Annotated in this window: 57 protein-coding genes, 1 tRNA gene and 1 pseudogene (2 of these 59 running past the window's edge); 27 read left to right on the forward strand and 32 right to left on the reverse strand. The window is 69.8% G+C overall.

Annotated features, from left to right (window positions below; all coding sequences use genetic code 11):
- From ACFYTQ_RS10460 to ACFYTQ_RS10480, 5 genes are all read left to right on the forward strand, one after another.
- Positions 1 to 1,434, forward strand: partial view of an FAD-dependent oxidoreductase gene (locus ACFYTQ_RS10460; protein ID WP_387359218.1) — the 3' portion only. The gene continues 195 nt to the left of window position 1, outside the view; only the last 1,434 of its 1,629 coding nucleotides appear in the window; its start codon lies off the left edge, out of view; the stop codon is at positions 1,432 to 1,434.
- A 36-nt stretch (positions 1,435 to 1,470) separates the two neighbouring features.
- Entirely contained in the window at positions 1,471 to 2,706 is a 1,236-nt protein-coding gene (locus ACFYTQ_RS10465; RefSeq protein ID WP_387359017.1) for a MurT ligase domain-containing protein, read from the forward strand.
- A complete protein-coding gene (locus ACFYTQ_RS10470) occupies positions 2,703 to 3,413 on the forward strand; it encodes a type 1 glutamine amidotransferase (RefSeq protein ID WP_387359019.1) in 711 nt (236 codons plus the stop codon). Before ACFYTQ_RS10465 ends, ACFYTQ_RS10470 begins: the two co-directional genes overlap by 4 nt.
- Before the next feature lie 98 nt (positions 3,414 to 3,511).
- Entirely contained in the window at positions 3,512 to 5,131 is a 1,620-nt protein-coding gene (locus ACFYTQ_RS10475; protein ID WP_387359021.1) for a GMC oxidoreductase, read from the forward strand.
- Between the two features lie 14 nt (positions 5,132 to 5,145).
- Positions 5,146 to 5,910 carry an ion transporter gene (locus tag ACFYTQ_RS10480; RefSeq protein ID WP_387359023.1) on the forward strand — a complete coding sequence of 255 codons (765 nt, stop codon included), beginning with the start codon at positions 5,146 to 5,148 and terminating at the stop codon, positions 5,908 to 5,910.
- A gap of 16 nt (positions 5,911 to 5,926) precedes the next feature.
- Here ACFYTQ_RS10480 and ACFYTQ_RS10485 read toward each other — a convergent pair whose 3' ends face one another.
- Together ACFYTQ_RS10485 and ACFYTQ_RS10490 are read right to left on the reverse strand one after the other, a co-directional pair.
- Positions 5,927 to 7,138 (reverse strand): low temperature requirement protein A, encoded by a 1,212-nt coding sequence (locus tag ACFYTQ_RS10485; RefSeq protein ID WP_387359025.1) that lies wholly within the window; start codon positions 7,136 to 7,138, stop codon positions 5,927 to 5,929.
- Positions 7,139 to 7,158: 20 nt separating this feature from the next.
- Positions 7,159 to 7,614, reverse strand: a complete 456-nt coding sequence (locus ACFYTQ_RS10490) for an SRPBCC family protein (RefSeq protein ID WP_387359027.1) — start codon at positions 7,612 to 7,614, stop codon at positions 7,159 to 7,161.
- A gap of 209 nt (positions 7,615 to 7,823) precedes the next feature.
- Here ACFYTQ_RS10490 and ACFYTQ_RS10495 point away from each other — a divergent pair, with 209 nt between their 5' ends.
- A complete protein-coding gene (locus ACFYTQ_RS10495; protein ID WP_387359029.1) occupies positions 7,824 to 8,399 on the forward strand; it encodes a dihydrofolate reductase family protein in 576 nt (191 codons plus the stop codon).
- Between the two features lie 3 nt (positions 8,400 to 8,402).
- Here the strand turns inward: ACFYTQ_RS10495 and ACFYTQ_RS10500 are convergent, their stop codons facing one another.
- A complete protein-coding gene (locus ACFYTQ_RS10500) occupies positions 8,403 to 8,816 on the reverse strand; it encodes a YjbQ family protein (protein ID WP_387359031.1) in 414 nt (137 codons plus the stop codon).
- An 18-nt stretch (positions 8,817 to 8,834) separates the two neighbouring features.
- Complete coding sequence (locus ACFYTQ_RS10505) at positions 8,835 to 9,296, reverse strand: MarR family winged helix-turn-helix transcriptional regulator (RefSeq protein WP_387359033.1); 462 nt, start codon at positions 9,294 to 9,296, stop codon at positions 8,835 to 8,837.
- 90 nt (positions 9,297 to 9,386) lie between these two features.
- On the opposite strand from ACFYTQ_RS10505, the gene ACFYTQ_RS10510 reads away from it, so the two are divergent.
- From ACFYTQ_RS10510 to ACFYTQ_RS10520, 3 genes are all read left to right on the forward strand, one after another.
- Positions 9,387 to 9,833, forward strand: a complete 447-nt coding sequence (locus ACFYTQ_RS10510; protein WP_387359035.1) for an SgcJ/EcaC family oxidoreductase — start codon at positions 9,387 to 9,389, stop codon at positions 9,831 to 9,833.
- A gap of 99 nt (positions 9,834 to 9,932) precedes the next feature.
- Entirely contained in the window at positions 9,933 to 11,198 is a 1,266-nt protein-coding gene (locus ACFYTQ_RS10515; RefSeq protein ID WP_387359037.1) for an aspartate kinase, read from the forward strand.
- 2 nt (positions 11,199 to 11,200) lie between these two features.
- A complete protein-coding gene (locus ACFYTQ_RS10520) occupies positions 11,201 to 12,235 on the forward strand; it encodes an aspartate-semialdehyde dehydrogenase (RefSeq protein WP_387359039.1) in 1,035 nt (344 codons plus the stop codon).
- A gap of 3 nt (positions 12,236 to 12,238) precedes the next feature.
- Here the strand turns inward: ACFYTQ_RS10520 and ACFYTQ_RS10525 are convergent, their stop codons facing one another.
- Positions 12,239 to 12,796 (reverse strand): TetR/AcrR family transcriptional regulator, encoded by a 558-nt coding sequence (locus tag ACFYTQ_RS10525; RefSeq protein ID WP_387359041.1) that lies wholly within the window; start codon positions 12,794 to 12,796, stop codon positions 12,239 to 12,241.
- A 97-nt stretch (positions 12,797 to 12,893) separates the two neighbouring features.
- Between ACFYTQ_RS10525 and ACFYTQ_RS10530 the strand changes: the two genes are divergently transcribed.
- Positions 12,894 to 13,298, forward strand: a complete 405-nt coding sequence (locus ACFYTQ_RS10530) for a nuclear transport factor 2 family protein (RefSeq protein ID WP_387359043.1) — start codon at positions 12,894 to 12,896, stop codon at positions 13,296 to 13,298.
- Between the two features lies 1 nt (position 13,299).
- Here the strand turns inward: ACFYTQ_RS10530 and ACFYTQ_RS10535 are convergent, their stop codons facing one another.
- Entirely contained in the window at positions 13,300 to 14,649 is a 1,350-nt protein-coding gene (locus tag ACFYTQ_RS10535) for a serine hydrolase domain-containing protein (RefSeq protein WP_387359045.1), read from the reverse strand.
- 141 nt (positions 14,650 to 14,790) lie between these two features.
- Between ACFYTQ_RS10535 and ACFYTQ_RS10540 the strand changes: the two genes are divergently transcribed.
- Positions 14,791 to 15,225, forward strand: coding sequence for a Fur family transcriptional regulator (locus ACFYTQ_RS10540; protein ID WP_387359047.1), 435 nt, complete (start codon positions 14,791 to 14,793; stop codon positions 15,223 to 15,225).
- On the opposite strand, the gene ACFYTQ_RS10545 is transcribed toward ACFYTQ_RS10540, so the two are convergent.
- Positions 15,222 to 15,812, reverse strand: a complete 591-nt coding sequence (locus ACFYTQ_RS10545) for a TetR/AcrR family transcriptional regulator (RefSeq protein ID WP_387359049.1) — start codon at positions 15,810 to 15,812, stop codon at positions 15,222 to 15,224. The genes ACFYTQ_RS10540 and ACFYTQ_RS10545 overlap by 4 nt on opposite strands.
- A gap of 77 nt (positions 15,813 to 15,889) precedes the next feature.
- Between ACFYTQ_RS10545 and ACFYTQ_RS10550 the strand changes: the two genes are divergently transcribed.
- The gene (locus tag ACFYTQ_RS10550; protein ID WP_387359051.1) at positions 15,890 to 16,612 is read left to right on the forward strand and encodes an SDR family oxidoreductase; all 723 of its coding nucleotides are present in this window, start codon (positions 15,890 to 15,892) and stop codon (positions 16,610 to 16,612) included.
- Between the two features lie 64 nt (positions 16,613 to 16,676).
- On the opposite strand, the gene ACFYTQ_RS10555 is transcribed toward ACFYTQ_RS10550, so the two are convergent.
- From ACFYTQ_RS10555 to ACFYTQ_RS10570, 4 genes and pseudogenes are all read right to left on the reverse strand, one after another.
- On the reverse strand, positions 16,677 to 17,339 hold the full coding sequence (locus ACFYTQ_RS10555; RefSeq protein WP_387359053.1) for a TetR/AcrR family transcriptional regulator: 663 nt from the start codon (positions 17,337 to 17,339) through the stop codon (positions 16,677 to 16,679).
- 433 nt (positions 17,340 to 17,772) lie between these two features.
- Entirely contained in the window at positions 17,773 to 18,417 is a 645-nt protein-coding gene (locus ACFYTQ_RS10560) for a lactate utilization protein C (RefSeq protein ID WP_387359055.1), read from the reverse strand.
- A gap of 164 nt (positions 18,418 to 18,581) precedes the next feature.
- Positions 18,582 to 19,736, reverse strand: a pseudogene (locus ACFYTQ_RS10565) (transcription termination factor Rho, short form); the annotation flags it as partial.
- A 272-nt stretch (positions 19,737 to 20,008) separates the two neighbouring features.
- Entirely contained in the window at positions 20,009 to 21,634 is a 1,626-nt protein-coding gene (locus tag ACFYTQ_RS10570; RefSeq protein ID WP_387359057.1) for a GMC family oxidoreductase, read from the reverse strand.
- 253 nt (positions 21,635 to 21,887) lie between these two features.
- Here ACFYTQ_RS10570 and ACFYTQ_RS10575 point away from each other — a divergent pair, with 253 nt between their 5' ends.
- Positions 21,888 to 22,376: a glutathione peroxidase gene (locus ACFYTQ_RS10575; protein WP_387359220.1), complete on the forward strand. Its 489-nt coding sequence runs from the start codon at positions 21,888 to 21,890 to the stop codon at positions 22,374 to 22,376.
- 10 nt (positions 22,377 to 22,386) lie between these two features.
- On the opposite strand, the gene ACFYTQ_RS10580 is transcribed toward ACFYTQ_RS10575, so the two are convergent.
- Positions 22,387 to 22,950 carry a TetR/AcrR family transcriptional regulator gene (locus ACFYTQ_RS10580; protein ID WP_387359222.1) on the reverse strand — a complete coding sequence of 188 codons (564 nt, stop codon included), beginning with the start codon at positions 22,948 to 22,950 and terminating at the stop codon, positions 22,387 to 22,389.
- Between the two features lie 110 nt (positions 22,951 to 23,060).
- Here ACFYTQ_RS10580 and ACFYTQ_RS10585 point away from each other — a divergent pair, with 110 nt between their 5' ends.
- Positions 23,061 to 23,729 (forward strand): class I SAM-dependent methyltransferase, encoded by a 669-nt coding sequence (locus ACFYTQ_RS10585; protein WP_387359059.1) that lies wholly within the window; start codon positions 23,061 to 23,063, stop codon positions 23,727 to 23,729.
- 7 nt (positions 23,730 to 23,736) lie between these two features.
- Here the strand turns inward: ACFYTQ_RS10585 and ACFYTQ_RS10590 are convergent, their stop codons facing one another.
- From ACFYTQ_RS10590 to ACFYTQ_RS10610, 5 genes are read right to left on the reverse strand one after another with little or no spacing between them, the layout of a single operon-like run.
- Entirely contained in the window at positions 23,737 to 24,807 is a 1,071-nt protein-coding gene (locus ACFYTQ_RS10590; RefSeq protein WP_387359061.1) for a prenyltransferase, read from the reverse strand.
- On the reverse strand, positions 24,794 to 25,525 hold the full coding sequence (locus ACFYTQ_RS10595) for a class I SAM-dependent methyltransferase (protein ID WP_387359063.1): 732 nt from the start codon (positions 25,523 to 25,525) through the stop codon (positions 24,794 to 24,796). Before ACFYTQ_RS10595 ends, ACFYTQ_RS10590 begins: the two co-directional genes overlap by 14 nt.
- Complete coding sequence (locus tag ACFYTQ_RS10600) at positions 25,519 to 26,766, reverse strand: glycosyltransferase family 4 protein (protein ID WP_387359065.1); 1,248 nt, start codon at positions 26,764 to 26,766, stop codon at positions 25,519 to 25,521. The genes ACFYTQ_RS10595 and ACFYTQ_RS10600 overlap by 7 nt, the downstream gene beginning before the upstream one ends.
- Before the next feature lie 48 nt (positions 26,767 to 26,814).
- Positions 26,815 to 27,663 carry an LLM class F420-dependent oxidoreductase gene (locus ACFYTQ_RS10605; RefSeq protein ID WP_387359067.1) on the reverse strand — a complete coding sequence of 283 codons (849 nt, stop codon included), beginning with the start codon at positions 27,661 to 27,663 and terminating at the stop codon, positions 26,815 to 26,817.
- Positions 27,664 to 27,679: 16 nt separating this feature from the next.
- Positions 27,680 to 29,149, reverse strand: a complete 1,470-nt coding sequence (locus ACFYTQ_RS10610; protein WP_387359069.1) for an FAD-dependent oxidoreductase — start codon at positions 29,147 to 29,149, stop codon at positions 27,680 to 27,682.
- 209 nt (positions 29,150 to 29,358) lie between these two features.
- On the opposite strand from ACFYTQ_RS10610, the gene ACFYTQ_RS10615 reads away from it, so the two are divergent.
- On the forward strand, positions 29,359 to 30,126 hold the full coding sequence (locus tag ACFYTQ_RS10615; protein WP_387359071.1) for an SDR family NAD(P)-dependent oxidoreductase: 768 nt from the start codon (positions 29,359 to 29,361) through the stop codon (positions 30,124 to 30,126).
- Between the two features lie 5 nt (positions 30,127 to 30,131).
- Here ACFYTQ_RS10615 and ACFYTQ_RS10620 read toward each other — a convergent pair whose 3' ends face one another.
- Positions 30,132 to 30,923 carry a crotonase/enoyl-CoA hydratase family protein gene (locus ACFYTQ_RS10620; RefSeq protein ID WP_387359073.1) on the reverse strand — a complete coding sequence of 264 codons (792 nt, stop codon included), beginning with the start codon at positions 30,921 to 30,923 and terminating at the stop codon, positions 30,132 to 30,134.
- Between the two features lie 103 nt (positions 30,924 to 31,026).
- Between ACFYTQ_RS10620 and ACFYTQ_RS10625 the strand changes: the two genes are divergently transcribed.
- Positions 31,027 to 32,625, forward strand: a complete 1,599-nt coding sequence (locus tag ACFYTQ_RS10625; protein ID WP_387359075.1) for a succinic semialdehyde dehydrogenase — start codon at positions 31,027 to 31,029, stop codon at positions 32,623 to 32,625.
- Positions 32,626 to 32,629: 4 nt separating this feature from the next.
- Here ACFYTQ_RS10625 and ACFYTQ_RS10630 read toward each other — a convergent pair whose 3' ends face one another.
- A complete protein-coding gene (locus ACFYTQ_RS10630; RefSeq protein ID WP_387359077.1) occupies positions 32,630 to 34,018 on the reverse strand; it encodes a lipase family protein in 1,389 nt (462 codons plus the stop codon).
- Between the two features lie 114 nt (positions 34,019 to 34,132).
- Here ACFYTQ_RS10630 and ACFYTQ_RS10635 point away from each other — a divergent pair, with 114 nt between their 5' ends.
- Entirely contained in the window at positions 34,133 to 34,759 is a 627-nt protein-coding gene (locus ACFYTQ_RS10635) for a TetR/AcrR family transcriptional regulator (RefSeq protein WP_387359079.1), read from the forward strand.
- Between the two features lie 91 nt (positions 34,760 to 34,850).
- Positions 34,851 to 35,258: a hypothetical protein gene (locus tag ACFYTQ_RS10640; protein WP_387359081.1), complete on the forward strand. Its 408-nt coding sequence runs from the start codon at positions 34,851 to 34,853 to the stop codon at positions 35,256 to 35,258.
- A gap of 85 nt (positions 35,259 to 35,343) precedes the next feature.
- On the opposite strand, the gene ACFYTQ_RS10645 is transcribed toward ACFYTQ_RS10640, so the two are convergent.
- The 3 genes from ACFYTQ_RS10645 to ACFYTQ_RS10655 form a co-directional block, all read right to left on the reverse strand.
- Positions 35,344 to 35,417 (reverse strand) — tRNA-Pro (locus ACFYTQ_RS10645).
- A 55-nt stretch (positions 35,418 to 35,472) separates the two neighbouring features.
- The gene (locus ACFYTQ_RS10650) at positions 35,473 to 37,152 is read right to left on the reverse strand and encodes a hypothetical protein (RefSeq protein WP_387359083.1); all 1,680 of its coding nucleotides are present in this window, start codon (positions 37,150 to 37,152) and stop codon (positions 35,473 to 35,475) included.
- 39 nt (positions 37,153 to 37,191) lie between these two features.
- The gene (locus ACFYTQ_RS10655) at positions 37,192 to 38,154 is read right to left on the reverse strand and encodes a metallophosphoesterase (RefSeq protein WP_387359085.1); all 963 of its coding nucleotides are present in this window, start codon (positions 38,152 to 38,154) and stop codon (positions 37,192 to 37,194) included.
- Positions 38,155 to 38,235: 81 nt separating this feature from the next.
- On the opposite strand from ACFYTQ_RS10655, the gene ACFYTQ_RS10660 reads away from it, so the two are divergent.
- Complete coding sequence (locus tag ACFYTQ_RS10660; protein WP_387359087.1) at positions 38,236 to 38,700, forward strand: GatB/YqeY domain-containing protein; 465 nt, start codon at positions 38,236 to 38,238, stop codon at positions 38,698 to 38,700.
- Positions 38,701 to 39,015: 315 nt separating this feature from the next.
- On the opposite strand, the gene ACFYTQ_RS10665 is transcribed toward ACFYTQ_RS10660, so the two are convergent.
- Positions 39,016 to 41,385, reverse strand: coding sequence for a penicillin-binding protein (locus tag ACFYTQ_RS10665; protein ID WP_387359089.1), 2,370 nt, complete (start codon positions 41,383 to 41,385; stop codon positions 39,016 to 39,018).
- A 378-nt stretch (positions 41,386 to 41,763) separates the two neighbouring features.
- Here ACFYTQ_RS10665 and ACFYTQ_RS10670 point away from each other — a divergent pair, with 378 nt between their 5' ends.
- Positions 41,764 to 42,087, forward strand: coding sequence for a WhiB family transcriptional regulator (locus ACFYTQ_RS10670; RefSeq protein ID WP_030516437.1), 324 nt, complete (start codon positions 41,764 to 41,766; stop codon positions 42,085 to 42,087).
- A gap of 53 nt (positions 42,088 to 42,140) precedes the next feature.
- Here the strand turns inward: ACFYTQ_RS10670 and ACFYTQ_RS10675 are convergent, their stop codons facing one another.
- Entirely contained in the window at positions 42,141 to 43,304 is a 1,164-nt protein-coding gene (locus ACFYTQ_RS10675) for an ArsA family ATPase (protein WP_387359091.1), read from the reverse strand.
- On the reverse strand, positions 43,304 to 44,323 hold the full coding sequence (locus ACFYTQ_RS10680) for an ArsA family ATPase (protein ID WP_387359224.1): 1,020 nt from the start codon (positions 44,321 to 44,323) through the stop codon (positions 43,304 to 43,306). The genes ACFYTQ_RS10675 and ACFYTQ_RS10680 overlap by 1 nt, the downstream gene beginning before the upstream one ends.
- 94 nt (positions 44,324 to 44,417) lie before the next feature.
- Here ACFYTQ_RS10680 and ACFYTQ_RS10685 point away from each other — a divergent pair, with 94 nt between their 5' ends.
- From ACFYTQ_RS10685 to ACFYTQ_RS10695, 3 genes are read left to right on the forward strand one after another with little or no spacing between them, the layout of a single operon-like run.
- Positions 44,418 to 44,582: a hypothetical protein gene (locus ACFYTQ_RS10685; protein WP_387359093.1), complete on the forward strand. Its 165-nt coding sequence runs from the start codon at positions 44,418 to 44,420 to the stop codon at positions 44,580 to 44,582.
- Positions 44,582 to 45,043, forward strand: coding sequence for a RidA family protein (locus tag ACFYTQ_RS10690; RefSeq protein WP_387359095.1), 462 nt, complete (start codon positions 44,582 to 44,584; stop codon positions 45,041 to 45,043). Before ACFYTQ_RS10685 ends, ACFYTQ_RS10690 begins: the two co-directional genes overlap by 1 nt.
- 46 nt (positions 45,044 to 45,089) lie before the next feature.
- Positions 45,090 to 45,887, forward strand: a complete 798-nt coding sequence (locus ACFYTQ_RS10695) for an MBL fold metallo-hydrolase (RefSeq protein ID WP_387359097.1) — start codon at positions 45,090 to 45,092, stop codon at positions 45,885 to 45,887.
- 72 nt (positions 45,888 to 45,959) lie between these two features.
- On the opposite strand, the gene ACFYTQ_RS10700 is transcribed toward ACFYTQ_RS10695, so the two are convergent.
- Entirely contained in the window at positions 45,960 to 46,634 is a 675-nt protein-coding gene (locus tag ACFYTQ_RS10700) for a Crp/Fnr family transcriptional regulator (protein ID WP_387359099.1), read from the reverse strand.
- A gap of 159 nt (positions 46,635 to 46,793) precedes the next feature.
- Entirely contained in the window at positions 46,794 to 47,036 is a 243-nt protein-coding gene (locus ACFYTQ_RS10705; protein ID WP_387359101.1) for a hypothetical protein, read from the reverse strand.
- 257 nt (positions 47,037 to 47,293) lie between these two features.
- Between ACFYTQ_RS10705 and nth the strand changes: the two genes are divergently transcribed.
- The 4 genes from nth (at position 47,294) to ACFYTQ_RS10725 (ending at position 50,686) form a co-directional block, all read left to right on the forward strand.
- Complete coding sequence (gene nth, locus ACFYTQ_RS10710; protein ID WP_387359226.1) at positions 47,294 to 47,974, forward strand: endonuclease III; 681 nt, start codon at positions 47,294 to 47,296, stop codon at positions 47,972 to 47,974.
- Positions 47,971 to 48,603 (forward strand): TlpA family protein disulfide reductase, encoded by a 633-nt coding sequence (locus tag ACFYTQ_RS10715; RefSeq protein WP_387359103.1) that lies wholly within the window; start codon positions 47,971 to 47,973, stop codon positions 48,601 to 48,603. Before nth ends, ACFYTQ_RS10715 begins: the two co-directional genes overlap by 4 nt.
- A 176-nt stretch (positions 48,604 to 48,779) precedes the next feature.
- A complete protein-coding gene (locus ACFYTQ_RS10720) occupies positions 48,780 to 49,496 on the forward strand; it encodes an NUDIX hydrolase (RefSeq protein ID WP_387359228.1) in 717 nt (238 codons plus the stop codon).
- Positions 49,493 to 50,686: a MarP family serine protease gene (locus tag ACFYTQ_RS10725; protein WP_387359105.1), complete on the forward strand. Its 1,194-nt coding sequence runs from the start codon at positions 49,493 to 49,495 to the stop codon at positions 50,684 to 50,686. The genes ACFYTQ_RS10720 and ACFYTQ_RS10725 overlap by 4 nt, the downstream gene beginning before the upstream one ends.
- 6 nt (positions 50,687 to 50,692) lie before the next feature.
- On the opposite strand, the gene ACFYTQ_RS10730 is transcribed toward ACFYTQ_RS10725, so the two are convergent.
- The 5 genes from ACFYTQ_RS10730 to acs form a co-directional block, all read right to left on the reverse strand.
- On the reverse strand, positions 50,693 to 51,103 hold the full coding sequence (locus tag ACFYTQ_RS10730; RefSeq protein WP_387359107.1) for a carboxymuconolactone decarboxylase family protein: 411 nt from the start codon (positions 51,101 to 51,103) through the stop codon (positions 50,693 to 50,695).
- Between the two features lie 62 nt (positions 51,104 to 51,165).
- Positions 51,166 to 52,116, reverse strand: coding sequence for an alpha/beta fold hydrolase (locus tag ACFYTQ_RS10735; RefSeq protein ID WP_387359109.1), 951 nt, complete (start codon positions 52,114 to 52,116; stop codon positions 51,166 to 51,168).
- Between the two features lie 22 nt (positions 52,117 to 52,138).
- Positions 52,139 to 52,609, reverse strand: a complete 471-nt coding sequence (locus ACFYTQ_RS10740; protein ID WP_387359230.1) for a phage holin family protein — start codon at positions 52,607 to 52,609, stop codon at positions 52,139 to 52,141.
- A 38-nt stretch (positions 52,610 to 52,647) separates the two neighbouring features.
- A complete protein-coding gene (gene nhaA, locus ACFYTQ_RS10745; protein WP_387359111.1) occupies positions 52,648 to 53,856 on the reverse strand; it encodes a Na+/H+ antiporter NhaA in 1,209 nt (402 codons plus the stop codon).
- Between the two features lie 75 nt (positions 53,857 to 53,931).
- Positions 53,932 to 54,822, reverse strand: partial view of an acetate--CoA ligase gene (gene acs / locus ACFYTQ_RS10750; RefSeq protein ID WP_387359113.1) — the 3' end only. 1,062 nt of this gene lie beyond the right edge of the window; 891 of the gene's 1,953 nt are visible here — the last part of the coding sequence; the start codon falls outside the window, past its right edge; it ends in the stop codon at positions 53,932 to 53,934.

Below are 54,822 nucleotides of genomic sequence, written 5' to 3' on the forward strand. Positions count from 1 at the left end.
ATTCCGGACACCATGCGGCGAATCCCGTTCCGGGACAACCCGAACGGCGTGTGGGACAACCTCGTCCCCGCCGTCGAGGCGCGCTTCTCCCGCGCCGGGACCGACGACGTGCTGCTGCCCATGGGCCAGGTCGCGAAGCCCTGGTCGACTCCCGACGACTTCCGGCAGACCGTGGGTTCGGTCATCGCGACCTCCACCCGGATGCCGATGACCGACGCGCTGTACTTCGCGAACCGGCTGCTGGTCTTCAACACCAGCTGCGACGAACGCCGCCTGGGCCAGTGGGAGAACACGGCCTGGCGCGATTTCGTCGGCGCGCGCGGTCGATCGGCGGAGTTCCGCGTGCTCATGTCGCGCACGCTCACCACGCTGCTGGTGGCCGCCAAGGACGATCACGCCAGCACCCGCACCATCGGCAGCATGGGCGAACAGTTCCTCGGCAATCCGCTCGAGACCGGCAACGACGGCCCGCTGGACCGGCTGCTGAACGGGCCGACGACCGAGGTGTGGATCGATCCGTGGGTGAATCGCCTGCGGCAGTTGGGCGTTCGGTTCGAGACCGCCGAACTGCGCGGACTCGACGCGGCCGGCGGCCGGATCACGGGCGCGCGGATCGCCGACGCCGCGGGCGCGACGCGCACGGTGACCGCGGACCACTACCTGCTGGCCGTGCCGATGGAGGTCGCGCGCGGGCTGTGGACCCCCGAAATCCTCACGGCGCGACCGGAACTGGCCGCCATGAGCGATCTGGTCACGAACTGGATGAGCGGCATCCAGTTCTATCTGCGCCGCCCCACCGAGATCGCCCGCGGCCACACCGCCTACGTCGACTCGCCGTGGTCGCTGACCTCCATCGCGCAGAACCAGTTCTGGTCGCGCACACCGATTTCCGGCTACGGCGACGGCACCGTGCGGGACTGCCTGTCGGTCGACATCTCCGACTGGAACACCCCCGGCATCGTCTACGGCAAACCGGCCGTCGAATGCACCCACGAGGAGATCGCGCACGAGGTGTGGGCCCAGCTCCAGGCCCATCTGGACGGCGCGGCGACCCTGCGCGACGAGGACCTGTGCTCCTGGTTCCTGGACACCGGCGTCGCGTGGGACGCGGCGCGCGGGCGCAACACCAACGCCGACCCGCTGCTGATCAACACCGCCGGATCCTGGGCGGCCCGCCCGCAGGCCCACGGCGGCCTCGAAAACCTGTATCTCGCAGGCGATTACGTGCGGACCAACGTCGATCTGGCGACCATGGAGGGCGCGGCCGAATCGGCGCGCTCGGCGGTGAACGCGCTGCTCGACGTCGCCGGTTCGGACGCGCCGCGCTGCGCGCTGTACACCCTGTACCGAGCGCCCGAGCTGGAACCGCTGCGGCGGCTCGACGCCGGCCGCTACGCCGCCGGACAGCCCAATATGTTCGACGGTCCCGCCTAGCGAGAGCGCGGCGGCGACAACACATAAACTCACGTCGTGGCAGACATCTCGGTACGTGGGCGGCTGGCGCTGCGGGCGGCGGCGGGCGCCTCGTGGGCGTCGCAGAAGGCGGGGCGGGGCAAGGGGTCGATGATCGGCGGCCTGATCGCGCTGCGGATCGATCCGTCGATCATGACGCAGCTCGGCCGTGGTCGCCGCACCGTGCTGGTGACCGGGACCAACGGCAAATCCACCACCACCCGCATGACCACCGCCGCGCTCGGCGCGCTCGGACCGGTGGCCACCCAGGCCGACGGCGCGAACATGGACGCGGGCATCGTCGCGGCGCTCACCGCGCATCGCACGGCCCCGCTGGCCGCGATCGAGGTGGACGAACTGCATCTGCCGCACGTGGCCGACGCCCTCGACCCCGCCGCGGTGGTGCTGCTCAATCTGAGCCGCGATCAGCTCGACCGGGTCGGCGAGATCAACATGATCGAACGCAAGCTGCGCGCGGGCATGGCCCGCCACCCCGACACCGTGCTCATCGCCAACTGCGACGACGTGCTGGTCACCTCGATCGCCTACGACCACCCGAACGTGGTCTGGGTGGCCGCCGGGAGCGGCTGGTCGGTGGACGCCACCAGCTGCCCGCGCAGCGGCGAGCCGATCGTGTGGGAGGGCGCGCACTGGCGCAGCACGGGCGCGGACTTCCGGCGTCCCGAACCCGATTGGTGGGTGGACGAGGAGTTCCTGTACGGCCCCGACGGCCTGAAACTGCCGCTGCACCTGGCACTTCCGGGCCGGGCCAACCGCGGCAACGCGGCCCAGGCGGTCGCCGCCGCGGTGGCCCTGGGCGTCGAGGCGGAGAAGGCGGCCGTCGCCACCGCGACCGTGCGCGAGATCGCGGGCCGCTACCGCACCGCGCGGGTCGGCGAGCACACCGCGCGGCTGCTGCTGGCGAAGAATCCGGCGGGCTGGCAGGAGGCGCTGTCGATGATCGATCCGGAGGCCACCGGCCTGGTGATCGCGGTCAACGGGCAGGTGCCCGACGGCGAGGACCTGTCCTGGCTGTGGGATGTGCGCTTCGAGCACTTCGAGGGCACCCAGGTGGTCGCGGCCGGGGAACGCGCCACCGATCTGGCCGTGCGCCTGACCTACGCGGGCGTCGAGCACACCACGGTCGCCGATCCGCTGCGGGCCATCGCGTCGTGTCCGCCGGGACGGGTCGAGGTGCTCGCCAACTACACCGCGTTCCGCGACCTCAACCGGGATCTGGAGGCGGCCCGATGACCGACTCGACCGTGCGCATCGGCCTGGTGCTCCCGGACGTCATGGGCACCTACGGCGACGGCGGCAACGCGCTGGTGCTGCGGCAGCGGCTGCGCATGCGCGGCCACGCCGCCGAGATCGTCGAGATCACGCTCACCGATCCGGTCCCCGAATCGCTGGACATCTACACCCTCGGCGGGGCCGAGGACTCCGCGCAGCGGCTCGCCACCCGGCACCTGCAGCGCTACCCCGGTTTGCAGCGCGCGGCCGCGAAAGGCGTTCCGGTGCTGGCGATCTGCGCGGCCATCCAGGTGCTCGGCAACTGGTACGAGACCTCCTCCGGCGAGCGGGTCGACGGGGTCGGGCTGTTCGACGTGACCACCTCCCCGCAGGCGAAGCGGGCCATCGGCGAGGTCGCCTCGACGCCGCTCCTGCCGGGGCTGAGCGCCGCCCTCACCGGCTTCGAGAACCACAGGGGCGGAACGGCTCTGGGCCCCGACGCGACCGGGCTGGCGCGGGTCACCCGCGGCGTCGGCAACGGCGTGGGCGACGGGCTCGAGGGCGTGGTCCAAGGGTCGGTGATCGGCACCTACATGCACGGCCCCGCGCTGGCCCGCAATCCCGAACTGGCCGACCATCTGCTGCGGCGCGCGCTCGGGGTGGACGAACTCGAACCGCTGACCCTGCCCGAGGTCGATCAGCTCCGCCGAGAACGCCTGCGCGCGTGAGGGGTTGTGACATGTGCGAAGACTCGAAGATCGCGTTGTACGGTGACCGCCGACGCGGTACTCTCGCGCGGCCAGGCGTGGACTAGGGAGGTCACAGCGTGCGCAGACGCGCCTTTCTGAAGGCGGCCGGAGCGGCAGCGCTGCTCGGCGCGGCGGGGGCGGGGTTCCGCCCGGGATCGGCCGCGGCCGATCCGGTCTGGAACGACCTGTTCCGGCAGTGGGTGCCCGAGATCTTCGCCCCGCTGCCCGATCCGCCGGAACACACCGAGGCCGTCGTCGTCGGCTCCGGGTTCGGCGCGGCGGTGGCGGCGCTGCGGCTGGCCGAGGCGGGGGTGAGCACCTCGGTGCTCGAGCGCGGCTCGCGCTGGCCCAACGATCCGTGGCGGGAGATCTTCACCGGCGACGATCTGCCCGACGGGCGCGGGTTCTGGCATCGCACCAGCTTCACCGGGGTCACCAAGGTGCCCATGCAGGTCGCCGACTTCGGCGGGGTGCTCGACGTGACCTCCTACGACGGCATCGACGTCTGGCGCGCGGCGGCGGTGGGCGGCGGTTCGATCGTGTTCACCGGGGCCATGATCGCCCCCGAACGCCGGTTCTTCGACGAGATCTTCGGCGGCACGGTCGCTTTCGACGAGATGGACCGCGTCTACTACCCGCGCGTGCGACAGATGCTGCGGCTGAGCACCATGCCCGCCGACATCTACGCCTCCGCCCCGTTCACGCATTCGCGGATGTGGGACGAGCAGGTGCGCAAGGCCGGATATCAGCCCGTGCCCAACGAGTCGATCTACAAGTGGGATGTCGTGCGCGGCGAATTGACCGGCGCCACACGGCCTTCCGCGACCGCCGGACGCAGCAACCTGGGCAACTCCAACGGCGCGAAGTACGACCTGAACCAGAACTATCTGAAGGCCGCCGAGGACACCGGCCGCTCCCGCATCTATCCGGGCCACCGGGTCGACAGCATCGCCCAGGACGGCAACGGCCGCTACGTCCTCACCGTCACCAAACTCGATCCGACCGGCGCGGTGCTCGCCACCCGCACGCTCACCTGCGACCGGCTGTTCCTCGGCGCGGGCTCGGTCGGCACCACCGATCTGCTGGTGAGTGCGCAGGCCACCGGCGGCCTGCCGCATCTCAACGAGCACATCGGCGCGGGCTGGGGCACCAACGGCGACGCCGTGCTCGGCCGCGGCGAGAGCGCGCTCGCCGGGCTGGGTCAGGGCGTCGCGAGCGCCAGCCGCGTCTTCGACGACTCCGGGATGCCGCTGACCCTCGAAAGCTGGTATCTCCCGGGCTTTCCCATGGAGACCGGGGCGCTGGCCTCGCTCGGCATGGCGTTCGACCCGACCCGCGCCCGCTTCACCTACGATCCGGCGCGCCGGGCCGCCACGGTCAGCTGGCCGCGCAAGGCGCAGGACGACGTGGTGGCGGCGTGCCGCGCGGTCGATCGGCGCATCGCCGAACGGGCCGGGGCGCTGTTCGACTACGGGCCGATCGGCTACGACGCCAACGCCATCTTCACCGCCCATCCGCTCGGCGGGGCGGTGGTCGGCAAGGCCACCGACAACTACGGTCGCGTCATCGGGCATCCGGGGCTGTACGTGGTCGACGGCGCGGCCGTGCCGGGCAGCACCGGGACGGTCAACCCGTCGCTCACCATCGCCGCGCTGGCCGAACGCAATGTCGAGGCCGTCATCCGCGCCGGGCGTTGATTACGCTCGCGACGATGGACGTCGAGGAGTATCCGCGCAAACCGCCCGCGCTGTGGACCGAGTTCGTGATGCTGGCGCTGGCCGTGGCGTCGGTGGCGCTGCTGGTGTGGATCACGTTCTTCCCCGTGCCCGCCGGGGCCGAGCACTGGATCGTGGCCGCCGACTACGCGATCTGCGCGGTGTTCGCCATCGAGTTCGCGTGGCGGTGGCGGCGCGCGGACTGGTCGTGGACGTTCCCGTTCGTCTACTGGTACGAGGTGCTGGGCATGATCCCGGTCACCAGCCCGTTCTTCCGCGGCTTCCGGCTGCTGCGCGTGGTGGTGATCGCGGTCCGGCTGGCCCGCGCGGCCGATCGCGTGTTCGGTGACCGGGTGACCGCGGCGCTGGTGAACCGGTTCGTGGGCACGATCGTCGAGGCCGTCAAGCGGCCGGTGACGATGGCGGTGCTCGAGGAGGTCGCGCAGGTGCTGCGCACCGGCCAGTACACCCGCAACATCGCGCTCGCGCTGGAGGAGAACCGCGACGAACTCGACGCCATGATCGTCGAACTGATCAAGAACGATCCGCAGATCGGCCGGGTGCGCTACCTGCCCTTCCACGAGGACGTCATCCGCGGCATCGCCAACACCAGCTTCCGCATCCTGTTCCAGGCCCTCGGCGATCCGCGCATCGACGAACTCATCGGAGATGTGTTGCGGGAGAACGTGAATCAGATGCGGGTCGCCGTACGCGAAGGTCTCGAGGTGCCGGAGACGGTGGACCACAAGGCGATTCGCTGAGCTCGGTGCCCCGTGCTCAGTGCTCGGTGCCGTGCCGGATCTCCGCGCGCGGTTCGGCGTAGCGCACGACCTCCCACGCGATGAGCGCCGCGAGCACCCCGAACAGCACCGCGAGCGCGGCCATCGCGGGCAGATGCGCGGCGAGCGGCACCAGCGCGATCAGCACGACGGCGGTGAGCGCCCGCGGCCACAGCACCACCCCGGTGGCGTAGTGCCGGAAGCCGATCAGCGCGATCAGGTACAGCACCACGCCGCCGTACAGCGCGAACAGCGGTATGCCGGTGAGCCGATCGCGCAGGGTGTGCTCGGCCGCGCCGCCGAGGTAGCTCTCCACCTTCTTCAGGCCGAGCGAGAGCGCGATGATGCCGACCACCATCGGGAAGTGCCAGTAGGTGTAGCAGTTGCGCGCGATGCGCACGCGCCGCTCGCCGTGCGCCTGTTCCATCGCGTGCTCCACCACGGCCGCGCCGACATCGAAGTACGCCCACCACAGCAGCGCCGAAACACCAAGGGCCAGAAGCGATCCCACCGTGATGGGCCAGGAGATCGGCAGTCCGGCCACGCCCACGCCGATCGAGACGATGGATTCGCCCAGCGCGACGATCACGATGAGGCCGTGCCGCTCGGCGAAATGGGCGACGGAGTTGACCCGCCATTCGTTGCCCGCGAACATCGTCCAGAGCATGTCGCCCGCGATGGCCGCGAGCCACCACCAGATCTGCGCGCTGCCGTGGTTCACGGCCGCGACGATCAGCAGCACCGTCCCGATCGTGATCGAGCCGATCGACCAGCGCGTGACCTGGCGGCGCAGTTGCTCGTCATGGCTACTGGCACACCAGAACACGTACAGGTGCACCAGCCGGATCACCAGGTAGCCGATCGCGAACACCAGCGGCGCGTACCACCCGCCCGGAAAGTCGTGGAACGCTTCGGGAATCGCGAGCGCCATGATCAGCGCCGCGCCCATGGCCGCGAACATCGCCACCCGCGCGATGCCCTCGTCGGCCTTGATCACATTGCCCAGCCAGGCGTAGGCGATCCACACCCACCACATGACCGCCAGGACCAGCAGGGCCCGCAGCATGTTCGGCGCGGTGGTCTCGTGCGCGGCGAGATCGGTCACCTGCGTGAAGGCGAACACCAGCACGAGATCGAAGAACAGCTCGAGTTGGGTCACCGAGGAGTTCTCGGTGACGGCCTGCATGCGGCCCCGTCGGACACCCGTCATGGGGACATCGTGGCAGGCGCTCAGCTCACTTCGTAGTTCTCGAAGCGAAATTTCTCGATGAACTCGATGAGGTTCTGCACGGCCTCGTCGTTGACCCGGTTGAGCGTCCGCTTCATCAGCAGGCCCGGCACCGGGATCGGCAACTGCACCTCGGTGTGGTACCAGACCTCGGTGCCCTCGGCCACTTCCTCGATCTCGAACCAGCCCCTACCGCCGCCGCCGATGCCGCTCTCGACCACCTCCCAGGCGATCCGGTCCTCGGCGCAGTCGTATTCGATGACCTGGCGGTCGTGGTTGTTCATCGGTGTCACCGTCGCGTAGACCCGCTTGGGCCGGCCGAACTCGTCGCGCGTCGCCACCCGCACGTCGTTGTGCCACGGTGACCATTCCGGAATCCGCTCCACCGCGAGCAATGCCTCCAGCACCTGCTCCGGATGGACCTCGACGAGAAATCGGTGGTCGGTCTTCGTGCGCATTGCCTGTGCCCTCCACCCCCCGTACTGGTACGGCCCGATTGTCTCCGTGGTCACAGCCGCACGTCAACCATGTGGTCTGTTTCACACGTGTCGCTCACAGGGTTCCGGCGCGGGTTTTGTGTGCGCTGCCAGGGCCTTGACACCACTTCAGTCGTAGTACTACATTCTGATCACTACATACGGAGTACAACGGTCAAGGCGGTAACTACATGCGAAAACTCGTCTACTACGTGGGTGTCTCGCTGGACGGATACATCGCCGGGCCCGCGGGCGAATTCGACTTCTTCCCGGTGGCGGATGACGTGACCGCGTGGATCGCGACCGACTACCCCGAAACGATTCCCGCGCACCTGCGCCCGCATCTGGGGATGGCTGTGGACACTCCGAACACGCGGTGGGACACGCTGATCATGGGTCGCGGCACCTACGAGCCGGGACTCGCGATCGGGGTGGCCAGCCCGTATCCGCATCTGAAGCAGTACGTCGTGTCGAGCACGCTGCCCGAGGCCGAGGATCCGGCGGTCGAGATCGTCCGCGAGAATCCGGTCGCGCTGGTGCGGCGACTCAAAGCCGAAGAGGGCCGCGATATCTGGCTGTGCGGCGGCGGAACGCTCGCCGGGGTGCTCGCCGACGAGATCGACGAGCTGATCCTCAAGACCTACCCCGTGGTCGCCGGTACGGGTGTGCCCGTCCTTGCGGGCGCGTTCCGCCCGACGCGGTTCACCCCGACGGCGAGGCGCGAATTCGCCAGTGGCGCACAGGTGAGCTGGTACACCCGCGCCTGAGCGTCAGCCCGCGAGGAACGACAACCGGACCTCGCGGACCGGGTTGTCCACATTGAGGTCGACCATCGCCACCGATTGCCAGGTGCCCAGGGCCATTTCGCCGCGCAGCACCGGCACGGTGGCGTAGGGCGCGATCAGCGCGGGCATGACGTGGCTGCGCCCGTGTCCGCGCGAGCCGTGCGCGTGCCGCCAGCGATCGTCGGCGGGCAGCAGATCCCGCAACGCCGCCAGCAGATCGTCGTCGCTGCCCGCGCCCAGTTCGATCAGCGCCACCCCGGCGGTCGCGTGCGGCACGAACACGTGCAGCAGGCCGTCCCGCCCCGCGGCCACCTCCCCGAGGAAGCGCGCGCACTCGCCCGTCAGGTCGCGCACGACCTCGTCCCGGCCGGTCTTCACCTCGACAACGGTGCTCTCCATATCCGAGTCCTTCCCGAATCACGCGCCCGTACGCAGCAGCGCCGCCACCCGCTGCGATGTCTCGTGCAGGCGATCGAAGACGTCCAGGATCAATTCCAGCTGCTCGACCGTGTAGTCGCCCAGCAGTTTCCCGAACTCGCGGGCCAGCGGCTCGTAGTGCGCGCCGATCTCGGCGACCCGATCCTCGGCGAGGGTCACGATGACGCGGCGGCGGTCCGCGTGGTCGTGTTCGCGGCGGACGAAGCCCGCGGCCAGCAGCCGGTCGATCATCCGCGTCACCGCGCCCGTGGTCAGGCCGGTGCGGGCGGCCAGCTCGCCGGGGGTGGCGGAACCGTTGAGCCGCAACAGATTCAGACAGCGCAGGTCGGTCACGTGCAGGCCCAGTTTGTCGGCCACGGCCTGATGCATCATCACCGCGTCCGTCGCGTTGCGCTGCGCCGCCACCGTGAGCCGCGCGCCCAGTTCCGCCTTCGTCGTCATGCTTGACAGCATAGCCGCTTTCGCTCAGTATCTTACTCAATCAAATATTTCTCGACGCAGTTGATGTGTCGATCAGAGAAAGGCCCACCCATGACCACCCAGCAGCTCGCCGACGAAACCGCGATCCGCACCCTGTTCGACGACCTGAATCGCGCCTGGGCCGACGGCGACGCGGCCGCGTTCGCGGCCTGCTTCACCGCCGACGCCGACTACGTGACCTTCTTCGGCCCGCACTACCGCGGCCGCGCCGATATCGAGGAGATGCACCGCCCGGTGTTCGAGAAATGGCAGAAGGGCTCGCGGCTGGACGGGGAGATCACCTCGCTGCGCTTCGTGACCCCGGATGTCGCGCTCGTGCACGGCAAGGGCGCGGTGGTGAAGGGACGCGGGCGGCGCAACCGGTTCAACACCAAGGTGAACCTCTTCGTGGCCGTGCGCGAGGACGGGGAATGGCGGTTCACGGCCTTCCACAACACCAAGCAGAACTGGTTGCTCACCGCGCTGACCACCCGTCATGCCCCCGCGCCGGTTTCTTGAGCCCGGTCACAGTCGGAGGTGGGCCGGAAACGGGTAGACATCGATCGGTACCCTTAGTTGCTGGTAACAGCCAGCTCGTCGATCTTGGAGGACCCTGTCGTGGCTCTCGTCGTTCAGAAGTACGGAGGATCCTCGCTCGAATCCGCCGAGCGAATCCGTCGCGTCGCTGAACGGATCGTGGAGACGAAGAAGCAGGGGCACGACGTCGTCGTCGTGTGCTCCGCCATGGGTGACACCACCGACGAACTGCTGGATCTCGCCCAGCAGGTGGCGCCCGCCCCGCCCGCCCGGGAACTGGACATGCTGCTCACCGCGGGCGAGCGCATCTCGAACTCGTTGGTGGCCATGGCCATTCACTCGCTCGGCGCGGAGGCCCGGTCGTTCACCGGCTCGCAGGCCGGGGTGATCACGACCGAGGCGCACGGCAACGCGCGCATCATCGACGTCACCCCCTCGCGGGTGCGGCAGGCCCTCGACCAGGGCACGGTCGTGCTCGTCGCCGGTTTCCAGGGCGTCTCGCAGGACAGCAAGAACGTGACCACGCTGGGCCGCGGCGGTTCCGACACCACCGCGGTCGCGCTGGCCGCGGCGCTCGAGGCCGACGTCTGCGAGATCTACACCGACGTGGACGGCGTCTTCACCGCCGACCCGCGGATCGTCCCGGACGCGCAGAAGCTCGACCAGGTCTCCTTCGAGGAGATGCTGGAGATGGCGGCCTGCGGGTCCAAGGTGCTCATGCTGCGTTGTGTGGAGTACGCCCGCCGCTACAACGTGCCCGTGCATGTGCGCTCCTCGTACACCGACAAACAGGGCACCTATGTCTACGGATCGATGGAGGACATCCCCTTGGAGAAAGCAATCCTCACCGGCGTCGCACACGACCGCAGCGAGGCCAAGGTGACCGTGGTGGGCCTGCCGGACGAGCCGGGCTACGCCGCCAAGGTGTTCCGGGCCATCGCCGATGCCGAGATCAATATCGACATGGTGCTGCAGAACATCTCCAAGGTGGAGACCGGCAAGACCGACATCACCTTCACCCTGCCCAAGACCGACGGTCCCAAGGCGGTGGAGTTCCTCACCAAGCGGCAGACCGAGATCGGCTTCTCCCAGGTGCTGTTCGACGACCACATCGGCAAGGTGTCGCTGGTGGGCGCGGGCATGAAGAGCCATCCCGGCGTCACCGCCACCTTCTGTGAGGCGCTGGCCGAGGCCGGGGTCAACATCGATCTCATCTCCACCTCCGAGATCCGAATCTCCGTGCTGGTCAAGGACACCGAACTGGACGAGGCGGTGCAGGTGCTGCACAAGGCGTTCGATCTGGGCGGCGACGAGGTGGCGGTCGTGCACGCCGGAACGGGGCGTTGATCATGGGTGTGCGTGTGGGAGTCGTCGGGGCGACCGGGCAGGTCGGCGCCGTCATGCGAAAACTGTTGGCGGAGCGGGACTTTCCCGCCGACGAGGTGCGTTTCTTCGCCTCGGCGCGTTCGGCGGGCAAGACGCTGCCGTGGCGCGGCGGGGAGGTCGTGGTCGAGGACGCCGAGACCGCCGATCCCAGCGGGCTGGATATCGCGCTGTTCTCGGCCGGGGCCACCATGTCCCGGGTGCAGGCGCCGCGGTTCGCCGCCGCCGGGGTCACCGTGATCGACAACTCCTCGGCGTTCCGCAAGGATCCCGAGGTGCCGCTGATCGTCTCCGAGGTGAATCCGGAGCAGGCGCGGAATCTGCCCAAGGGCATCATCGCCAATCCGAACTGCACCACCATGGCCGCCATGCCGGTGCTCAAGCCGCTGCACGACGAGGCCGGGCTGCACCGCCTGATCGTGTCCAGCTACCAAGCGGTTTCGGGCAGCGGCCTGGCCGGTGTCGAGGAGCTCGCGGGCCAGATCCGCGCGGTCGCCCCCGAGATGGAGAAGCTGACCCACGACGGTTCCGCGGTCGAGTTCCCGGCCCCGAACAAGTACGTGGCCCCGATCGCCTTCAACGTGCTGCCGCTGGCCGGTTCGCTGGTCGACGACGGCTCCGGCGAGACCGACGAGGACCAGAAGCTCCGCAACGAGAGCCGCAAGATCCTCGGCCTGCCCGACCTGCTGGTGAGCGGAACCTGCGTGCGCGTCCCGGTCTTCACCGGTCACTCGCTGTCGATCAACGCCGAATTCTCCCGGCCGCTGTCGGTCGAGCGCGCCCGCGCGATCCTCGCCGACGCTCCCGGCGTGAAACTCACCGACGTGCCCACCCCGCTGGCCGCCGCCGGTATCGACGAATCCCTCGTCGGCCGCATCCGCCACGACCCGGGCGTCCCCGACGGCCGCGGCCTGGCCCTGTTCGTCTCCGGCGACAACCTGCGCAAGGGCGCGGCGCTCAACACCATTCAGATCGCAGAGGTGCTGCTCCGCCGGAGCTGAGGCTCAACGCGGGCGCATGCCGTCGAAGACGATGGCGAACGTGTGGCGGCGTTCGTCATCGGTGATCTCCGGGGAATGGGTGGCGAGGAAGACGCCCCGGATGATGCGCTTGAGATCGGTCGGGCGCAGGTCCGCGCGGATCGCGCCGTCGTCCTGGGCGCGGCGCAGCAGGCCGTCGATCTCGTCCCACAATTGCTGCGTGGGAGCGGAACATTCGACGGTGTCGTGGCTGCCCAAGGCCTCGGCGAGGTCGCGTTTGAGGCCGCCCTCGGCGACCATGCGCTCCAGGAAGGCGAAGAAGGCCGGGCCGGGTTCGTCGGCGCGCGCCGCCTCCCGGGCGAAGTCGATCATGCGCTCGAGATTGTCCACGATCGCCGCGTGGAACAGCGCCTCCTTCGTCGGGAAGTGCCGATAGACCGTGCCGGGGCCGACCCCGGCCCGGCGCGCGATCTCGTCCAGCGGAACCGAAATGCCCTCGGCCGCAAAGGCTTCCCGCGCCGCGTTCAACACCCGCTCGCGATTGCGGCGGGCGTCGGCGCGCAGGGGACGTGTCTCGGTCACGGCGCGAGTCTACCGAGTCGGGCCATTGACAAGCGGGGCGATCGTTCCGGAAGATAAGCGGGGCGTTAATTCCGTTTACTGTCGAAACGAGGTTGCCATGACCGAGACCCCGCGCGAACTGGTCGAGAAGCTGCTCCGGGAACTGCCCGCCCGCGACGCCGACGCCTTCGCCGCGCTGTTCGCGCCGGACGCGGTGTTCGAGATCCCCTTCACCGTCCCCGGTCCGCCCGAACGGCTCGCGGGCCGCGAGGCCGTCCGCGACCATCTGCGGCGGCGGTGGGCGGGCACGAGCGGAATCGAGGTGCACGGCATCGACTTTCAGCTGCACGAGTGCGCCGACCCGGAACTGTTCGTCACCGAGGTCGATGTGGACATGACCCGTCCGGGCGCCGAGCGGGCGCGAATTCGTACCTCCGTCAACGTGATCCGGATTCGCGACGGCGCGATCGTGCTGTTCCGCGACTACATGAACACCGCCCTGCTGGCCGGACTCGACGCCTGACTCAGCGAATGCCCGGCGTGCGCGGATCGGGCCCCAGGCACACCACGACGAAACATCCGGGCGGCGCGTCGGTGAAGGGCGCGGCGAGCGGAGTCTGCAAGCAGGACAACACATTACAGCCCGGGTAGGCGGCCGGTCCGAACCCGAACACCGACGCGGCGATATCGGGATCGATGTAGTCGCCCGGATTCAGCTCGATCGCCTGCTCCACGTACGGCCCGGGATCGGGGACCGGCGGCCGTCGCATGGCGGCCACCAGTCGACGGAAGAACTCCCAGGACAATTCGTCGGTGGTCTGCAACACCCCGGACACACCCCGGCCCGTGCGATTGCCGAACACGCCCGTCCACACCACGGTCAGATCCCACTCCGGCACCACGAACACGTTCTGCAACCCCAGTCCCGACATGAGATACGTGTCGCGCGGCAGGAACGCGGGCATCTCCACGCATCCGGCGCCGACCCAGAACAGATAGCCGTAACAGGGATTGGCCGCCGAGGGCCGCCGCGCCGCGCGCAGGAACTCGCTCGACACCACCCGCCGATCACCCCAGCGCCCGTCGTCGGTCACCAGCAGGCCCAGCCGCGCCAGATCGTTCGGCGGGATCAGCAGGTGGGCGTAGCCGTAGGTGTGCCCGGAACGGTCGCGGGCCCAGTAGTAGTCGCCGCGCGCGATGCCCAGCGGATCGAACAACTCGCGCTGCGCGAAGCGCTGGAACGGCTCGCCGACCGCGAGTTCGATCACATAGGTCAACAGGTCCACATTGCGCTGGCTGTAGGTGAATTCGGTGCCGGGCGGATTGTCGAACGGCGTGCCCAGCGCCTGCACCGCGCTGTTGGGATCGATCGGGACGACCGCGGTCAGCCCCTCGGTCAGCGCGCCGATCCGCAGTCCGGAGGTCTCGGTGAGCAGGTTCTCCACCGTGATCGCGCGGTGGGCGGCGTCGCCGAGGCCGGGCGGCAGGTACCGATCGATCGGGGTGTCCAGGTCGAGCAGCCCACGGTCCCAGGCGATTCCGGCGACGAGCGCGACGACGCTCTTGGTCACGCTCCACACGTTCCAGGCGGTGTCGCCGGTGGCGGCGTTGCTCGGGCCCTCGCCCACCAGGCAGTTGTGCCGGAACACTTGCACATTGAGCCGATTGCGCTCGCCGGTGAACGCCAGCGCGGCGGCCAGCCGGTCGGCGTCGAAGCCGGCGGCCTCCGGTGTCGCGCGGGCGAACTGCCGTCCGGCCGGGACCGCGCACCGGGTCTCGTCGCCGGACTCGGCCGATCCGGGGGCGGCCACGAAAACGCCCGCCAGCAGTGCGGCGACGACCATGCCCGAAATCCACGCGCGGATGCGGCCCATGCCGGGAGGCTAACGCGCCGGGCGACACGCGGTGGCCAACACGCCAGTGTCGCAATGGAATCGAGAGCGTCCCCGCCGATCAGAGAAACATAACTATCGGTCTTTTCTTGTCTTGTTCCAGAAAAGCTGGACACTGGAGTCATGCACACCGACCCCTTCGATCCGCGTACGCGCCTGCGCGAGGCCGGGCTGCGCGTCACCGCGCCGCGCGTCGCGGTCCTGGATGCCGTGGTGGCCCAGCCGCATTCCGACGCCGATCGGGTGGCGGCCGCGGTCCGCGAGCGCCTCGGCACGGTGTCCACCCAGGCCGTCTACGACGTGTTGCGCGCCTGTGTGCACGCCGGTCTGCTGCGGCGGATCGAACCCGCCGGATCCGCCGCGCTCTACGAGGCGCGCACCGGCGACAATCACCACCACCTGGTGTGCCGGCAATGCGGCACCGTCGTGGACGTCGACTGCGCCGTGGGTCACGCCCCCTGCCTCGATCCGTCGGACGCGCACGGGTTCGTGATCGACGAGGCCGAGGTCGTCTATTGGGGTCTGTGCGCGAACTGCCGTCGCGTCGACCGACCCTAGGAGCCGGGCGCCAGCGTGGCCGCCAGCCGCGCCGCCGTTGCCGCGTCCAAAGGGGCGTGCCCGAGCAGGAACCGATACCAGAACACGCCGTAGACCTGGTCGACCACCAAGTCCACATCGGTGTCCGATGCCAGTTCGCCCCGCTCCACCCCGCGAATCACGATGCGCCGCAACGCCGCTCGCCGGGTCAGGGCGAACTGCCGCAGCAACTCGGCGGTGTGCGGATCGTCCGCCGCCTCGCGCATCAGGGTCCGCAGCGCCGAGGCGGTCGAATTCTCTTGCGCCCCAGCGAAACTCGCCGCGATCATGGCCGTGAGATCGCCGCGCAGCGAACCGGTGTCCGGTCGCGGGACCGATTCGTCGGCGCGTTCGAGCATGGCCGCCAGCAGGACCGCGCCCTTGGAGGGCCACCACCGGTAGATCGTCTGCTTGCCGACCCCGGCCGCGCGCGCGATGGCGTCGATGGTGATCGGGGCCCCGTCGGCGGCGGCGAGCAGTTCCACGGCGGCGCTCAGAATCGCCTGCCGCACCGCCTCGTTGCGGCGGCGCCCCGTGTGCGGGCGCGGCGGGCGGCTCGGGGATGCCATGGGAATACCGTACCGCCGTCTCCGGTTGTCGAGACTGTCAGTCTTGACAACAGATCTCGAGCAGAAGAGAGCAGCAGATGAACGCTCCGCACGTCGTCGTCATGGGTGGTAGTTCCGGGATCGGCGAGGCGACGGCCGCGGCCTTCGCCGCCGACGGGGCCGAGGTCACGGTCACCGGACGCGACCAGGCCAAGCTCGACGCAGCCGTCGCCCGGATCGGCGGCGCGACCACCGGCTTCCGGATGGACGCGAGCGACCGGGCCGACATCGACCGGTTCTTCGCCGCGTGCGGCCCGATCGATCACCTCGTCGTCGCGGTCAGCGGCGCGGCGGGCAGCGGTCCGTTCGCGGAGCTGGATCTCGACGACCTCGCCGCGGGTTTCGAGGCCAAGTTCTGGGCGCAGGTGCGGGTGGTGAAAGCCGCACTGCCGCATCTGGTTCCGGCCGGTTCGATCACCCTGGTGACCGCGGCCTCGGCGCACGCGGCGTTCCCGGGCACGGCCGGGCTGGCCGCGATCAACGGCGCGCTGCACGCGCTGGTGCCGCCGCTCGCGGTGGAACTCGCGCCGCTGCGGGTGAACGCGGTCGCGCCCGGCGTCATCGATACGCCGTGGTGGGACCGGGTGCCCGCGGAGCGGCGGGAGGCGCTGTTCGACGGGTTGGCCGCCACCACACCCGTCGGCCGGGTCGGCCGCCCCGAGGAGGTCGCGAGCGCGATCCGCGCGCTGGCCGGGAACGGATTCGTCACCGGGGTGGTGCTCGACGTCACCGGGGGAGCGAACCTGCCGACCGGCCGCTGAGCGATCTCGGCGAGCGCCGGCACTCGGTCGGGATGCTCGGGATCGATGTCGTTGCGCCACTTGCTCATCCGGGCAGGCGGCGCAGCTCCAGGGCGTCGAGGACGATGCCGAGTTCGGTGTCGAAGTGGGCGTCGCGGGTGCGGGCCGGATCGGCGTCGTGGTGGTCGGTGTAGCGGCGGTGGATGCGGGGGTACGGGCTCGAGGCCGCGCGGGCGGCGGAACGCAAGCGCCGCAACCACTCCGGTTCGCCCAGGCCACTGCGGGCGAGGGTGGTGAGCATGGCGGCCTCGGTGGAGGTCGCGCCGATGACGTAGCCGAGCAGGACGTTCGCCCCGCGATCGGCGGACTCCTCGTCGAAGCCCGCCGACTCCAGGATCGTCAACAGGGCTTCCGACAGGCGCATCATATTGGGGCCCAGGTGACTCAGGCCCGCGGTGCTCAGCACGCCGGTGATCCACGGGTGGCGCAGCAGCACGGCCCGGATGTCGCGGCCGAGCCGCAGCAGCGCGGGCCGCCAGCGCTGCGGGGGTGTGGCGGGAAGCCGGATCTCGCCGAAGGTTTCGTCGACGACGAGTTCGAGCAGTTCGTCCTTGTTCGCGACGTGGGTGTAGAGGGAGGTGGCCCCGGCGTTGAGTTTGGTGCCGAGGCGACGCATGCTCAACGCCTCGAAACCCTCCGTGTCCAGGAGTTCGATCGCCTCGGCCACGATCTGTTCGCGGCTCAGCACGGGTGTATCACGGCGGGGGCGCTGCGGGCGGGTCCAGACCGATGGGATCCCTCGCGCGTTCGCGGCCATGGCGGTCTCTCCTCTCCTGTCCGAGCCAGCATAGTGGCATTCGCACATATGTTCGCCCGCACGGATTCGCGTGCGGGACCGGAGAGGTTAGGCCGCTTTCAGAGCATGCCCCACCAGTACAACAGGCAGGCCAATACGAAGACGACCACGGTTTCCATCGTCGCTCCCAATCTCCTTGGCGCACTTGTCCACCATCATTCCTCGAGATGGCACGAAACGCCCAGGACCATGATCACAACGTGGCAACGGACAACGGTCCGGACGTGCCCGCCACCCCTCGCGAACGGGCACATCCGTACGAGAGCACGATGCCGCCCGGGGCTTGGTTCGGGCTTAAGAAGCGCTTGCAGTCGCGCCGCGTCGCCTACTCGACGATGACCACCACGAGGTGGCGCGGGCCCTGCCCGGCCGCGGCGATCGAGACCAACTCGTCCTCGTCGGGCGCCGCCGCGGGTCCGCGGAACCAGGTGATCGGGCGGCGGGAGTCGAGTTTGTCGAGGACGTCGGGCAGCGCGGGTTCGATCTGATCGGCCCGCACCACGCAGATGTGACAGCCGGGGGCCAGCAGCGACGCGCGGCCCTGACCCGGCCCGCCGTCCAGCACGATGGTCGCGGGCTCGACGACCGCGCCCGCGCAGCCGGTCACCACGGCGTCGGGCGTCTCGGTCGACACGAGCGGGTGGTCGGGCACGACCCGGTGGCCGTCGGTGTCCGCCCACACGGTGAGCCACTCCAGCGGCAGGCCCTCGGGGGCGACGACCGAACCGATGTCGTGCGTGGTGAGCGCCTCGGTCACAGCGTCGGCGATCTCGCTGTCGGAGATCCGAACCACTTGCGCGCCATCGTTTTTCACGCGTTCGGCGAACATGTCGACGAGTTCGGCGCGGGCGGCCGGATCCAGATCGGGCGCGTGGCGGCGGTGGCGGCCCAGGGTGACCGTGCGCTCGTCGTCGGGCAGGGCCTTGAGGGCGTCGGCGACCCGGCGCAGCATCTGCTCCCGATCGGTCATTTTCGCTTCTCGCCCGGAATGCCCGAGGTTTCGTCCCACCGGCGAGAACTTCGACTCGATTGCACCGGCAGCCTCACGAAAACCTCCAGATCCAGCCGGGTCGGCCTGGTCCCTTGTGCCGATCCCCGGTCCAGGGTAACGGGAGGAACCGGGCGGGCACGAGATCACCTTCCGGCGGTGCGGATGTTGTGCAGGAATTCGGCGTTGGTCTGGGTGCCGCGCAGTCCGGTCAGCAGGAGTTCGGCGGCCTGGCGGGGTTCGCGGCCCGCGAGGGTGCGGCGCATGGACTCGACGGCCGCCAGTTCGGCGGGGTCGAGCAGCAGTTCGTCGCGGCGGGTGCTGGAGCGGTTGACGTCGACGGCCGGGAAGACGCGCGCGTCGGCGATCTGGCGGTCGAGTTTGAGTTCGGCGTTGCCGGTGCCCTTGTACTCCTCGAAGATCACCGAGTCGGCGAGCGAGCCGGTCTCCACCAGGGCGGTGGCGATGATGGTGAGCGAGCCGCCGCCCTCGATGTTGCGGGCCGCGCCGAGGAACTTCTTAGGCGGGGCCAGCGCGGCCGCGTCGACGCCGCCGGAGAGGACGCGGCCCGAGGCGGGGGCGGCGAGGTTGTAGGCGCGGGCCAGGCGGGTCAGCGAGTCGAGCAGGACGACCACGTCGCGGCCCATCTCGACCAGGCGCTTGGCGTGTTCGATGGCCAGTTCGGCGACCGCGACGTGTTCGCGCGGCGGGCGGTCGAAGGTGGCGGCGGCGATGTCGGCGGGCACGGCTCGCGACAGGTCGGTGACCTCCTCGGGGCGCTCGCCGATGAGGACCATCATGAGCTGGCATTCGGGGTGGTTCTTGGCCACGCCGTGCGCGACCGATTGCAGCACCGAGGTCTTGCCCGCCTTGGGCGGGGCGACGACCAGGGCGCGCTGGCCCTTGCCGATCGGCATCGTGAGATCGATTGCGCGCGTGTTCAACTCGTGCGGTTCGGTCTCCAGGCGGAGCCGGTCGCAGGGATGGATGGGGACCAGCTCGGCGAATCGCGGTCGCTTGCGGGCCTGTTCGGGCGCGAGCCCGTTGACGGTGTCGACGCGCACCAGCGGATCGAATTTCGCGCCCGCCCGCCGGGTTCCGACGGCGCCGGTGACGGAATCGCCGGGGCGCAAACCGTTCTCGCGGATCAGGCGGGTGGATACGTGGACGTCGTGCTCGCCGGGCAGATAGCCCTCGGTGCGTAGCGACGCGTGGTTGTCGGAGATGTCGAGGATGCCGGTGACGGTCGTCGCCGGCACCGCATCCTGAATGTCGTTGTGTGTCATGATGTTTCCCCCTCCGGGAAATGTCGCGTGGGTACGGCGAACGGCCGTGACCGCGGCCTGGTGCCGCGAATGAGAACTCCGGCGGAACCGGAATGAAGACCTTGCGGGGCGGGATCAGATCAACCTGCGTCCACAAGAAGAACGATGCCTACGTTAGCGGCACCCACGACAACACGCAATCCCTTCGGATTGTTCCCGGCCCGAAAAGCAGGGCCGGGAACAGGAAGGGAGAGACCCCGGCGCAGGAGAGCCGCGGCCGCCCGGAGGGGCGGGGCGGCCGACCGGTATCAGGAGGCGCTGATCAGCTCCGCGGCCTTCTCGCCGATCATGTAGCACGGCGCGTTGGTGTTGCCGCCGGTGATGCTGGGCATGATGGAGGCGTCGGCGACGCGGAGGCCCTCGATGCCGAGGACGCGCAGCTGCGGGTCGACGACCGCGCGTTCGTCGACGCCCATGCGGCAGGTGCCGACCGGGTGGTAGACGGAGTGGACGCGGTTGGGGAGTTCGCGGCGCAGGGCGGTCTCGTCCCGGTAGGCGGGGCCGGGGGAGAACTCCTCGGTGACGTCGCCCGCGACGGCCTTGTTCGCCATGATGTCGCGGATGATTTTGATGCCCTCGACGAGGAATTCGGTGTCGGTCGGATCGGACAGGTAGCCCGGGTCGATCAGCGGGGAGGCCAGCGGATCGGTGGAGGCCAGCCGCAGCTCGCCGCGGCTCTTGGGGTAGATGAGCGTGGGGAAGATGGTCAGCCCGGCGCGCCGGTCGACCATGTGCAGCTTGTCCTCGTCCTGGTTGGGCACCGGATAGCTCCACGGCAGGGTGTGGATCTGCATATCCGGAATGTCTTGCGCGAACGAGGTTTTCACGAAGCCGACGACCTCGAACACGGTGCGGCCGAACCACGAGCTGCCGGGCCGGACCAGCTCGCGCATCAGGCCCGCGGCGAAATGCGAGGGGATGCCGCGGTGGATGGCCTTCTTCGAGATGAAGGTCATCGGCACGAACAGGTGGTCGTGCAGGTTCTGGCCCACGGGCAGATCGGCGTGCACGTCGATGCCGAGTTCGCGCAGCTGACCCGCCGGGCCGATGCCCGAGAGCATGAGGATCTGCGGCGAGCCCATGACGCCCGAGGACACCACGACCTCGCGGGCCGCGCGGATGATCCGCGTCCCGGACTTCTCGATCACCTCGACGCCGGTGGCCCGGCCCTTCTCGATGACCACGCGCGCGACGTGCGCGTTGGTCAGCACCTTCAGGCCCGAGTTCGGCCGATTGGTGATGAATCCGCGAGAGGAGCTGTAGCGCAACCCGTCTCGCACGCTCTGCTGGAAAACGCTGATGCCCTCCTGGGATTCGCCGTTGTAGTCGGCGATCCGCGGCACCCCGAGGGTGTCGGTGGCGGCCTCCATGAACTGCTGGGCGATCGGGGTCAGCTCGCGCTGGCGGGTCACCTCGATGGGTCCGCCCGCGCCGCGCAGTTCGCTCGCGCCGCCCTCCCAGTTCTCCAGCCGCTTGTAGGCGGGCAGCACGTCGGCGTAGCTCCAGCCGGTGCAGCCCTCGGCGGCCCAGGAGTCGAAGTTGGCCTTGTTGCCGCGCACGAACAGCATGCCGTTGACCGAACTCGAACCGCCCAGCACCTTGCCGCGGGTCATCGGGATCTCGCGGTCGTTGGCGTGCTTCTGCGGAACCGAGTTCTGCTTCCAGGTCACGCGCTTCTTGAGCTGGGGGACCGTGTGCACCATCGTGATCATGCCGGGGGTCGTCACCAGGCGGGTGTCGTCCTTGCGTCCGGCCTCGATCAGGATGACGCTCGCGCCGGTTTCGACGAGCCGGCCGGCCACGGTCGCGCCGGCGCTGCCCGCGCCCACGACGATGTAATCGGCCTCGCTGGTATCCGCGCTGCGGTCGGTCATATTCGCATACCTCATCCTCGAAGTGGCTCCGGACACACTGTAGAACAAGTTCTAATCCGAGAGAAGATCCGGGCCACGCCGGGATCGCCCTCGAGGCACTCGGACATGTGGTAGATCATCTCCCGGAAACCCCGGTGGGACGGGGTGGAGCGGCGTCTCCATCGAGGTAGAACTCGTTTCAGTTGTCCTTGTGCGGGCGACCCATGGGGAGCCGCGGGATCGAGCAGCGGCCGGTCGCGGTTCGTAAGATCGGATTGTGAGCATTCGTGACATTCCCGTCCGCACCTTGTCCGACGAACCCACCACCCTCGCCGACCTCGCCGGGGATCGGGCCCTGCTGGTGGTGAACGTGGCCTCCAAATGCGGCCTCACCCCGCAGTACACCGGCCTGGTGGAACTCCAGAAGACCTACGGCCCACGCGGTTTCAGCGTGATCGGCGTGCCGTGCAACCAGTTCATGGGTCAGGAACCCGGCACCGCCGAGGAGATCCAGGAATTCTGTTCGGCCACTTACGGAGTCGACTTCCCGCTGCTGGAGAAGGTCGAGGTGAACGGCGAGGACCGGCATCCGCTGTATCGGGAACTCGTGGAGACCCCCGACGCCGAGGGCACGGCGGGCGATATCCAATGGAACTTCGAGAAGTTCCTGGTGAATCGCGACGGCGACGTCGTGGCCCGCTTCCGCCCGCGCACCGAACCGAGCGACCCGGCCGTGGTCACCGCGATCGAATCGGTCCTCTGATCCGAGGGATTCAGCCCCGCAGCACCCGTAACGCCGATTTCTCCAGACGGTCCGCGATCTGCGCGTACGAGGCGTATCCGACGCCCGCGCGCACGAGCGCGCCCGCGTAGAGCAATTCCAGGGTCTCGACGATATCCGGATCGGCGTCGGGACCGAGCGCCTCGATCAGGCGGCGGCGGATCTCGGCGCCGATGCGCAGGCGCAGATGCGCCACATCGGGATCGGTGCCCAGCAGCGCGCTGGTGACCGCGCCCGCGAGCGCGGGTTCGTCGGCGACCAGCATGGCGGTCTGGCGCAGCACGGCCAGAACCCGCTCGGTGCGGTCGGGGGAGTCGACGATCGGCGCGGCGGTGGCGGCCAGGCGCCGCCAGAAGACCTCGGCGACCAGGTGCTCCTTGGAGGAGAAGTAGGTGTAGGCGGTGGCCGTGCCGACGCCCGCGGCGGCGGCGACCATGCGCACGGTGAGCCCGGCGAACCCCTCGCGCGCGAGCACCTCCAACGCGGCCCGCGTCAACCGGTCGACGGTGTCGGCCTGCTTCTCGGTGAGACGGCGGCGCGTGGCCTCCATATTCACCGCGGGCGGCTCGCTGGAAAGGGGATCAGACACGTGTCCGGATGCTACTATCTCAAAGCTTCGAGGGCAACTGGACACGCCTGACGGGGGCGGACGGAAAGGTATTCATCGTGACTCGTGCCGATTCGGCGATCTCTGAGGATACGGCCCGATTGTTCGAAATCGCCGAGGCGACAACGGGTTTCATGCCGCCCGACGAGGGTCGCGCGCTGTATGAGGCGGCGCTGCGCTACGGCGGTTCCGGAACGATCGTGGAAATCGGCACCTACTGCGGCAAGTCGTCGATCTATCTCGGCGCGGCCGCCCGGCGGACCGGGGCGACGGTCTACACCCTCGACCACCATCGCGGCTCGGAGGAGCATCAGCCCGGCTGGGAGTATCACGACACCTCGCTGGTCGATCCCGAGACCGGCGTCTTCGACACGGTCGCCACGTTCCGGCGCTCGATGGTGAAGGCCGGGCTCACCGACACCGTGGTCGGGGTGGTGGGGGCCTCGGCCACCGTCGCGCGGATCTGGCGCGAACCGATCCGGTTGCTGTTCATCGACGGCGGGCACACCGAGGAGGCCGCCCAGCGCGATTACGACAACTGGGCGCACTGGGTGGCCGCCGGGGGCGCGCTGGCCATCCACGACGTGTTCCCGGATCCGCGCGACGGCGGCCAAGCGCCCTATCACATCTATCGGAAAGCTCTGGACGGCAACGGTTTCCGCGAGGTGTCGGTGACCGGTTCGCTGCGGATCCTGGAGCGGTCCGCGGGCTGCGGCGGCGCGGCCTGAGCCGGGCTCAGGACAGCGTCGACACGCAGTCGCAGGCGAAGCCGGTGCTCATATCGGCGGTGGCGGCGAGTTCCCGGAACACGCCGTTGCCGCCGGAGGTGCGCGTCAACGCGTCGGCGGCCAGGATCATCGCGGCCCCGGTCCAGGTGGTGCGCTCCTCGGGCCAGTGCTTGCCGTCGGCGAAAACCAGTCCGGTCCAATAGGATCCGTCCTCGGCGCGCAGATGCTGCATCGCGGCCAGCAGATCGCGGGCGCGGTCGCGATCGCCCACGGTGTCCAGCGCGAGGGCCAGCTCGCAGGTCTCCGCCCCGGTCACCCACGGCCGGTCGCCGACGCAGCGGATGCCGATGTCGCCCACCACGAAATCGTCCCAGCGCGCGGCGATCCGGGCCTCGGCGGCGGCGCCGCGAAAGGCGCCGCACAGCACCGGGTAATACCAGTCCATCGAGTACCGGTCCTTGAGCGCGAACGCCTCCGGATGGTGCCGGATCGCGTGCCCCAGCCGCAGCGCCGCGACCTCCCACTCGGGCTGGTCGATGTCGAGGAACTCCGCCAGCGCCAGCGCGCACCGGATGCTGTGGAACATGCTGGAGCTGCCGGTCAGCAGGGCCTCCGGCAGGATCTCGGAATCGGTTCGCAGCCAATAGATCTCGCCACGTGGACCCTGGAGGGTGAGCACATGGTCGATGGCGGCGCGCACGGTCGGCCACAGCCGGGCCGCGAAGTCCCGATCGCCGGTGCAGCGCACGTAGTGCCACACACCCGTGGCGATGTAGGCGCAGAAGTTGGTGTCGGCGTCGGCGATCTCGATCGCGCCGCACCGGAACTGACTGGGCCAGGACCCGTCCGGGCGCTGGGTGCGGGCCGACCACTCGTAGGCCGCGCGCGCCTCGGTCAGCAGCCCCGCGACGGTGAGGGCCATGGCCGATTCGACGTGATCCCACGGATCGGTGTGCCCGCCCGGGAACCAGGGGATGGCGCCGTCGGATTCCTGTGCGGCCGCGATGGATTCGGCCGTGGCCAGAGTTTGCGCGCCCGTGAGGACGCCGGGTACCGCCGGGAGCTCAGCACCCGGCACGGCGCACCGCCGGTTTCGTGAAGTACAGGGCCACGCTCTTGCCGATGAGCGGGTTGAGCAGGTCCTCGGCGAGCCGGGTGACGCGGGGCGCCTTCATCATGTCCCACACCAGCAACCGGTGATAGGCGCGCACGGCCGGATGGTCGTTCGCCTCGACGCCGACCAGACACTTCAGCCACCAGTACGGCGCGTGCAGGGCGTGCGCGTGTTCGGTGCGCACGAAACGCAGTTCGCGGGCGGTGATCTTGGTGCGCAGTTCGTCGGCGCGGTAGATCCGCACGTGCCCGCCCTCGTTGGCGTGGTACTGGTCGGAGAGCAGCCAGCAGATCCGCTCCGGCAGCCAGCGCGGCACCGTGACGGCAAGGGCCCCACCGGGTTTGAGGACCCGGACCAGTTCGGCGATGGCCCGGTCGTCGTCCGGGATGTGCTCGAGGATCTCCGAGGCGATCACCACGTCGAATTCGCCGTCCTCGAACGGCAGCGCGAGCGCGTCGCCCTGCACGGTCTCCGCGCGGGCGTGCGCGGGCACCTCCCCGGCCTCGGCCATGGCCCCGAACATGACCTTCACGTCGGCGAGGTCGGCGGCGTTCTGATCGAAGGCGACGATGTCGGCGCCGCGGCGGTACGCCTCGAAGGAGTGGCGGCCCTGGCCGCAGCCCACATCGATGACGCGGGTGCCGGGCCGGATGCCCAGCCGGTCGAAATCGACGGTCAGCATGCGTTCGCCTCCTCGTAGTGATCACCGGACGAGCGGGCGATGGCCCGCTCGTAGACCGAGACCGTCTGCGCGGCGACGGCCTCCCAGCTGTACACCGCCAGCGCGCGGGCGCGCCCGGCGGTGCTCAACGCGGCCCGTCGCGTCGGCGAGTCCAGCAGACCGCCGACGGCCGCGGTCAATTCGTCGACATTGCCCGGCTCGACCAGTTCGGCGCAGTCGCCGACCACCTCCGGCAACGCTCCCGCGCGGCTGGCCACCAGGGGTGTGCCGCTCGCCAGCGCCTCGACGGCGGGCAGCGAGAAACCCTCGTACATCGAAGGGATGCAGGCCAATTCGGCCGAGGCCAGCAGTTCGGCGAGCTCCTGATCGGACAGTCCGCCCGCCACCCGCACGATATCGGAGAGCCCGAGTTCGGCGATCAGCTTCTCGGTGGGTCCGTTGGGTTCCAGCCGCGCCACCAGCCGCAGCTCCACCTCGTGCGTGGCGCGCAGCCGGGCCAGCGCGTGCAACAGCACCCCGATGCCCTTGAGCGGTTTGTCGGCGCTGGCGACCGCGACGACGCGGCCGGGCACCCGGCGTCCGCGCGGGCGGAACAGTTCGGTGTCCACGCCCAGCGGCACGACCCGCAATTGTTCGGGCGCGACGCCGAAGTCGCTCGCGATATCGGTGGCCGAGGACGACGAGACGGTGATCAGGTCCGGGATCTCGCGCGCCACCCGCCGCTGCATGCCGAGGAATCCGTACCAGCGCCGGACCAGCGGCGTGCGCCACCACTTCGCGGCGGCCAGATCCACCTCGCGGTCGCGGGTGATCGGGTGGTGGATGGTCGCGACCAGCGGCAGGTGCCGCGCGATGTCGAGCAGGCCGGAGCCGAGGCACTGATTGTCGTGCACCACATCGAATTCCGCGGCGCGCTCGCGCAGCAGGCGGGCCGCGCGCAGGCTGAAGGTGCGCGGCTCGGGGAATCCGGCCGTCCACATGGTGGCCACCTCGAGCAGATCGATGCGATCGCGGATCTCGCTCGGGCGCGGCGTGCGGAACGGGTCGGGCTCACGGTAGAGATCCAGGCTGGGCACCTCGGTCAGGCGCACCCGCGGGTCGAGCAGTTCCGGGTACGGCTGCCCCGACAGCACCTCGACCTCGTGGCCCAGTTCGGCCAGGCCGCGGCTCAGGTGCCGCACGTAGACCCCCTGTCCGCCACAGTGGGTCTTGCTGCGGTAGGACAGCAGGGCGATTCGCACGTTCTCGGCTCACTCTCCGATAGGCGACACAAGAAAGATCAGGATATTTCAGATCAGGCCGAGCTTCGCGGCGAGTCGATCCAGATAGCCCAGAACCTCGGCCTCGGTCCGATCCGGCAGGCCGTAGACCGCGTCGGTGACGCCGTGCTCGTCCCATTCGGCGAGTCGCGCCGGGTCGGGCTTGCCGTCCAGGGCCACCACGCGCGGCGCGCCGGACCGGCCCTCGTCCCGCCAGATCCCGTGCAGCAGGGCGAGCCGCTTCACCAGCAGATCGGGTTCGTAGGGAGTGGTGATCCAGCCGTCGGTGTGCCGGGCGACCCAGCGGAAACCCTGTTCGGTTCCGGCGGTTCCGATGAGCACCGGCAGCGCGGCCTGCGCGGGTTTGGGCCAGGCCCAGCTCGGGCCGAAGTTCACGAACCGCCCGTCGTAGCTCGCCTCGTCCTGGGTCCACAGGGCGCGCATGGCCTCGAGGTACTCGCGCAGCGCGGTGCGGCGCTTGTCGCCGGGGATGCCGTGGTCGGCGAGTTCGTCGGTGTTCCAACCGAATCCGGCCCCGAGGGTGACCCGGCCGCCGGACAGGTGGTCGAGGCTCGCGATGGTCTTGGCGAGGGTGATCGGATCGTGTTCGGTGGGCAGGGCGACGGCGGTGGCCAGTTCGATGCGCTCGGTGACCGCGGCCGCGGTGCCCAGCGCCACCCACGGATCGAGGGTCCGCAGATAGCGGTCGTCGGGCAGGCTGGCGTCGCCGGTGACCGGATGCGCCGCTTCGCGTTTCACCGGGATGTGGGTGTGCTCGGGCACGAAGAACGAGGCGAAGCCCCGATCCTCGGCGGCGCGGGCGGCCGCGGCGGGGGTGATGCCGCGGTCGCTGGTGAACAGGACGATGCCGAAACGCATTGGGCCGCCTACCTTCTCAGTTCGTCGCGGCGGCGCGCCCGGCCCGCCTGCCGTAGAAGCTGCCGTCGCCGAGCGACGACCCGCTGGCGTATCCGCCCGCACAGATGCCCGAGGTGCAGCGGCCCGCGGCGTACAGGCCCGCGATCGGCTCGCCGGACACGTGCAGCACGCGCGAATCCAGATCGGTCTTCAAGCCGCCCAGGGTGAATCCGGCGGTGAAGTTGCGCATGTCGAAACCCGCCAGCGGCGTGCCGATCGGCCTGACCCATTCGGGCTTCTTGCCCAGCACCGGGTCCTCGCCCGCGGCGGCGTGCCGGTTGTACACCTCGACGGTGGCCTGTAGCGCGCCCGCGGGCAGGCCCATATCGCTCTCGAGTTCCTCGACCGTTTCCGCGGCCCAGGTGGGCGGCTGCCGGAAGTACGGGCTCGACGTCTCGGTGGCCATGCCCTCCTCGAGCGCGGCCTCGTCGATGATCAGGAACGCCTGATTGTCCTGCTGGATGAGGGTGGCCTGGCCGATGCGCCCGGGGTAGGTGTCCTCGGGGATGTAGCGCTGGCCGCGGCCGTTGACCAGGATGCCGCGCACCAGCAGCTGCGGATCGCCGAAGAAGGCGACCTCGGTCGCGTCCATGTGGGCCAGTTCCGCGCCGAGCGCCTGGGCCACCCGGATGCCGATGCCGTCGTGCTGTTCGATGGCCGCGGCCGGGCGGCCGATCAGCCGGGGCGCGTAGTTCTCGACCATCTTCTGTTCGTAGGCGAAGCTGCCGGTGGCCAGCACCACGCCGCGGCGCGCGCGGACGTGCACGAGGTCGCCGTAGCGCTTGGCGACCACGCCGACCACCCGATCGTCGTCGTCGACGATCAGCCGTTGCAGCCGGATGTCGTATTCGGCTGTGACGCCGAGACTTTCGGCGGTGTCGGTGAGCGGCTTCATGAGCATGTAGCCGCCGCCCCGCTCGCCCAGTCGCTTGTCGGTCATCTGCGGGAGATGTCCGCGCGGCGCGGGGGGTACGAGGGTGTTGAACGGCGCGGCGTTCTCGCCGCCGGAGTACATCAGGCCCTCGTCGTGCGGCGGCTCCCAGCCGGGCTGGCCCCAGAACTCCTCCTTGAACGGGACGCCCTGATCGACCAGCCAGGTGTAGTGCTCGACGCTGCCCTGGCAGTAGTCGTGGATCTTGGCCTCGTCCACACCCGGACCCAGCGCGGCGAGCAGGAACCTCTCCATGTTCTCCGGGGTGTCCTCGAAGCCGAGGGCCTTCTGCAACGGCGTGCCGCCGCCGAGGTAGATGAAGCCGCCCGACTGCGAGGCCGCCCCGCCCCAGCCGCCGGTGCGTTCCAGGACCAGCACCTCGGCCCCGGCGCGGGCGGCCTCGATGGCGGCCGCGGCCCCGGCGATCCCGTAGCCGACGATCACCACGTCGGCCTCGAAGTCCCAGTGGGTGACGGCGTTCGCCCGCAGCGGTCGCACCGTGGCGGTCTCGGTCATGATCGGTTGCTCCTCGGCGCGCGGCGGTGTCTGGACACGTGTACGGACTATATGGTCGGGGGCGCGGGCGATGCAAGAACTTGTTTCAATTCTGCCGCCCTCTCGTGCGCCCGGCCCGCGCTTCCCGCTCATCGGGATCGGTGCCGGAAAGTGGCGACGACCTCGCGAGAACGTGTTCTACTTGGGCGGAGGAACGCCCGGGAGGTTCGATGACCGAGACAGCACTGGTGACGGGCGCGGCCAGCGGTATGGGCCGCATCGTCGCGCGCCGACTGGCGGCGGCCGGATACCGCGTCGCCGCCGTGGATCTGAACGAGGCCGGGCTCGCCGAGACCGCCCGGCTCGCGCCGGGCACGCGCACCCACGTCTGCGACGTCTCCGACGCGGCCGCGCTGCGGACGGTCGTCGACGAGGTGCGCGCCGAACTCGGCCCGCTCGCGCGCGTGGTGCACGCCGCCGGATTCGCCCGCGTGGGCGGCGCTCTGACACAGGATGTTTCGGATATCCGGCGGCTGATCGAGGTGAACTACCTCGGCACGGTGAATCTGTGCCAGGCGGTGATCCCGGCCATGAGAGCGGCCGGGACGGGCACGGTGGTGCTGTTCGCGTCGATGGCGGGCTGGCTGTCGTCGCCCGGCCTGTCGGCCTACGCGGCCTCGAAGTTCGCCGTGATCGGCTACGTCGACGCGCTGTACCAGGAGCTGCACGGCAGCGGGGTGCGGCTGCTGTGCGTCTGCCCGCCACACGTGGAAACGCCCTTCCTGGAAGGGGTTCGGGCCGTCGATCCGGCGGTGCTCGCCGGTCAGCGCGGCATGTCGCCCGAACGGGTGGTCGACGACATGGAGAAGGCGCTGGCCGGGCGGCGGACGCCGCTGTACATCTTCCCCGGCCAGGCGCACGCGCTGGTGCTGGCCCGCCGCTTCGCCCCGAATCTGCTGCGGCGGCAGATCGTCCGCATGGTCAAACCGACGGTGTGAAAACCTCAGCGCCCCTTGAACTCCGGCTTGCGCTTCTCGGCGAAGGCGCGCGGACCCTCCTTGGCGTCCGCGCTGCGGAACACCTCGAGGCCCAGTTCGGCGTCGATCTTGAACGCCTCGTTCTCGGGCAGGCCCTCGGTGTCGCGGATGGTCTTCAGGATGGCCCGCACGGCGAGCGGGCCGTTGGCGTTGATCTGCTCGGCGAGTTCGAGGGCCTTGTCCAGCGCGGTGCCGTCCGGCACGACGTGTCCGATCAGCCCGATCTCCTTGGCCTCGGTCGCGGTGAGGTGGCGGCCGGTCAGCAGGATCTCGGCGGCGATGGTGTAGGGCACCTGTCGCACCAGCCGCACGGCCGAGCCGCCGATCGGGAACAGGCTCCAACGCGCCTCGGACACACCGAATTTCGCGCTCTGCCCCGCGACCCGGATATCGGTGCCCTGGAGGATCTCGGTGCCGCCCGCGATGGCCGCGCCCTCGACGGCGGCGATCAGCGGTTTGGTCAGGCGACGGCCCTTGAGCAGGCCGGGCATGTAGGTGGGATCCCAGCCGCCGCCCTCGCTCATGTTGTCGGCCGGGCTCTGCCGATTCATGTTCTTCAGGTCGGCGCCCGCGCAGAACGCCCCGCCCGCGCCGGTGAGGACGCACGAGCGGATCTCGGGATCGTTGTCGACGGTGTCCCAGGCCGACACCATGATGTCGAGCATCTCGGCGGAGAGCGCGTTGCGCACGGCCGGGCGGTTCATGGTGACGACGAGCGTGGCGCCGCGGCGCTCGACCAGGGCGTGCGGTTCTGTCATGGGGACGAAGTTACCCGGCGACATTGTCGGAAACAATAACGTGTTCTAGTTTGGATCCTGGGTGACCGCTGGGACGGGCGGCGAGTGGACGGAGAGATCGGCGATGGAGACAACCACGCAGGGCGGCGCGACCACGCTGCCGCCGCGGATCACGCAGGCGCTCATCGATCGACTGACCGCGATCGTGGTCGCGGGAACGGGCGGGGAGACGCGCGAACCCTACCCGCTGACCGAGGTCTACACCGGCGACGTGGTCGGCGCGCTGCCGCAGTCCACGCCCGGTGACGTCGCCGAGGCGGCCGCCGAAGCCCGTGCGGCGCAACGGGATTGGGCCGCGCGCCCGCTGCGGGAACGGCTGGCGGTGTTCGCGCGGGCGCACGAGCTGCTGCTGGCCGAGCACGAGACGATCGCCGAACTCATCCAGCTCGGCAACGGCAAGACCCGGCGCATGGCGGTCGAGGAGTCCTGCGACGTCCCGATGGTCATCAGCCACTACCTCAAGGTCGCGAAACGGGTGCTGAAACCCGTGCGGCGCGGCGGTCCGATGCCGTTGATCACCACCTCCACCGAACAGCATCGGCCCAAGGGCGTGGTGGCGGTCATCTCGCCGTGGAACTTCCCCTTCGCCATCTCGTTGTCGGATACGGTTCCCGCGCTCATCGCGGGCAACGGGGTCGTGCTCAAGCCGGACAACAAGACCGCGCTGTGCGTGCTCTACGGGGTCGAGCTGCTGTACCGGGCCGGGCTGCCGCGCGGGCTGTTGCGGGTGGTCTGCGGCGGCGGCCCGGATGTGGGTCCGGCCATCATCGACAACGCCGACTTCGTCATGTTCACCGGATCGACCGCGACCGGGCGGGTCATCGGAGAGTTGGCCGGGCGCAACCTGATCGGGTGCAGCCTCGAGCTCGGCGGCAAGAATCCGCTCATCGTGCTCGACGACGCGAAGCTCGACGACGTCATCCCGGGCGCGCTGTTCGCGGTGTTCGGCAACTCCGGGCAGGCGTGCATGCACATCGAGCGGATCTATGTGGCGGACAAGCTCTATGACGAGTTCCTGCGCCGCTTCGTCGCGGCCGCCGAGGAGTTGGCCGCGAAGGCGGGCGCGAGTTACGACTACGGTCCGGAGTTCGGTTCGCTGGCCTCGGTCGAGCACATGGAGAAGGTGGCCGCGCACGTCGAGGACGCGCGGGCCAAGGGCGCGACGGTGCTCACCGGCGGGGTGCCGATGCCTGATGTGGGTCCGGCGTTCTACGCGCCGACCGTGCTCACCGATGTCACCCCGGACATGCTGCACGCCACCCAGGAGACGTTCGGGCCCGTGGTCACGGTCTACCGCTTCACCGACGAGGAGGACGCGATCCGGCGGGCCAACGCCACCACCTACGGCCTCAACGCCAGCGTGTGGAGCGCGGATCTCGCCCGTGCGCGGCGGGTCGCGGATCGGCTGGAGGCGGGCAATATCAATGTCAACGACGGGTTCGTGACCACCTACTCGGCCAAGGGCACACCCTCGGGCGGGGTGAAGCAGTCCGGCGTGGGCGTACGGCACGGCGACGCCGGACTGCTCAAGTACACCGACATCGTCAATGTCGGCGTGCAGAAGGTGCAGGTCATGGCGGCCCGCGCCAAGCAGCCGTTCGACAAGCAGCTGCGGCAGACGATGGTCACGCTGCGGCTGATGCGCCGACTGCGCGTCCGCTGAGGCGTCAGCGCACGCCGATCGGCTTGCCGAAGAACGACGCGAAGGTCTCCCCGAACGTCGCGGTGAGCAGCTGGAAACCGTTGGGGTCCAAGGCGAGCCAGCCCGCGTCGGTGGTCGTGCACCCGGTCGGCGCGGGCACGCCGTCGAGCCGGTCGCGCAGCCACAGCATCGCCGGGCCCGCGCCGGAGACCTCGCTGGCGATGTGCTCGCCGAAGTGCTCGCGGGTGTAGGCGACCGACGCGCCGTTGCGGCAGTAGGTGTCGACGAGGGTGTTCACCTGGCCGACCGGGATGATCTCGTCGGGGTTGGCGTTCCAGATGTACATCGGCATATCGGGGACGCGGGCGCCCATCCGGGTGCGGTCGAGCACGTCGGCCACGACGGGATCGCGCATCGGATCGCCCGGAACTCGAAGCAGCCCTTTGAGATTCAGGAACGGCAGCAGCATCGAGACGTACTGCACGCACAGCCCGCTCTGCACGGTGGTGACGGCCCGGCCGAGCGGGTCCAGGTTGTCGGCCATGAACCGCGCGAACTCCGGATACTCGTGGGCGAGTCCCATGACCGCGGCCAGGACCAGACCCGAGGTGAGCTGGCCGTTGGCCACATCGAGCACCCGGCCCAGATCGGCGGGAACGCCGCCCTCCGCGACGCCGACCACGTTCAGTTCCGGCGCGTAGGAGCCCTTCAACTCGGCCGCGTGCCCGGTGGCGATCGCGCCGCCGGAATAGCCGTAGAGACCGACGCGGGCGTCCGGGGTGACGCGCATGGGCGCGAAATCCCGTGCGGCGCGGATGCCGTCGAGCACGATGCGCCCGGCCAGCGGACCGGCGGCGTAGGCGTTGTTCGGGCCCTGGTGATCGGGGATCACCACGCCCCAGCCCTGTTGCAGCGCGCCCTGGGCGATGACGAATTCGGCGGGGGCCACGATCTGGCCGAGCAGCGGACCGGCCGAAAGATGTTGGATCGCATACGACGGCGCGCAGTACCCGGCGAGCGAGTCCTCGGCGATCTGCATCGACACCAGTTTGTCCGGGGCGGAACCGCGCGGTTTCAGAACCGTCGCCACGGCCGCGATGGGCGCGTCGTGGCTGTCGGTGGAGCGGTAGGACAGCTGCCAGGCGTCCACATTGACCGGGATCAGGCCCAGATTGGCGACCGTGACCTGCCGGGCGGCGAGGATCTCGCCGGGCGCGGCGGCGGCCACCGTCTCGGCCGGGGGATGGTAGAAGCCCGGATCCAGTTCCGGCGGAAGGGGAATCGCGGCGGCGGGGGCCACCGGCGGATCCTCCGGTGCGGCGGTGGCGACGGCGGTCCACGGCGTGGCCAGGGCCACCGCGGCGGCCAGCACCAGCGCGAGACGATGGGTGCGGCGGGCTCTCGACTCGGTCAACTCGGGCTCCTTCGACTATGTGAGACCACCTCGTCTCACATAGTCGGGAACTATGACACGCGGTGATCCGGATCGCAAGAGCGCCGGCCGGTCGTGGCCCCGTACGGTGGAGGCGTGACGATCGTGGAACGGCAGTACGGTGGACGCGCCGTCACCGAGCGCAAGGCCGAGCGGCGGGACCGGTTCCTGCGCGCGGCGACGCGGATCTTCGCCGAGCGCGGCTACGCGAACTGTTCGCTCGCGGACGTGTGCGCGGCGGCCGGGCTGTCGAAGCGACAGTTCTACGAGGAGTTCTCCACCCGCGAGGACGTGCTCATCGCCGCCTACGACCGCATTCAGGACGAGGCGGCCGCGGCGGTGACCCGGGCGATGGCCGAGGTCGGCGCGGACGTCGATCCGCGCACGGCGATCACGGTGATGTTCGGGGCCTATCTGGAATCCATTGCGGCCGAACCACATCGGGCCAAACTCGCGTTCCTCGAGGTGGTCGGGGTGAGCGAGCGGATGGAACGGCACCGCCGCGAGCGCCGCCACATGTGGGCCCAGGTGATCGAACGCGTGGTGATGCCGCTCGCCGCATCGACGGGCCGTCTACGCGGCGGCCCCGGCATGGCCACCAGCGCCCTCATCGGCGCGGTCAACGGCGTCGCCCACGAATGGCTGCTCACCGATCCTCGCCCGCCGGTCACGGAACTGACCGATCTCCTGGTTCCGGTGGCGCTGGCCCTGATCGAGAGCTAGGCGGTCGGGCGCTCCCGGGCGCGGTCGTGAGCGGGGGGACCAACGAATTGGGGTCCGGCGTGTTCGGCGGCGCCGGGCTAGGCTTCGGAAGATGAACCGCGGCAGGCGAATTCGCCGGAGATTTCCGATCGCGGCGCCCGTGCCGGTGCTGTGGGCGGCGTTCGGTATCGGGGTTCACGCGGTCGATCATCTAATTGTGCCGTTGGTCCCGCCGTCCGGGTGGAATGTGGGTACGGTCTATCACCTGGTCAGCGCGCCGGTGTACGCGGCGATGATCCTGCCGGTGCTGGCCGGTCGGCGGTGGGCCCGGGTGGTGATGACGGTGTTGCTGGGTGGTCAGTTCGCCGGGCGGTTCGTAGTGTGGGTGTTGTTTCCCGAGACCGGGGCGCGGCTGGCGCTGCTGGCCGGGTGGGCGGTGTCCATCGCCGTGCTGGTGTTGCTGTGGGCGCCCGGCTCGGCGCGGCGGTATTTCTCCCGACGCCCGACCGAAAGACCGTGAGGGCGTTGAGGTTTCGGGCCGACAAAGAGTAAGGTCCCTGACCGGCGATGCCGGTCAGGGACCCTGTCGTGTCTCCACACACGAGTCGGGGTGACAGGATTTGAACCTGCGACCTCCTCGTCCCGAACGAGGCGCGCTACCAAGCTGCGCCACACCCCGTGGTCGAGCCTGTCGTAGCTTACAGCAGGGGCGGGGTCGACGTTAAATCGGCTGGTCATCGGACCGGGAGCGGGCGGATGCTGGCGAGGATCCGCTTGGCCGTCTCCTTGTCCACGGATTTGGCCACGCCCTGGTCGGCGGCGATGGTCATGACGAAATTGCTGTTCTCGCCGGGGAAGGCGAAGGTGAAGACCGAGAACGCCTTGGCGCAGCCGGGGGCGGGGGTGGCGCCGCCGCCGGTGGTCTCGACGAAGGCGCCGTGCAGCTGGCCGTCCAGCGATGTGAGTGGTTCGGCCGCATTGGAATTGGCGCCGGTGGCGGCGGGCCAGCCGACCTTGATCATGCGCATGCCGACCTCCTTGGCCGCGGCCGCCGGATCGGACTGGCCGGACAGGGTGAGGAAGGCGCTGGTGCGCACCGAGCGGGGACAGTAGTTCTCGCCGTCGGTGGTGCGGCCCGCGATCTCCACGGTGTCGGGTGGATTGCCGAGCGTGGTGGTGGCGAGGGGGTCGATCTTCCAGTCCGCGGGCACGTCGTAGACCGCGCCGCGATCGGGGATCAGAACGGTCTGGTAGCCCGGGATCACCGGTTCGGCGGCCACGGCCGCGGCGGCCGCCGCGGTGGTCGTGGGCCGGGTGGTCGACGGGCGTGTCGTACTCGGCGCGGCGGCGCGTCCGGTGGTCAACGCGCTCACCATGGACGGGGACGGTGCCGCGTCGGTCGCGGGGGCGTCGGTGTGGTGCCGGGTGGAGACCAGGGCGACGGCCCCGGCGACAGCCGCCACGACCACCACCGCGGCCCCGGCGAGCAGCCAGCCCTTGCGACCGCGCCCGGTCGGGGGTTCGTCCGAACCGCCCGCCGCGGGGACGCCGACCATGGTCTCGGGATATCGCGAATCCCCTTGTGCGGCAGCGGAAGTGCGGCGAGGCTTTGCGGAACCGCCCGCCGGGTTCGCGCTGACCGTCGTCTCCGGGTAGCGCGAATCCGGCCGTCCCGCGGCGGGAGTGCGGCGGGGTGGTTCGGCACCGGTCGTCGGGTTCGCGCTGACGGTTGTTTCCGGGTACCGCGAATTCGCCTGTGCCGGGTTCGCGCCGACCGTTGTGTCCGGGTACTGCGAATCCCGCCGTGCCGCAGGGGGAGTGCGGCGGGTCGGCTCGGAGCCGGTCGCCGGGTTCGCGCTGACGTTGGTCTCCGGATAGCGCGGGTTCCCCTGCGCCGCAGGGGAAATCCGGCGGGTCGTTTCCGAGGCGGATGGCTCCGGGTATCGCGGGTCGGTTGGCCCGGCGGGTGGGGTCCGGCGGGCCGGGTCTTGCGGTGGCCCGGCCGGAAACCGTTGTGCGGGAGGCGGATTCTGGGGGCGGCGCGGTGGCGCGGCGGCATCCTGGGCGGGCGGGACCTCGGTGATCGGGCGGGTGGGGTCCTCCGGTGGGGTGGCCGAGCGGCCGGTGGCTCCGGCCAGCGACTGGAGGGCGCGGGTGGCGGCGTCGTGGTCGAGGCCGGGGCGTGATTCGCGCGGCGGCGCCGGGGCGGGGCGGTTACCGCCGCGCGGCATCACCTCGGTGTGGTCGGCCGGTTCGCGGGCGGCCCAGTCCTGCCAGTTCGGGCGGGGGAGGGGTGGTTCGGGCTGGGCGAACATCTCGGTCTTGGCCGTGTCCGCCGGCGATTGCACGCGGCGGATGGCTCTGGTCACCGCGGCGTCCTCGTCCTCGGGCCGCTTGTCGAACCCACTGCTCACCCTCGTCCCCTACCTGACGTTCCGGCTCGGCGCGCAAGACTAGCGCGCGACGGCCTCCGATGCCGAGACTCCGTGCCCGGTATCGGCCGCCGGGCGGCGCGGGGGCGCGGCCACGAGCGTGAGCAAGGTGGCCTCCGGACGGCAACAGAACCGGTAGGGGGCCCACGGGGAGGTGCCCAGCCCGGCGGAGACGTGCAGCAGGGTGTGCGAACCCCAGCGTGAGGGGCCCTTGACGCGGGAGCGGTCGATGCCGCAATTGGTGACCAGCGCGCCGTAGCCCGGCAGGCACAGCTGGCCGCCGTGGGTGTGCCCGGCGAGCACCAGGTCGTAGCCGTCGGTCGCGAACCGGTCCAGCACCCGGGGCTCGGGGGAGTGGGTGAGCCCGATGCTCAAGTCCGCCAACGGATTCGGCGCGCCCGCGACGGTCTCGTAGCGGTCGCGGCGCAGGTGCGGATCGTCCACGCCCGCGGTCGCGATCTTGATTCCGGCGACCTCGAGGTCGCGGCGCACGTGGGTCAGATCCAGCCAGCCGCGTTCGGTGAAGGCGGCGCGCAGATCCTGCCAGGGCAGCGGGGCGCCGTGGACGCGCTTGTGGTTCTTCTTGAAATACTTCAGCGGGTTCTTCGGCACCGGGGCGAAGTAGTCGTTGCTGCCGAAGACGAACAGCCCGGGGCGCGCGAGCAAGCCGGACAGGGCCTGCACGACGGCCGGGACCGCGCGCGGGTGGGCCAGGTTGTCGCCGGTGTTGACGACCAGATCCGGTTCCAGCCGTTCCAGTTCCCGGACCCATGCCTGTTTCAGCTTCTGGCCCGGGGTCATGTGCAGATCGCTCAGATGCAGCACCCGCAGGCTCGACGAGCCCGGATGCAGCACCGGCAGGGTGGCCTCGCGCAGGACGAAGGCGTTGCGTTCGATGAGCGAGGCGTAGCCGATTCCTGCTGCTGCCGCCCCGGCGGCGCCCAGCGCGGCTCGTCGGAGTACGGAAGACGAGAGTTCGGGCATTCGCTCAGAATAGGCGACGGCCGCCGACCGCGCCGAGTGCTGTTCCGCACAGGCACATCCGCGACCGGATACCGTGAGGCCATGACGGAACTCAAAGCCACGCTGCGCGCCGATCTCACCGCCGCCATGAAGAGCAAGGACGCGTTGCGCACCGGCACGTTGCGCATGCTGCTGGCCGCCGTCCAGACCGCCGAGGTCGCCGGTTCGCAGGCCCGGGAACTCTCCGACGCCGAGGTGATCGCGGTCCTCGCCAAGGAGGCCAAGAAGCGCAACGAGGCGGCGGTGGTCTACGAGCAGGCGGGCCGCGGCGAACTCGCCGCCAACGAGCGCGCCGAGGAGGAGATCATCGCCGAATACCTCCCCACCCCGCTCACCGAGGCGGAGATCGCCGACATAGCCGACACCGCCATCGCCGAGGTCGCCGAACAACTCGGCGAACGCCCCGGCATGAAACAAATGGGCCAGGTCATGAAAACCGCCACCCGCCTCGCCGCCGGCCGAGCCGACGGCTCCCGCCTCTCCGCCGCCGTCAAATCCCGCCTCTGACCCCAGCCATACGAACCCAGCCGCACCCCTTATCCGAATCCGCACCCCTTACAGGGCCCTACAACGGGTGCGGATCCGAATAAAGGGTGCGGCTGTGTTCGTAGACCTGGGGGTGGTCCTTCCGCTCGTGGTCCCTCCTCTGAGGGCCGGTCCCTCTACGCTGGTGGCTTTCCCCTGAGGGACTGTCCCTCTCGGTTCCTGGTCATTTCCCTGAGGGACAACCCCTCTCGGTTCCTGGTCTTTTCCCTGAGGGACGACCCGTCTCTGTTCCTGGTCTTTCGGCCCCCAGGGCCGAAAGACCAGGATTACCAACTGTTATCGAGGAACCGGGATGGGGATCGGGATCGGGGGGAGCCTCGGGGGAGGCGGGAGGCCCGGCAGGCCCGGGGGAAGCGGGGCGGGGCCCGGTGGGGGTGCTTCGCGTTGGGTGCCGTCGCTGACGTTGACCGTGATGACCGAGCCGGGGATGGCCGAGCCGTTCGGGGTGGTGTTGATGACCGTGCCCTTGGCGGGGGAGCCGGGGACGGTGACCATCGTGACCTGGAAGCCCGCGCCGATCAGGGCCGAGCGGGCCTCGGCCTCGGACATGCCGGTGACGTCGGGGATCTGGGAGTTGTTGGCGCCGCGGACGTACTTGTCGTCCAGCGGGGGGAAGGCGGGCGGGGGGAAGTGGTCGAGGACCGGTTTGATGCCCTGGAACCAGCTGCGCGCGGGTTCGTTACCGCCGTAGAGGTTTCCGTCGCCGCAGCTGCGGAGCGGGAACGAGCAGATCTCGCCGGGGGTGGGCGAGTCGCCGTAGATGTAGGCCGCGCCCGCGAGCGAGTTGCTGAAGCCCAGGAACGCCGAGGAGCGGTGCGATTCGGTGGTACCGGTCTTGGCCGACAGCGGCGCGTTCCAGCCCGCGGCGCGCGCCGAACCGGCCGCGGTACCGCTGACCGCGTCCTGTCCCAGCGCGTTCGCGAGCGTGTTGGCCAGGCCGGGCTCGACGACCTGCTCGCACGCCTGCTGGGTGAGCGGGACCTGATGGCCCTCGCGGTCGACGACCTCCTTGATCGGATTCGGCGGGCACCACTTGCCGCCCGAGGCCAGCGTCGCGGCCACGTTCGACAACTCCAGCGGGTTGATCGCGAACGGGCCGAGGGTGAACGAACCCAGATTCTGCTGCTTGACCATGTCGGCGAGGCTCTGGTTGCCGTGCCCGGAGGTCCCGGCCTGGGCGTAGGAGCGCATGCCCAGCCGAATCGCCATATCGACCGTCGGCGTCACCCCGACGTCCTGGATCAGCTTGACGAACGCGGTGTTCGGCGACTGGGCCAGCGCCTCGGTCACCGACATCGGCGACTTGTAGTTGCCCGCGTTCTTGACGCAGTACGCCTCGGCCGGACAGCCCGGCGTACCGCTGTTGCCCATGCCCTTGGCGACGAGGAAGCCGGGCACGTCCAGTTGGGCGTTGATGCCCAGGCCCTTCTCCATGGCCGCGGCGGTGGTGAAGATCTTGAAGATCGAGCCCGCGCCGTCGCCGACCATCGAATACGGTTGCGGCTGAACGGTTTGGTGCAGGTTCTGATCGAGGCCGTAATCGCGGCTGGACACCATGCCCAGCAGCGGATGCGAATCCTGTCCGGCGCCGATGATGCTCATGACCTCGGCGATGTCCTCGAGATGCGGATTGGTCACCGAGTCGACCGACGCCTTGATCGAATTCTGCACGCCCGGATCGAGAGTCGTGCGGATCAGATAACCCCCCTTATCGATCTGATCCTTGCTGATGCCCGCGTTCTGCAGGTACTGCAACGCGTAGTCGCAGAAGAAACCGCGGTCCGCCGCCGCGATGCAGCCGCGCGGCAGGCCCTTCGGCTCGGGCAGGACGCCCAGCGGGGTGGCCTTGGCGGCGCGGAACTCCTCGGCGCGGCTGGGGATGTTCTGGATCATCGTGTCCAGCACGGTGTTCCGGCGGTCCAGCACGCCCTTCGGGTTGGTGTAGGGGTTCAGCTTGGAGCTGGACTGGACCATGCCCGCCAGCATCGCGGCCTGCGAGACGCTCAGATCCTTGGCGTCCAGACCGAAATACGTCTGCGCGGCGTCCTGCACACCGTAGGACCCGTTACCGAACGGCACCAGGTTCAGATAGCGGGTGAGGATCTCGTCCTTGGTGAGTTCCTTCTCCAGCGTCAGCGCCATCCGGATCTCGCGCAGTTTGCGCGCGGGGGTGGTCTCGATGGCGGCGCGGCGCTCGGCGTCGGTCTTGGCCACGACGAGCAGCTGGAAGTTCTTCACGTACTGCTGGTCGATGGTCGAACCGCCCTGCTGCACCTCGCCGCTGGACTGGTTGCGCAGGAACGCGCGCAGCGTGCCCTGCCAGTCCACGCCGCCGTGCTCGGCGAAGCGCTTGTCCTCGATCGACACGATCGCCAGCTTCATGTCGTTGGAGATCCGGTCGCTGGGCACCTCGAAGCGCCGCTGCTCGTAGAGCCAGGCGAAGGGCGTTCCGGACGCGTCGACCATGGTGGACACCGCGGGAACGGTGCCCTCCACGAGTTCCGCGGAGACGTTGTCGACGGCGTCGGCGGCCCGGTTCGACACGAACCCGAAGCCACCGGCGAGCGGGAACAGCAGCCCGGCGAGCAGCACGGCCGCCAGGACGCACGCACCGGCCAGCCTCGCGAGCGTTTGTGAGATCGGCACGTACCCAAGCCTAAAGGCACGCCCGCCCAACGCGCGGTGGGCCGCCGCCGTTCGGCCCCGTCGCCGCTTCCGGGCAATCGTCCAGTCATCCCCTACGGACCGTTCCGGCGCGTCGCGGCCACTGCTCACGGGCGTGTCGTCCGCTTGATGGGCGACTGTCCGGTTCAGTTCGGGATTTGCAGGGACGGCCGTACCAAAAATTCCAAGGACGGTCTTGCGCAGGCGCCATACCTTTACCTAGATTGAGAACCCAGTGTGATAGAGCTAACACTCAAAGTGGAATGTGGTGCAGGACGCAGCGGGGTTGGGTGGCTGCGCGATGCACGCGATTCTGGAGCGCCGTTGACCCGGTGTTCGGACTGCAAAGGGGCACACCAAATGCACATGACTACCCCCATCGCTCGATTGGACGTGGAGCAGGCCGAAGCGAGAATCGCCTGGGTGTCCCAGGCCCGATGCAAGGAAGTGGATCCCGACCAGTTGTTCGTGCGCGGCGCGGCGCAGCGCAAGGCGGCCACGATCTGCCGGCACTGCCCGGTGCTGATGGAGTGCGGGGCCGACGCCCTCGACAACCGGGTGGAGTTCGGCGTGTGGGGTGGCATGACCGAGCGGCAGCGGCGTGCGCTGCTGAAACAGCATCCCGAGGTGACGTCCTGGGCGGACTTCTTCCGCGCCCAGCGCCAGCAGAAGGTTGCGATGTAGCCGATCGCAGCCCAGCGATGGTCCGAGCCCGCGATTGCGGGCTCGGGCCGTTTTCAGGGCCGACGCGGGCCGACCAGTTGGTCGCCGACCGCGCGCAGCGCCTCGAGGTCGGAGACCTCGAACGGCAGCGCGGTCACCGCCACGAGCGGCACCCGGGGGTGGGCGCCGGTGAACCGGTGCAGCAGATGCTGTTCGCGCTTGGCGGTGCGCGCCCGCTGGGCGTGGATGCGCAGGACGTCGGCGGTCAGCTCGGCCGCTGAATCCTCGGCACCCTCGGCACCGTCGGCGGCGAGCCGATCGGCCGCGGCGAGGGCGTGCTCGGGGGAGAGCGCGCACAGCACCGGATGGGTGCGGTTGAGCACCAGCCCGGCCAGCGGCATGCCGTCGGAGGACAGCCGGTCCACGAAGAACGACGCCTCCCGCAGCGCGTCCGGCTCCGCCGCGGCGACCACGAGGAAATGCGTGCCCGGCCGCGAGAGCATGGCGTAGGTGCGCTCGGCCCGGTCCTGGAAGCCGCCGAACATCGATTCCAGCGATTGCAGGAACAGCGAGGCGTCCTTGAGCATCTGCCCGCCCACGACCGTCGAGACCCCGCGCACGGCGAGGCTCATCGCCCCCGTCACGAACCGGCCCACGCCCCGGCCGGGCGCCATGATCACGCGAATCATCCGGCCGTTGAGGAAGTTTCCGAGCCGCTTGGGCGCGTCGAGGAAGTCCAGCGCGTTGCGCGAGGGCGGGGTGTCGACGACGATCAGATCCCATTCCCGCCGCCCGGCCAGCTGCCCGAGCTTCTCCATCGCCATGTACTCCTGCGTTCCGCCGAAGGAGGAGGCGACCGTCTGATAGAAGGGGTTCGAGAAGATCTGCTCGGCCTTCTCCGGGCTGGTGTGCTCGAGCACCATCTCGTCGAAGGTGCGCCGCATGTTCAGCATCATGGCGTGCAGTTCGCCCTTGGCGTCCGGACCCAGCTGGACCCGCTGCGGCTTGTTGCCGAGATCGCTCACCCCCAGCGACTGCGCGAGCCGCCGGGCCGGATCGATGGTCAGCACCACGACCTTGCGACCCTGTTCGGCCGCGCGCAGCGCGAGCGCCGCGGCGGTGGTGGTCTTGCCGACGCCGCCGGATCCGCAGCAGACCACGACCCGCGCGGCGGGATCGGCGAGGATACGCGAGATGTCCAGCGGCGCAAGGGGTGCGGGCGGTAGCGAACTCGTCATCAGCGGACCCCCTGCGCGCTCAGCTGTTCGGCCAGCTCGTACAGCCCGCCCAGATCCATGCCGTCGGCCAGCGTGGGCAGATACAGGCGGCTGACGTCGACCTTGGCCAGCTCGGCCGAACTGTCGTCCTGCGCCCGCAGCGTGGCCGAATGCTCCACGGCCTCCTGCACCAGGCCACGGAAGTCCTTGTCCGACAACGAGATTCCGGCCTTGTCCAGTCCGGCGCGCAGGGCGTCGGTGTCCAGCTCACCGGAGGCCACGCGGGCGCGCGAGCCGGCGGGCAGATAGCCCTGTGCGGCCCGGTTGACGATCAGCGTGCCGATCCGGAAATCGGCCTCGGTCAGTTCCGCGATGGCGTCCGCGGTCTCCTGCACCGGCAGCGCCTCGAGCAGGGTGACCAGGTGGACGACGGTCTGATCGGAATGCAGCAGCCGGGACACCCCGTCGGCCTGCGAGGCGATCGGGCCGCCCTTGGCGACCTCGGCCATGGCCTTGGTGACGTCGAGGAAGCTCGCGATCCGGCCGGTCGGCGGCGCGTCCACCACGACCTCGTCGTAGACGGGGGAGCCCGATTTGTCGACGCGCACCGCGCATTCCTTGATCTTGCCGGTGAGGATCACATCGCGCAGGCCCGGGGCGATCGTGGTGACGAACTCGATCGCGCCCATCCGCCGCATGGCCCGGCCCGCGAAGCCGAGGTTGTAGAACATGTCGAGGTATTCCAGGAAGGCGTGCTCGATGTCGAGCGCGAGCGCCACCACCTCGCCGCCGCCGTCGGCGGTCGCGATCTTGGTCTCGGTGGGCGGCAGCGGCGGCAGATCGAACAGCTGGGCGATCGACTGCCTGCCCTCCACCTCCACCAGCAGCACGCGCCGCCCCCCGGCCGCGAGTGCGAGCGCCAGGGCGGCCGACACCGTGGACTTCCCGGTGCCGCCCTTGCCGGACACGTAGTGCAGGCGGGCCCGGTCCGCGCGTTCCGGCCACCCTCGTTTCAGCCCGGGTTCCTCCGAAACGGGCACTGCTGTCGGTACTCCCACGATCGCGAGCCTATAACCCGTTATGAAAGCGTGGCTATGGACTGGCCGCACGGGCGCCCCACTACGCTTCTGGCTCATGAGTGATCGGACCCAGTGGGAATACGCGACCGTGCCGTTGCTGACACATGCGACCAAGCAGATTCTGGATCAGTGGGGTGAGGACGGCTGGGAGCTGGTGACCGTGCTGCCCGGCCCGACCGGTGAGCAGCACGTCGCCTACCTGAAGCGGAACAAGCGCTGATGGCCGCGTCGTGGCGGGAGAATCTGGAACGGCTGGGCCTGGAACTGCCGCCGGTGGCCGCCCCGGCGGGCGCGTACATCCCCGCGCTGCGCTCGGGCGCGCTGGTCTACACCTCCGGGCAGCTGCCCTTCGTCGGCGGTGAGTTGACGGCGACCGGCAAGGTCGGGGCCGAGGTCTCGCTCGACCAGGGCCGCGAGGCCGCCAAGTACTGCGCGCTCAACGCGCTGGCCGCCGTCGGGTCCGTCGTCGATCTCGACGAGGTCGTGCGGATCGTCAAGGTGGTCGGATTCGTGGCCTCCGCACCCGGTTTCAACGATCAGCCGCTGGTGATCAACGGCGCGTCCGAACTGCTCGGCGAGGTCTTCGGCGCGGCCGGGGTGCACGCGCGCTCGGCCGTCGGGGTGTTCGAGTTGCCGAGGAACACCCCCGTCGAGGTGGAGCTCATCGCCGAAGTGCGGTAAGCAGGGCTGACGGAAGTTCGTTGCGGCACTGTGCGTTAGGAGCGTCATGAGCCTCACCCATCCCGCGTACGGGCAGGTCCGCCCGGTCACTCCGACCGCCTCGGTGCTGCTGGCGAACAATCCGAATCAGATGACCCTGCAGGGCACCAACACCTGGCTGCTGCGCGCCCCGGATCGGTCCGACTATGTCGTGATCGATCCGGGCCCGAAGGACAAGGCGCACGTCGAGGCCATCGCGCGGGCCACCGACGGCCGGATCTCGCTGACCCTGATCACCCATCACCACCACGATCACACCGGCGGCATCGACCGGCTGGTGAAACTGACCGGGGCCCAGGTCCGTTCGCACGATCCGAAATTCCTGCACGGCTCGGCGGAGACCCTGACCGACGGTGAGGTGGTCGAGGCCGCCGGGCTGCGGATCCGGGTGCTGGCCACCCCGGGCCACACCACCGACTCGCTCAGTTTCGTCCTCGACGACGCGGTGCTCACCGGTGACACGGTGCTGGGCAGCGGCACGACGGTGCTGGAATCGCGCGACGGCGCGCTCGGCGACTATCTGTCGTCGCTGGACCGGCTTTCCGAGGTGGCGTCCGGCCGGGCGCTGCTCCCGGCCCACGGTCCCGATCATCCCGAGGCGAAACCGGTGATCGACTACTACATCCGGCACCGGCAGGAGCGGCTCGATCAGGTCCGCGAGGCGCTGCGCGAACTCGGGCCGAACGCGCGCCCGCTGCAGATCGTCGCCAAGGTCTACGCCGATGTCGACAAGAAGCTCTGGCCCGCCGCGCGCAGTTCGGTCAAGGCGCAGCTGGCCTATCTGCGCGGCCGGGACCGATCCTGACGCCGGGCGCGATCGCCCGGCGTCACTCCCCGTTGGAGGCCGCGTCGGAATCGGGTCGGAATCGTTTCGGACTCAGCGGGCCCGGCGGGCCAACCGCTCCGAATCGGTGATCAGCACGCTCTTCCCCTCGAGCCGCAGCCAGCCGCGATGCGCGAAATCCGCCAGGGCCTTGTTGACCGTCTCGCGCGAGGCGCCCACGAGCTGGGCGATCTCCTCCTGGGTGAGGTCGTGGGTGACCCGCAGCGCGCCCGCCTCCTGCGTGCCGAACCGCTGTGCCAGCTGCAACAGCGCCTTGGCCACGCGGCCGGGCACGTCGGTGAAGATCAGATCGGCGAGGTTGTTGTTGGTGCGGCGCAGGCGGCGGGCGAGCACGCGGAGCAATTGCTCAGCGATCTCCGGCCGCTGATCGATCCACGACTTGAGCGCCTCGCGGTTCATGGTGACGGCGCGGACCTCGGTCACGGTGGTGGCGGTGGAGGTGCGCGGGCCCGGGTCGAAGATCGACAGCTCGCCGAACATATCCGACGGGCCCATGATCGTCAGCAGATTCTCCCGGCCGTCGGGTGAGCGCCGACCGATCTTCACCTTGCCCGATGTGATGATGTACAGCCGATCGCCGGGCTCGCCCTCGTTGAAGATGACGTGGCCGCGCGGAAAGTCCACGGGCTCGAGCTGTTTGGCGAGAGCCGCCACCGCGGTGGGCTCGACGCCTTGGAAGATGCCTGCTCTGGCGAGGGCCTCGTCCACGAATGTGCTCCTTATCGGAATTGAGTCTGTCGAAGACCGACGCGATTCGGCCGACAGTGCAGTCTACTTGGCACACGAGCAGCGTAGTGACAGACACCACGCACCGCGCGGTTTGTGGAACGCGCGCGGTGCCGAATCGGTTCCCGAGGGCGGAGCGGATCAGCTGGCGGCGGCCACATCCAGTTCGTCACCGCTGGAGCGACGGCGGCGATTGCGGGCGGCGTGCGCGGGGACCCCGATCTTGGCCAACTCGTCGACCTCGGGGTTGGTGGCCTGGTCCAGATACTGCTGGACCTCTTCCTCCGGTTCGAGCAGCTTGCGTAGCCGATTTTCCACCCGTTCCATGAACAGCGCGAACAGCATCAGCACCACCGGGAAGAGCACCACAGCGAGTCCTTGCATACGGGTGAGTAAACACGGAGAAGGTCTCAGAAGGAACACGGGCCTCGGTCAACGGCTGCGCCCGCGTCGGGGTGGTTCCGTATGGTGGACGCGTGCGTGAAACCGGATCCGCCGCCGCGAACGGGCACGAATCGCCCGCCGACCTCGAAGCCACCGACGGCACCGCCGCGCCCGCCCGGCGTCGGCGCGCGACCCCTGCCCCGAAGAACAAATTCGCGGGGGAGACGCGGCTCGGACGCGTGCGCCGGGCCCGGCGCATGTATCGCGCACTGACCGAGGCGTTTCCGAACGCGCACTGCGAACTCGATTTCACCACCCCGCTCGAATTGGCCGTGGCGACAATCCTTTCCGCGCAGTGCACCGACGTCCGGGTGAACATGACCACCCCCGCGTTGTTCGCCCGCTATCGCGACGCCCGCGCCTACGCCGAGGCCGACCGCACCGAACTCGAGGAGTACATCCGCCCGACCGGTTTCTACCGCAACAAGACCACCGCGCTCATCGGTCTGGGCCGGGCGCTGCTGGAACGCCATGACGGGGTGCTGCCGCACACCCTCGAGGAGCTGGTGAAGCTGCCGGGCATCGGCCGCAAGACCGCGAACGTCATCCTGGGCAACGCCTTCGATGTGCCGGGAATCACGGTCGACACCCATTTCGCGCGGCTGGTCCGGCGCTGGCAGTGGACCGCCGAGGAGGATCCGGCCAAGATCGAGCACGCGGTCGGCGAGCTGATCGAGCGCAAGGACTGGACGATGCTCTCGCATCGGGTGATCTTCCACGGCCGCCGGGTGTGCCACGCGCGCAAACCGGCGTGTGGCGCGTGCGTGCTCGCCAAGGACTGCCCCTCCTTCGGCGCCGGTCCCACCGATCCGGCCGCCGCGGCCGCGCTGATCAAGGGTCCGGAGGCCGAGCATCTGCTCGAGCTGGTGGGCCGGTGAAATCGGTTCCCGTCGCCTGGCGGTGGACGCTCGCGGCGCTGATCGCCGTCGTCGCGCTCGCCGTCGCGATCTGGCCGCGCTCGGCGCGCGAAACCGCCCCGGCCGCCACGGCTTCCGAGCGTCCCGCGGCGACCGCGGCCGCGGCGGACCGCGCGGCGGCGGGGCTGGCCGCCTGCCCGCGTCCCGCACCCGGCGCCGTCGCGGCCGGGCCGCTGGCCGGGATCACCCTGGACTGCCTGGCCGACGGCGCTCCGGTCGATCTGGCCGCCGCCCTCGCGGGCCGTCCGGCGCTGCTGAACCTGTGGACCTACTGGTGCCCGCCCTGCGCGGAGGAGCTGCCCGCCCTACAGCGCTACGCCGCCCGACCCGGCGCGGTGCCCGTGCTGACCGTGCACTCCGATCCGGACGAGGCCAAGGCGCTGGCCCGGCTGACCGATCTGGGCGTCCGGCTGCCCGGCGTGCAGGACGCCGCCGCCCGTGTCCGCGTGGCCGCGAAAGCCCCTGCGGTGCAACCTGTTTCGGTGTTGGTGCGGCCCGACGGCTCGATCGCGAAGGTGGTCGTGCGCCCGTTCCGCGACGCCGACGACATCGCCGCGACCGTCGCCGCCGAACTGGGGGTTCCGGCGTGAGCGGGGACGATTCGGTGCCCCGCGATACGCCCCGGGACGCGGGCGACGATGATCGCATCATGAGCAGTGGGAGCACGGGCCGGATGTGCGCGGGCGCACGCCCTCGTCCCCGCGACGGCGCAGGAGGCAGCGTGGACGAGCGCGAAGGCCGCGAGAAGGCCGGTGCCGCACCGAGATTGGTCACCGACAACATCCCGGAGTGGTTACGCGGCGTGGCCGAGCACGAGCTCGCCGACCCGACCGGCACCAATCAGGTGCTGGGCCGCAGGCCGCTGCGCAAACTCGCGGCCGCGGCGCTACGCCCCCGGCAGGCGGCGGTGCTGGTGCTGTTCGCGGGCTCGCCGGAACCGGATCCCGCTGCGCCGGGCGGACTTCCGGCCGACGCGGACGTGCTGCTCACCCAGCGCGCGACCACCCTGCGCCAGCATCGCGGTCAGGTCGCCTTCCCCGGCGGCGGGGTGGAACCCGGCGACGCGGGGCCGATCGACACCGCGCTGCGCGAGGCGTGGGAGGAGACCGGGCTCGACCGCGCCGGGGTGGAGCCGATCGCGGTGCTGCCCGAGATCTTCGTGCCCCCTTCGCGGTTCGACGTGACCCCCGTCGTCGCGTACTGGCGCGAACCGGGGGAGGTGCGGGTGGTCAGCGAGGCCGAGGCCACTCGGGTGGTGCGGGTGCCGATAGCCGATCTGATCGATCCGGCCAATCGGTTCGTGGTGCGTCACCCGCTGGGGTACATGGGCCCGGCGTTCGCGGTGCACGGCATGCTCGTCTGGGGTTTCACGGCCGGTGTGCTCGCCGGTCTGCTGGCGGTTTCGGGATGGGAGCGGGAATGGGATCACCACGACGTGCGTGATCTGCAGGCCTCGCTCGCGGCAGTGGGGATGACGTTATGAGTTCGTCGGCCTGGCTCGACCTCGCGGTCGTGATCATCGCGCTGCTCGCCGCCTCCTCGGGGTGGCGGCAGGGCGCGGTCGCCTCGGCGCTGGCCTTCCTGGGTGTGGTGCTGGGCGCGGTCGCGGGCATCCTGATCGCGCCGCACATCCTGATCCACATCACCGAGGGCCGCAAACGCGTCCTGGTGGGCGTGGTGCTGATCGTCGCGCTGGTGATCATCGGTGAGGTGGCGGGCATGGTGCTCGGCCGCGCGGCCCGCAGCGGCATGCGGCATCCGTTCACCCGCAGCGTGGACAGCGTGGTGGGCGCGGCCCTGCAATGCGTGGCCGTGCTGGTGACGGCGTGGCTGCTCGCGCTGCCGCTGGCGTCGTCCTCGCAGCCGTCGATCGCCGCCGCCGTCAACGGTTCTCGCGTGTTGACCGATGTGAATCAGGTCGCCCCCGACTGGTTGCGGCGGGTGCCAAACGAATTCTCGCGGCTGCTCAACACCTCGGGGCTGCCGGACGTCATCGGCCCGTTCGGCCGCGCGCCGATCGCGGCGGTGGAGCCACCCGACGCCGGGGTGCTGAATTCGCCCGTGGCGCTGAACCTTCAGTACAGCGTGCTGCGGATCCGGGGGGTGGCCCCGAGTTGCCAACGGCAACTGGAGGGTTCGGGCTTCGTCGTGGCGCACGAACGCATCATGACCAACGCGCACGTGGTCGCCGGAACCACGACCGTGCAGGTCGACACCGCTCGCGGCGCGCTCGACGCCACCGTGGTGCTGTTCGACCCGAACAAGGACGTGGCCATCCTGGCGGTCCCGGGCCTCCAGGCCGACCCCATCCCGCTGGCCCCCGACGCCGCCAAATCCAGCGACAGCGCCATCGTGCTCGGCTACCCCGGCGGCGGGAAGTACACCGCCAGCGCGGCGCGCGTGCGCGAGACGCTGGATCTGAGCGGCCCCAACATCTACAAGACCGGCACGGTCACCCGCGAGGTGTACACCGTGCGCGGTCAGGTGCGGGCGGGCAATTCCGGTGGACCGCTGGTGGATACGGCCGGTGAGGTGCTGGGCGTGGTGTTCGGCGCGGCGGTGACCGACGAGGACACCGGATACGTGCTGACCCTGAAGGAGGTCCAGCCCGACCTGAACGCCGCCACGGGTTCGACCGCGGCCGTGCCCACCGGGGAGTGCGTGCTGAGCTGATCCCGGCTAGTCCCGCTCGACCGGCAGCAGCCCGCGCTCGCCGAACACCTTCTTCGCCACGAAGGTCGCGTTCAGCGCGCGCGGGAAGCCGCAGTATCCGGCCGCGTGCAGGAACACCTCGGTGATCTCGGCCGGGGTCAGCCCGACATTGAGCGCGGCGTTGATGTGCACCTCGAGCTGCGGTTCGGCGCCGCCGAGCGCGGTGAGCACGCCGAGGGTGATCAGTTGCCGATCCCGCGGCGGCAGCTGCTCGCGCGCGTAGATCTCGCCGAAGCCCCAGGCCACGATCTGGTGACCGAGTTCGGGGGAGATGTCGGCGAGCGAATCGATCACCCGCTGCCCGACGTCGCCGTTGATCCCCCGCAGGACCTCGAGCCCCCGGTCGAAGTTCGCCTGCCGAATGTCGTTGTCGCTCATGGTCGATCCTTCCGTGGGTCATCGCTACGCACAGAACCGTAGAAGCTGGAGCGCACTCCACGTCAACCGCAGGTGAGCGACTTCGCGAGTTCGGCGGTGACGGCCTCGGGATTCTCCTGATGCGCGTAGTGCCCGGCGTCGGCGATCGCGACCATCCGGCGGTTCGGGCTGAGTTCGTGGTTGCGCCGCACGGTCGAGTCGAGGATGTAGGCGTCGTCCTCGCCGCGCAGGATCAGCACCGGGATGCGCACGGGATCGCGCATGGCCGTCATGAAGCGGTGTCCGTCCGGCCGCCACTGGCTGCGGAACGCCCAGCGCTGGTACTCCAGCGCGCAGTGTGCCACGCCGGGGATGCGGATGGCCGAGCGCAATCGCGTTGCGGTGTCGACGAATTCGGCGGTCCGGGCCCACCGGACGCCCGCGCGCCCGCGCAGGAGCCGTTCGATCTCGAAGCCGTCGAGCGTGGTCAGCAGGTGTTCGCCGTAGCGCGGCGGCTGGTAGCGCAGGAAATTCGGCAGCCAGGCCGCGCGCTGGCGGCCGTCGCGCAGCACGGCCGCCTTCAGCGCCACCGGATGCGGCGAGGACACCAGCGCGATCGAGCGGACCAGCCGCGGATGCAGCACCGCGGTGGTCCAGCAGACCAGCCCGCCCTCCGCGTGTCCGACCAGGGCCGCCTCGGTGTGCCCGAGCGCGCGGATCAGTCCGGCGACGTCACCGGCGAGGGTCCAGCCGTCGTAGCCGCGCGGCGGTTTGTCGGTGTCGCCGTAGCCGCGCAGGTCGACCGAGATCGTGCGGTAGCCGAGGTCGGCCAGATCGCGCAGTTGATGCCGCCACGACCACCAGAAGTCGCCGAAGCCGTGCAACAGCACCACGAGCGGGGCCTCGGCGGCGGGCACACCGGCCGGGGCCGCCTCCACCACATGGAAGCGAATGCCGTTGGCGTGCACGTCCCGATGGGTCCACGGACCGTCGTAGCGGACGCTGGACGGGTCGGGAATCGGATTCGACGACACGACCGGAAGCGTAATGGCAGGCTCAGGCGTCCGGCTTGCCGACGTGCGGGAGCACCGTGCGGGTTTCCTTGAGCGATTCGATCGTCTTCTGCGGCGCCCGCAATTTGCGGACCTTGCGGTAGCCCAGGAATCCGAGCACCGCGACCGCGACGATCATCAGCGCGAACACGATAAGGAACGCCGCCCAGCGGGCCAGCCACACATCCAGCAGTTCGGCGAGGAAGAAGAAAAAGAAGAAGCTGGAGAACAGCAGCACGGTCAGCGCGAGAATGAAATAGACGCTGCCCTGCAGGCCCTTCTTGATCTCGCCGGTGACCTCGGTCTTGGCCAGCTCCACCTCGGCGCGCACCAGGGTCGACACCTGCTCGGCCGCGTCGCGCACGAGATCGCCGATGCTCGCCCCGGCCAAGGTGTCCACTTCGGACAGCGGAATCGAGGATATGGTCCGGCCCCGGCCCGTGTCCTGCCCGTTACCGCCCTGTGTGAAGCTCAATTGCTCGACCCTTCTCCATTCCCGGTACTGCCCGGCCTTCACTCGTCTCCGGCGGCGGCGCACGCGTTCTGCCGTGCCCGGTGCGCGCGGCCTCGTCGCAACAGTAGCCCCGAACCCAGCACCGACGCCGTCATTGATGTCGCCAACACGGCCGCCTTCGCCAGTTCCTCGGCCGCGACGTCGTCCGCGAACGCCAGTTCCGCCACCAAGAGGCTAACGGTGAACCCGATCGCACCCAGTACCGACAGGGCGAACATGTCGCGTGCGCCCAGTCCGGCGGGACGTCGCGCGAGGCCGGTCCGCACGGCGAGCCAGCCCGAGCCGAAGATACCAAGGGTCTTCCCGGCGAGCAGTCCGACGCCGATCGCCAGCGCCAGCCGGTCGGTGACGAGTTCGCCGAAGACCGTGCGCGACACCGGAATTCCCGCCGCGAACAGCGCGAACAGCGGCACGCACACACCCGCCGAGACGGGCTGGAAGAGGTGTTCGAGCCGGGCGGCGGGGGCGAGGTCCTCGTCGGGATCGGGCCGTACCCGGGTCAGCAGCCCGCACGCCACCCCCGCCAGCGTGGGGTGAATTCCCGCCTGGTGCAACGCGAACCACGCGCCCAGCGCCAACGGCACGTACAGCAGCGGCGTCCGGATCCGAAACCGTTGCGCCACCGCCCATCCCGCGAGGCAGGCCGCCGCGAGCAGCAGCCAGCCGACCAGTACCGTCCCGGTGAACAGCACGGCGATCAGCACGATCGCGATCAGATCGTCGACCACCGCCAGGCTCAGCAGGAAGACCCGCGCGGTGGCGGGAATCCGCGCCCCCGACACCGCGAGCACGGCCAGCGCGAAGGCGATATCGGTCGCGACCGGAACCGCCCAGCCCCGATCCATTCCCGGGAACCCGTACCCGATTCCCCACGCGAGCAGCGCGGGCACGACCACCCCGCCGACGGCCGCCACCACCGGCAGGATCGCCCGCCGCCGATCCGCGAGTTCCCCCACCATCAACTCGCGCTTCAGCTCGAGCCCCGCGACGAAGAAGAAGACCGCCAGCAACCCGTCCTGGGTCCACTCGGCGACGGTCAGCTCCAACCCGGGGACACCGAGCCGAGTGTCCGCGATCGTCGAATACGCCGCGCCCCAAGGCGAATTCACCCAGACCAACGCGACCGCCGCCGCGAGCAGCAGCAGGGTGCCGCCGACGGTCTCGGTGCGGAGGATTCGGGCGATCTCGGAGCGCAGCGCGACGATCACGGGAGCCTTTCGGTCGAGCGGTCGTTCGGTTCACGCCGACCAGACTTCCCGGCTCTCCTTACGCGATCTTAACGCCTACCAATTGGTCTTCTTCTCCCGGATCGCCTCGAACACGTTCGGGTCCACCAGCGTCGACGTGTCGCCCAGCTCCCGCCCCTCGGCCACATCCCGCAGCAGCCGCCGCATGATCTTGCCCGATCGGGTCTTGGGCAGTTCCGGCACGATGTGGATCTCGCGGGGCCGCGCGATGGGACTGATCTCGCGCGACACCTCGGCCTTCAGCTCGTCGACCAGATCCTGGCCCGAGTTCTTGGCCTCGCCGGTGAGGATGACGAACGCGACGATGCCCTGCCCGGTCGTGGCGTCACTGGCCCCGACCACCGCGGCCTCGGCGACGCCGTAGTGCCCGACGAGCGCGGATTCGACCTCGGCCGTGGAGATTCGGTGGCCCGACACGTTCATGACGTCGTCGACGCGGCCCAGCACCCACAGGTCGCCGTCTTTGTCGAGCTTGGCCCCGTCCCCGGCGAAGTACCAGCCCTGCGCGGCGTAGCGCTCCCAGTAGGTCGCCTTGTACCGCTCGGGATCGCCCCAGATGCCGCGCAGCATGGACGGCCACGGCTGATCGAGCACCAGATACCCGTTGGCCTCGGTCTCGCCGAGCGGAACGGGATTGCCCTCCTCGTCGACCACCTGCGCGGAGATGCCGGGCAGCGGCGTCATGGCCGCGCCCGGCTTGGCCGCGGTCACCCCGGGCAGCGGGGAGATCATGATCGCGCCGGTCTCGGTCTGCCACCAGGTGTCCACGATCGGGGTCCGGCCCGCGCCGATGACCTCCCGATACCAGCGCCACGCCTCCGGATTGATCGGCTCACCGACCGATCCCAGCACCCGCAGGCTGGACAGATCGTGCGCCCCGGGGATCTCGCGGCCCCACTTCATGAAGGTGCGGATCAGCGTCGGCGC

The sequence above is a fragment of the Nocardia sp. NPDC004068 genome (assembly GCF_042874315.1).
Taxonomy (GTDB): domain Bacteria; phylum Actinomycetota; class Actinomycetes; order Mycobacteriales; family Mycobacteriaceae; genus Nocardia.

What these genes read in the sequence shown, in the direction of transcription:
- ACFYTQ_RS10470 (WP_387359019.1), top strand. Translation starts at nt 2,703, where the DNA reads ATGACCGACTCGACCGTGCGCATCGGCCTGGTGCTCCCGGACGTCATG.
- ACFYTQ_RS10480 (WP_387359023.1), top strand. Translation starts at nt 5,146, where the DNA reads ATGGACGTCGAGGAGTATCCGCGCAAACCGCCCGCGCTGTGGACCGAG.
- ACFYTQ_RS10485 (WP_387359025.1), bottom strand. Translation starts at nt 7,138, where the DNA reads ATGACGGGTGTCCGACGGGGCCGCATGCAGGCCGTCACCGAGAACTCC.
- ACFYTQ_RS10490 (WP_387359027.1), bottom strand. Translation starts at nt 7,614, where the DNA reads ATGCGCACGAAGACCGACCACCGATTTCTCGTCGAGGTCCATCCGGAG.
- ACFYTQ_RS10495 (WP_387359029.1), top strand. Translation starts at nt 7,824, where the DNA reads ATGCGAAAACTCGTCTACTACGTGGGTGTCTCGCTGGACGGATACATC.
- ACFYTQ_RS10500 (WP_387359031.1), bottom strand. Translation starts at nt 8,816, where the DNA reads ATGGAGAGCACCGTTGTCGAGGTGAAGACCGGCCGGGACGAGGTCGTG.
- ACFYTQ_RS10505 (WP_387359033.1), bottom strand. Translation starts at nt 9,296, where the DNA reads ATGACGACGAAGGCGGAACTGGGCGCGCGGCTCACGGTGGCGGCGCAG.
- ACFYTQ_RS10510 (WP_387359035.1), top strand. Translation starts at nt 9,387, where the DNA reads ATGACCACCCAGCAGCTCGCCGACGAAACCGCGATCCGCACCCTGTTC.
- ACFYTQ_RS10520 (WP_387359039.1), top strand. Translation starts at nt 11,201, where the DNA reads ATGGGTGTGCGTGTGGGAGTCGTCGGGGCGACCGGGCAGGTCGGCGCC.
- ACFYTQ_RS10530 (WP_387359043.1), top strand. Translation starts at nt 12,894, where the DNA reads ATGACCGAGACCCCGCGCGAACTGGTCGAGAAGCTGCTCCGGGAACTG.
- ACFYTQ_RS10535 (WP_387359045.1), bottom strand. Translation starts at nt 14,649, where the DNA reads ATGGGCCGCATCCGCGCGTGGATTTCGGGCATGGTCGTCGCCGCACTG.
- ACFYTQ_RS10540 (WP_387359047.1), top strand. Translation starts at nt 14,791, where the DNA reads ATGCACACCGACCCCTTCGATCCGCGTACGCGCCTGCGCGAGGCCGGG.
- ACFYTQ_RS10545 (WP_387359049.1), bottom strand. Translation starts at nt 15,812, where the DNA reads ATGGCATCCCCGAGCCGCCCGCCGCGCCCGCACACGGGGCGCCGCCGC.
- ACFYTQ_RS10550 (WP_387359051.1), top strand. Translation starts at nt 15,890, where the DNA reads ATGAACGCTCCGCACGTCGTCGTCATGGGTGGTAGTTCCGGGATCGGC.
- ACFYTQ_RS10560 (WP_387359055.1), bottom strand. Translation starts at nt 18,417, where the DNA reads ATGACCGATCGGGAGCAGATGCTGCGCCGGGTCGCCGACGCCCTCAAG.
- ACFYTQ_RS10570 (WP_387359057.1), bottom strand. Translation starts at nt 21,634, where the DNA reads ATGACCGACCGCAGCGCGGATACCAGCGAGGCCGATTACATCGTCGTG.
- ACFYTQ_RS10595 (WP_387359063.1), bottom strand. Translation starts at nt 25,525, where the DNA reads ATGCTGACCGTCGATTTCGACCGGCTGGGCATCCGGCCCGGCACCCGC.
- ACFYTQ_RS10605 (WP_387359067.1), bottom strand. Translation starts at nt 27,663, where the DNA reads ATGCGTTTCGGCATCGTCCTGTTCACCAGCGACCGCGGCATCACCCCC.
- ACFYTQ_RS10610 (WP_387359069.1), bottom strand. Translation starts at nt 29,149, where the DNA reads ATGACCGAGACCGCCACGGTGCGACCGCTGCGGGCGAACGCCGTCACC.
- ACFYTQ_RS10615 (WP_387359071.1), top strand. Translation starts at nt 29,359, where the DNA reads ATGACCGAGACAGCACTGGTGACGGGCGCGGCCAGCGGTATGGGCCGC.
- ACFYTQ_RS10620 (WP_387359073.1), bottom strand. Translation starts at nt 30,923, where the DNA reads ATGACAGAACCGCACGCCCTGGTCGAGCGCCGCGGCGCCACGCTCGTC.
- ACFYTQ_RS10625 (WP_387359075.1), top strand. Translation starts at nt 31,027, where the DNA reads ATGGAGACAACCACGCAGGGCGGCGCGACCACGCTGCCGCCGCGGATC.
- ACFYTQ_RS10640 (WP_387359081.1), top strand. Translation starts at nt 34,851, where the DNA reads ATGAACCGCGGCAGGCGAATTCGCCGGAGATTTCCGATCGCGGCGCCC.
- ACFYTQ_RS10655 (WP_387359085.1), bottom strand. Translation starts at nt 38,154, where the DNA reads ATGCCCGAACTCTCGTCTTCCGTACTCCGACGAGCCGCGCTGGGCGCC.
- ACFYTQ_RS10660 (WP_387359087.1), top strand. Translation starts at nt 38,236, where the DNA reads ATGACGGAACTCAAAGCCACGCTGCGCGCCGATCTCACCGCCGCCATG.
- ACFYTQ_RS10670 (WP_030516437.1), top strand. Translation starts at nt 41,764, where the DNA reads ATGCACATGACTACCCCCATCGCTCGATTGGACGTGGAGCAGGCCGAA.
- ACFYTQ_RS10675 (WP_387359091.1), bottom strand. Translation starts at nt 43,304, where the DNA reads ATGACGAGTTCGCTACCGCCCGCACCCCTTGCGCCGCTGGACATCTCG.
- ACFYTQ_RS10685 (WP_387359093.1), top strand. Translation starts at nt 44,418, where the DNA reads ATGAGTGATCGGACCCAGTGGGAATACGCGACCGTGCCGTTGCTGACA.
- ACFYTQ_RS10690 (WP_387359095.1), top strand. Translation starts at nt 44,582, where the DNA reads ATGGCCGCGTCGTGGCGGGAGAATCTGGAACGGCTGGGCCTGGAACTG.
- ACFYTQ_RS10695 (WP_387359097.1), top strand. Translation starts at nt 45,090, where the DNA reads ATGAGCCTCACCCATCCCGCGTACGGGCAGGTCCGCCCGGTCACTCCG.
- ACFYTQ_RS10705 (WP_387359101.1), bottom strand. Translation starts at nt 47,036, where the DNA reads ATGCAAGGACTCGCTGTGGTGCTCTTCCCGGTGGTGCTGATGCTGTTC.
- nth (WP_387359226.1), top strand. Translation starts at nt 47,294, where the DNA reads ATGTATCGCGCACTGACCGAGGCGTTTCCGAACGCGCACTGCGAACTC.
- ACFYTQ_RS10725 (WP_387359105.1), top strand. Translation starts at nt 49,493, where the DNA reads ATGAGTTCGTCGGCCTGGCTCGACCTCGCGGTCGTGATCATCGCGCTG.
- ACFYTQ_RS10730 (WP_387359107.1), bottom strand. Translation starts at nt 51,103, where the DNA reads ATGAGCGACAACGACATTCGGCAGGCGAACTTCGACCGGGGGCTCGAG.